Source organism: Gloeobacter kilaueensis JS1 (assembly GCF_000484535.1).
Classification (GTDB): domain Bacteria; phylum Cyanobacteriota; class Cyanobacteriia; order Gloeobacterales; family Gloeobacteraceae; genus Gloeobacter; species Gloeobacter kilaueensis.
Map to the genome: position 1 here is coordinate 795594 of NC_022600.1, position 54309 is coordinate 849902.

Sequence of the window (54309 nt, forward strand, 5' to 3'; positions counted from 1 at the left end):
CGGAGCCTACATCGACGGGGCCACCGACCTGCCAATTGCGATGGCTCTGGGCGCGGCGAACGACCCGCAACTCGCCTACCAGGCCGGGACGATTACTGCCTTGGAGGCGCGGGCTCTGGGTGTTCACGTCATCTTTGCCCCGGTGCTCGATATCAACAACAACCCCCATAACCCGATCATCAACGTCCGCTCCTTCGGCGAATCGCCCGATCTGGTGAGCCGCCTGGCAGCCGCCTACATTGCCGGCATCGAAGAACACGGAGCCCTCGCCACGATCAAACATTTTCCGGGCCACGGCAACGTCAGTATCGACACCCACCGCGAATTCGGCGCGGTGCGCGGCAGGCTGAGGGAACTGGAGCAGGTAGAGTTGAAGCCCTACCGCCAGGTGCTCGCCGCCCGAGCGCCCCACGGATTGATGGCCGCCCACCTCTGGGTCGAGGCGATCGACTCGAAGCCTGTACCGGCGTCGCTGTCGCGGCGGGTAATAGGAGAGCTTTTGCGCCGGGATCTGCGCTTCTCGGGCCTCGTCTACACCGATTCGCTTGGAATGCAGTCGGTGCTCGATTTTGCCGGCGATCCGGGCCGGGCACAACGGATGGCGATCGAGGCCGGGTGCGATGTGCTCGTTACGCCAACGGGCCGCGACGCCAAAGGCGACCCGTCGCCGCTCGCTGGGGTGGCGGCAGGGATGCAGGCTATCCTCCAGGCCGTGCGGCGCGGCCAGATCCGCGAGAGCCGCCTCGACGCGTCCGTGCGGCGCATCCTGGCTGCCAAAGCTTTGCTCGGGCTCGATCGCGGTGCCCAGGTCGATCCGGCGGCTCTCGCTTCGATCGTGGGCACCCCCGCGCACCAGCGCACCGCCCAGCAGATCGCCCGCCGGGCGCTCACTCTGGTGCAAAACCGGGGAGGACTGCTGCCCCTTGCTGCCGGCCAGCGCCTCGGGGTACTGACGCTCACCAACTTTCCAGGAACCGGTGCCTTCGGGCGCGACAGTGCCGAGTTCGCTCCTGCTCTGCAGCCTGCCCGCTCGCTTGCCTGGTCCGTGCAGCCAGAGGCGGCGGAACTGGAGGCCGCCCGTACCCTCGCCCGAGACTGTGAGGTGCTGGTGGTGGCTGCTTACTTAAAAGTTTTCGTAGGCGACAACAGCGCCGGTCTATTGGAGGCCCATCGTACCGCCCTCCAGCAACTGCTGCAGATCAATCCCCGCATCGTCTTTATTTCCTTTGGCAGCCCCTATGCCCTGGCAGCACTCCGCGAATTGCCGGTGCTCATCTGTGCCTACGACAATTCAAAGGCGAGCCAGACGGCAGCGGCGGCGGCCCTTTTTTCGAGCGCCGCCTGGACGGGCCACCTGCCGGTGGCGATTAGCTGAAGCCTCTGGCGCGAAAAGCGTCGAATTTGAGCGGTTCTCGAATTTTTTGGCTAAAAAAGACGCGAACGTTAAAAGGAACAGTGCGGCCATGGTCGAGATCCGGCAGGTTGCCGATGCGGCCTTCGCGGACGATCGTGCCCTCGGCGTCCTCGATCACGCCGTAGAGGTTGACCTTGCGCAGGTCGCGGCTGCTCGCGTTGTGGGCGGTGCCCTGAATTTCGTAGCAGATGGCCCGACGCTCGTCCGGCGGCAACCCGAGCAGGCTCTCAGGGCTGCAGGAGCGGGCGGTGAGGTTGGCAATCTCGACTTTGACCGGCTCGATGCGCAGGTTGTTGCAACTGCAAAGTGTGAGCGCACCGACGCTCAAGACTGCCCAGCCAGCCCGACCCATAGAACGCCCGCAAAAGAGTGATTCTCTCAAGCTACCAGGACTCTCGAAAACCGGTGAGGCCGGCCCGAGCGAGTTCACTTCAACTTGAACCGCTCCGGTAGAGCAACTTCGAGCCACGGATAAACCGAAGGAGCGCCCAGAAAATACCACAGCGCCAGGACCGCATCGCAGATCGCACAGCCGAAGGAGGACTCCGGCACAAAAGGCACGATCGGGTTGCCGTAAAGGTGGTGCATCACATCCCAGCCGGTATGTAAAAGCCAGCCCAGGCCGACGAAGCGATAATCACCGAGGCCCCGGTAGGCGACAAAGGTCATGAGGGTGCAGAAGACGAATTCCCAGACCCCCAGCCCACCGCTCAGGTAGGCAGCCCCCGCCCCGGCGATCAGGATTGCGCTGAAGTTGCGGCGGGCAGGTTCCTGCAGGAGCGAGCAAAGTGCGATGAAGATGCCTGCGACGAGCACAGGCGAGAGGAGTTGAACAGGTGTGAAGAGCATCGTGAATTTTCCTTCTTGAATGGATTTCAACTTTGGCGCGAGCGGTCCAGCAACGCCCCAAAGGCTATCTGCGCCCGCTCGTCGGCGCGGGGATCTTTTAGAAAGCGATAGGAGGCGTGGTGACTTAGATAAATACCGCACAGCTCCCAGACAAACTGATCGGCGTCGAGATCCGCCCGCAGATGGCCAAGTTCGACCGACCGACGGACCAGTTGCCCCAGAAGAGCGCGCCACCGCGCCTCCAGTTCGAGCACGCGCGATCGGACGTTGCCTGCGATGTCGTCCAGTTCAAAGAGGGCGGCTGAGATCGGACAGCCCCCCCGCAGCCCTGCCTTCGCGGGCCAGCCGAACCAGCGGGAGACAAGCGCTTCGAGCCGGGGCAATCCCTCGGCTGCCTGGAGGGCCGGCTGCAGGACGCAGGCATCGGCGATCACGCTCATGTGCTCCAACAGCGCCAGTTGCACCTCTTCTTTGGAGCGAAAGTGAGCGAACAGGCCGCTTTTGGACATGCCGACCTGCTGGGCCAGCACCCCAAGGGTGACGCCCGGCAGGCCCGCTTCACTGAGCAGATTAAGCCCGGTTTGCAAGATGCGCTCGCGGGTCTGGGCAGCAGCGGAGGTTGTCATGACCCTCAGAATAGCACGACCGGTCGTGCTATTGTCAGGCAACGCCCACCCCGCTCCGGCTCCCAGGAGGCACCCGCGCAGTCTTGCCTGAGCAATCGGCACCGGGAATATGTCAGATTGAAACCGCAGAGGCGAGGGGCGAGCAGATGGACTTTTCAGCAAGTAAGCGGATTGAAACCGACAGCATGGGTGCGATCGAGGTACCAGCGGACCGCTACTGGGGGGCCCAGACCCAGCGCTCACTGCAGTACTTTTCTATTGGCGACGATCTGATCCCTCGGGAGATGATCCGCGCCTTTGGCCTTCTCAAAAAGGCGGCTGCCCTCGTCAACCAGCAGCTGGGACAATTGAGCGAAAAAAAGGCGCAGCTTATCGTCCAGGCGGCGGACGAGGTGATCGCAGGCCGCCTCGACGACCACTTTCCGCTGCGGGTCTGGCAGACCGGCAGCGGCACCCAGACGAACATGAACGTCAACGAGGTGATCGCGAACCGGGCAATCGCGCTGGCCGGCGGCGTATTGGGAAGCAAAGATCCGATCCACCCGAACGACGATGTCAACTGCTCCCAGTCCTCCAACGACACGTTTCCGACGGCGATGCACATCGCGGCTGTCGAGCAGTTGCACTACCGGTTGCTGCCAGAAGTAGGCCGCCTGCGCGAGGCGCTCGCTCAAAAGGCCGACGCTTTCGAGGCGATCATCAAAGTAGGGCGAACCCACCTGATGGACGCAGTGCCCCTTACGCTGGGCCAGGAGTTCTCCGGCTACGTCGCCCAGATCGATCAGGCCCTCGAGCGCCTGCGCGCCTGCCTGCCTGCCCTGTTGGAGCTGGCTCTGGGCGGAACGGCGGTCGGTACTGGCCTTAACAGCCACCCGCGCTTCGCCGTCGCGGTGGCCCAACAGATCGCCGATTTAACTGGTCTGTCCTTTATCAGCGCTCCTAACAAGTTTGCCGCCCTCGCGGCCCACGAGCCGATCGTGGCCACGAGCGGAATGCTGCGGACTCTGGCTGTTGCTCTCATCAAGATCGCCAACGACCTGCGCTGGCTCGGTTCCGGTCCCCGCTGCGGACTGGCGGAGCTGATCTTGCCGGCAAATGAGCCGGGCTCCTCGATCATGCCGGGCAAGGTCAATCCGACCCAGTGCGAGGCGATGACGATGGCCTGCGTGCAGGTGCTGGGCAACGACGCTGCGATCGCCATCGCCGGCTCCCAGGGCAACTTCGAGTTGAACGTCTTCAAGCCCCTGCTCATCCACAATCTGCTCCACTCGATCCGGCTTATCGCCTCGGCCAGCGCGAGCTTTACCGACTATCTGGTGGTGGGGCTGGAGCCGAACCACGCCCAGATCCAGCACTACCTCGACAACGCCTTGATGCTGGTCACCGCCCTCAACCCCCACATCGGCTACGACCGGGCGGCAGCGGTGGCCAAAAAAGCCTACAGCGAGCGCAAGACCCTGCGCGAAGCCTGTCTGGAACTGGGGTTTTTAACGGCAGAAGAATTTGATCGCTGGGTGCGCCCCGAACGGATGCTTGGGCCAGCGGCAGAGCCTTAAAAAATATCTTGTGACTACTGGGCGGCCTGGGGCTGGAGAGCGACTTCGGCGACCGGGTAGACGCTCACTTTTTTGCGGTCGCGCCCGTAGCGCTCGAAGGTGACGACCCCTTCGATGAGGGCAAAGAGGGTGTCGTCGGAGCCGCGTCCGACGTTTTTGCCGGGGTGAATCTTGGTGCCGCGCTGGCGAATCAGGATGTTGCCCGCTTTGACCAGCTCCCCGCCGTAGCGCTTGACGCCCAGCCGTTGGGCGGTGGAGTCGCGACCGTTGCGGGTGCTGCCTGTGCCTTTTTTGTGTGCCATGGTGGGTTACTTCCTTAGGTGCTGGTGGCCGGTTGGGCGCTAAAGCTCTGGCCGTCAAAGTCGATGGCCTCGATCATCAGCCGGGTGAAGGGCTGGCGGTGGCCCTTTTTGCGGCGGTAATGCTTTTTGGGGCGCATCTTGTAGACGATCACTTTGGGAGCCTTGCCGTGCTGGAGAACGCGGGCCTGGACGCTCGCACCGGCGACGAGGGGCTGACCGACGCTCACGCCGCCGTCGTGGCGCACCAGCAGTACGCGATCGAGGGCAACGGTGCTTTCGACTTCGAGAGCCAGTAGCTCGACATCGTAGAAGCGGCCCGGCTCGACGCGCACCTGCTTGCCGCCTGTTTCAACAATTGCGTAAACCATCGAGACTCCTGCCGCCTTACAGGTGTGCCCGGAAGCACTTACCAACCTGTTTCGAGCGGATGACAACAGCCATCTATTCTGCCAAATCAGATCGAGCTTTGTCAAAGCCCTGCTCAGCGGCGCGGGCGAAACAGGCCAAATGCGGAGGTGTAGCCGTGCAAAAACGTCGTCGCTCCGACCGGGCCGATTTCGCCGCTGCAAAAAAAACCAGCGAGGGGCACCTGCGGGCCAAAGATTCCGGCAAAAAGGCGGCTATCGACGCTCGGCTCGCCGTAAAGATATTCTCCCCGGCCCAGGCACGAAAAAAGCAGCGCCCCTGCGGGGGGATTGCCGGTGTGTTCGAGCCGGTAGCGCTGCAGGACGAGCTTGAGATCTTCGCGGGAGGTGAGGGCGTCGCGCAGGTGAAAGCGGATCGTCTGGCCGGAGCGCAGCCACTCGCCTACAGCGAGTCCGCCGTTGCGCGGTTCGATGCCCATCAAGTTGCGCACCAAAAAGTCGCCCTGGCCGTTGCCCATCTGAAACTCGCTCATCCGGATGCCGACGAAGAGCGAATGGCTCGCCAGTTGCCGATCGTGCTCGTCCAGGGCACTGATTACTTCCTGGAGAACCTGCAGCGCCGGTTTTCCGCCCAGTTCCCAGATCATGTTGCCCTCGACGTGGGTGATCTGGAAGGTGTCGCCGATGGGCCGGCACCCCTGGGCCACCGCCGCTGTCACAGCGATATTGCCGGTGAGCGCAACGCCCACCAGGCCCCGACTGGCCGAACGCTCGCCCAGAAAAAGCCGATTGCCGCCGGGCCGGTTGCCGCCGCTGGCGAGGCCGCCGACTTTAACGGCATCGGCAAAAGCAAAATCGAGGCCGCCCAGCAGGCTCTCGACCGGAAAGCTGGCACCGTCGGCCAGCAGTACAAAATGGGGGCCGGCGGTCGCTGGAACTTTGACCAGGGCTTCCCAGGCTTTCGGTGGACTGTCGAGGTCGGGTAGACCTTCGGCTTCCAGCCAGAAAGGCACCAGCTCGACTTCGGGCAGGTGGGCCGCAAGGAGGGCGAGGGCCGGTGGCTGCTCGACTTCGCTGCCCGCACCGATAATCCCGCCGCCGGAGCAGCCAAGCTGCACCCGGCTTGGCAACTGCAGCTGTAACTGGGCAAGCCAATCGCCGGCCATGCGGGCCAGATCCGCCGAAGCAAAGACAAACAACAAATCGACCGGCAATCCTTCTAGCTGATCCAGGATGCGCTCGACACACTCGCCAATCGCCGCCTCCGGCTGGCTCTGACGGGAAAGGGCGCTTGCCCAGCGCATCGTGCTATCACAGGCAGTCATAGAGATCGCGAGATTTGTTCGTGGGCAGCACCCATATAATATGTCGCCATGACCCGTGAACCTGTCGAAATTCTTTCTGCCATCGAGTTGCGCCGCACACTGCAGCGGCTCGCAACCCAGATCGTCGAGCACAACCGGGGCACCGACGATCTGGTGCTCTTAGGGATCTATACCCGTGGCGTGCCCCTGGCCAGACGCCTGGGGCAGCTCATCGCCGGCTTAGAAGAAACGGCGGTGCCAGTTGGTGCCCTCGACATCACCCTCTACCGCGACGATCTGCGCGACATCGGCGTGCGGCCCCTCACCCCGAGCGAGATTCCCGTCGATATCACCGCCCGCAACGTCTATCTCATCGACGATGTGATCTATCGGGGCCGCACCGTGCGCGCCGCCCTCGACGCCCTCAACGACTATGGCCGTCCAGCTGCCATCCGGCTGGTCAGCCTGATCGACCGTGGCTGGCGGGATCTGCCCATCCATCCGGATCTAGTAGGCCGCAAACTGCCCACCGCCCGCCACGAGCAGGTGAAGGTTCTGCTGGAGGAGACCGATGGCCGCGATGGGGTGCTGCTGTACTGAGCTTGCTGCCTGGTGTTCAAAGTGATAGGCTGGGACACTGTTGAGCAATTGCAAAGATTACTGATATGAATGCCCAGGAGATCATCCGCTCGATCGAGGCGGAGCAGCTGAAGGCAAAATTACCCGATCTGCACATCGGCGATACCGTCAAGGTCAACGTCCGGATCCGCGAGGGCGGCAAGGAGCGCATCCAGGCTTTCGAGGGCACGATCATCTCGATGGCCCACGGCGGGATCAACCGGACGATCACCGTGCGCCGCATCTTTCAGGGCATCGGCGTCGAGCGCGTCTTTCTGGTGCATTCGCCGCGCGTCGAGAGTCTGACGGTGACGCGCCTGGGCAGCGTCCGCCGCGCCAAGCTCTACTACCTGCGTCAGCGCGTCGGCAAGGCAACCCGCGTCAAGCAAAAAGTGACGCGCAAGAGCAGCTAGGTGCTTCTCCGGTTTTGCCTTGACGCAAGGATCGGCACTCTTTATGATCAGTAGTTGCACATCCGCTGTCTGGGCGGGTGCGGCGATGCGTGGTTAGTTCAGTTGGTAGAACGCAGGTCTCCAAAACCTGATGTCGAGGGTTCGAGTCCTTCACCACGCGCCACTTTTATGTCGGAGTACCCGTCAGTGACTACCGAGCCGAGATCTACTCCCGCCGCGAAATTTAATCCCCGGCAATTTCTCGCCGAGGTGCGGGGCGAACTCGACAAGGTGGTCTGGCCGGATCGCAAACAGGTGATCGCCCAGTCGGCCTCCGTTCTGCTCATCGTCGTGGCGATGGCGAGCTTTATTTACCTGCTGGACGAATTGTTGAGATGGTTATCGGGGCTGATCTTCTGATGGAAACCGCCAAAAAGCCTGAGCAGATTGAACCGCACTGGTACTTTGTCCAGGTTGCCTCCGGCTGCGAAAAAAAAGTAAAAGCAAATCTTGAGCAGCGCATTCAGACCCTCGAGATGAACGACCGCATCCTCAAAGTCGAGATTCCCGAGCGCCAGGCGATCCGCATCCGGCAGGAAGGCTCCCGCGCCTCCAGCGCTGAGAAGATTTTTCCGGGCTACGTGCTCATCCAGATGGTGATGGACGACGAATCGTGGCAGGTGGTCAAAAACACCCCCAACGTGATCAACTTCGTCGGCACCGAGGAGCGCCGCCGCTACGGTCGGGGCCGTGGTCACGTCACCCCGCGTCCGCTGGGTTCAGCCGAGGTCAACCGCATCTTCCGGGCTGCCGAGCAGGAGGAGCCGGTGATCAAGGTCGATCTCGAACCGGGCCACAAGATCGAAGTCACCGCCGGTCCTTTTCAGGACTTCAACGGCGAGGTGGTCGAGGTCAACCCCGAGCGCGGCACCCTCAAGGCACTCATCTCGATCTTTGGCCGCGACACGCCGGTCGAACTGGGCTTCAGCCAGGTCCGCAGACTCGACGAATAGGAGAATTTTTCGATGACGGTCCTGGTGATCATTTTGCGGATAGTCTGGTCGCTGCTGGCGGTGGGGATCATCGTCACCGTGCTGCTGCACGCTGCCAAGGGCGACGGCATCGCAGCCATCGGCGGCAGTGCCCAGATGTTTGCCAGTCAAAAGACCGCCGAGAGCAACCTCGATCGGGTGACCTGGGCAATCACCGCCGGGTTTGTTGCCCTGACAGTCGTGCTCAGCGCCGGCTGGCTCGATCGATCGACAGCCACCCGCGTTCCTGCCGGAGGGCCGACTCAGAGTGCTCCCCTCGCGCCCACAGTGCCAGGAGCGCCACCCCCTCAGCCTCCAAAAAAGTAGGGATGCGCACAGGACGCACCCCCCTTCTCAAAAACAAAAATTTCTACTTGTTGTTGCTTAATACGGCTTCTTTGAAGGTCTTGCCCGCACTGAAGGCCGGGGCCACCGTCGCCGGAATGATCATCTTTTCGTTGGTCTTGGGATTGCGCCCTTCCCGTTCGGCCCGCTTGCGCGCTTCGAAGGTGCCAAAGCCTACCAGCGTCACTTTTTCGCCGCTTGCGACAGTTTCTTGAATCTCGTCGAAGACGGCACTGATCACAGCGTCCGCCTCCTTGAGGGTGATTTTGGTCTTTTCGGCCACGGCCTTCACCAGTTCGCCTTTGTTCATGTAGTCGACTTCTCCTCAGATCGCTCTTGGACCATTAAAGCACGAAAGCCTTGAGTAGAGCCGATTTGAGCGCTTCCTCCCTCAATATTTAGCAACAACAGGCCCATTTTCCCTGTTAGTGTAAGCCTGGGAAGTTCACCATCGGGTCTGCTGGGATGCCAATTACATTGCTCGTTCTCGACCTCGACGGCACGATTATCGGCAACCGGCCAGAGGTGCGCCAGGCGGTGCTCACAGCGATCCAGGCGGCCCGCCGCCAGGGGGTGAAGGTGGCGATTGCTACCGGCAGGATGTATCGCGCTGCGCTGCCCTTCTACCGGATGGTCGGCTCGGAGCTGCCGCTCATCTGCTATCAGGGCGCACTGATTAAAGATCCAGCAGATGGGCGAGTATTGCTCCACAGACCGGTTCCGATCGAGCGGACCTTTGAGGTGCTCGATTTTTTGGAGGGCGAGGGGCTGGCGGTCCATCTTTACCTCAACGACACCCTCTACGTAAACGAGATCACGCCTGCAATTCGCCGCTACGGCGAGCGCACCGGGGTCGAACCGGTGCCGGTAGGCGACCTGCGCCGGGTGCTCACCGCTGAGCCGACGAAGATCTTGGGCCACACCGACAGCGAACAGACGACCGACGCGCTGCTCAAAAGGCTCGGCGAACGCTACAGTCGAGATGTCCTCTATCTCACCAAGTCCGATCCAACCTTCGTCGAGGTGACCCATCCCGAGGCCGATAAGGGGCTGGCAGTGCGTTTTCTGGCCGAGCAGCACCTGCAGATTTCCCCAGAGCAGGTGATGACAGTAGGTGACCAGCTCAACGATCTTGAGATGATTCGCTACGCCGCCGTGGGGGTGGCTATGGGCAGGGCTCCCGCCGCTGTTCAGGCCGAGGCGGTCTGGGTTGCTCCCGACGTCGAAGCGGACGGTGTGGCCCAGGCGATCGAAAAGTTTATACTCCTGCCCGACCCTCTCCCATGCACGCCCACTTCCGCCATTACCCCTGCCTGCTGATTGCCCTGCTTGCCCTTGCTGCCCCCGGCCCCTGCCAGACCACCCTCAATATCAGCGACGTCACCAGCGATTACAGCGGTCCAGCGCCCATCAATCTCTCTGCCCTGCGCACCCTACCCGGCGACGCGCGCGCCCTGCCGCTCCGGTTGCCCTTTCGCTACGGAAGCTGCTATCGCGTGAGCCAGGGCAACAACGGCGGCTACAGCCACCACGAGCGCTCCAACCGCTACGCCTGGGATTTTGCGATGCCCGTAGACACCCCCGTCACCGCCGCCGCCGCCGGTCGGGTGGTGCCGGTACCAAAAGTCGAGGAGGGCATCGGCAAAAGCGTCGTTCTCGATCACGGCCACGGCTACTACACGCTCTACGCCCACCTCAGCCGGCTCCAGGTGTCTCCCGGCCAGCGGGTACAGGCCGGTCAGCTCATCGCCTTGAGCGGGCGGGATGTGGGTGTCGCCCCCCACCTGCACTTTATGGCCGCGACGCTGTTGCCGGTGCTGACTGCCCTGCCGGCCCGGCTGACGGACAGCGGCAGCCCCGACGGTGTTCCAAAGGAGAACCAGCAGGTCTGCGCCCGGACCGCCAGAAGCAACGGTGCCTTCTTCGACACGCCCATCAGCGCCGATGCCTTCGCTGCCCAGGGTATTCTGCTCACCAAGGCTCCGCCGGCCCACGCCCTGGTGATGAATCGGGCCTACGTCGTCGAAGGGGTGACAGCCAAACCCTTCGGTGCCGTCTTCTACCAGGTGCGCTCCCAAAAAGGTTTGATCTACACCAACAACTCGATCTTCAGCGACGAGCGGGGCCACTTTCGGCTGGTGGTCGAATCGCCCCTGGGCCGCCCCGGTGAGCAGGTGCAGCAGCTCATCTTCAGCCACCTGAGCGAGCAGGGAACAGCGGTCTCGACGGTGGTGCTGGTCAACCGCTAATCGGCGCTGCCCGATTGGATGAGCCGGCCAATCAGGGTGCGCAACTGGGTGCGGGGCAGGTGGGGCCAGTTGCCCTGCTGCTCCATCTGCATCAGCAGATCGAACAGTTCCTGGCGGTTGGTGGGCAGCGCCTCCATGTAGTAGTTGTCCCGCAGCCACAGGTGCAGATTTTCAAGAAAGCGCAGCATCTTTAACAGTTCGATGGCATCGCCGGTCCGTTTGTCGGCGGCATCGACCAGGGCGTCCAGGATCGGTTGGAGGTCGTTTGGGATGGGATCAGCAAAAGCCGGGCGTGCGCTGGACATGGTGGCCAACAATTGGATATCCGCCGTTATTATGGCCTGGGAAGGCTATTTCTTTGCATCCCGTCCGGACTGCACCTGTGGAACCAACACCTGAGTACCTGCTTGAGATAGCCCGTCAGACTGCCTGGGGAGCGGCGGATATCGTTCTTGATTATTACAAGCAGCCCATCGCCATCGAAGAAAAGCTCGATGGCCCGGTCACGACCGCCGATATTGCCGCCGATCGCTTTATTCTCGAACAGTTGCGCTCGGAGTTCGGCACCCGACAGTTTGCTTATCTGAGCGAAGAGACGATAGGTGGCGGCGAGCGCTTCGACCGGCCTCTTGTCTGGGTCATCGATCCGATCGACGGCACGCGGGACTTTATCGACGGCACGGGCGAATTTGCCGTTCACATCGCCCTGGTGGAGGAGGGCCGCCCGATTCTGGGGGCGGTGGCCTGGCCGGTGCGCGAGTGCGTTTACTTTGCCCGCAAAGGGGGCGGAGCCTTCGTCGAGGACCGGGCGGGCAGGCGCGAACGCATCCGGGTCAGTGAAGTGACTGTGCCCAAAGAGTGCCGGATTATCGTGAGCCGCGCCCACCGCGACTGGCGGCTGGACGCACTCTTAGCCAGGCTTCCTAAAAAAGAACAGATTATCCACGGCGGGCTGGGCTGTAAGCTCTGCTCGATCGCCGCCGGAGAAGCAGAAGTCTACATTGGTCTATCGGGCAAGACCGCTCCGCGCGACTGGGATCTGGCCGCTCCGCAGCTGGTGCTCGAAGAGGCGGGCGGCACCGTCAGCCGCTTCGACAGCGAGCCGCTTATTTATAATCGGGCCGACATGCGCCTGTGGGGAGGGCTCATCGCCTCCAACGGCCTCACCCACGCCCGCTGGTGCGCCCAATTGCCGGGGCTGCTCGAACAGGTTGAACAGGCCGGACCGAATCTATAGCTTTTGAATGCGCGCCAGCAGGGCACTGGTAGACGTTTGCCAGCGAAAGGGAATCAACACGATCTTGCCGCCGCCCGCCGCCACCGCCTGGGCCTCGGGCAGATCTCTAGTCGCGTAGTCTCCCCCTTTGACGTAGATATCCGGTTGCAGCGCCTCTACCAAAGCGGTTGCCGTCGCTTCAGCGAAGACGACGACAGCATCGACGGCGCGCAGGGCAGCGAGGACCGTGGCCCGCTCGCCCTCGGGTACGACTGGCCGGGTGGGTCCTTTGAGCTGCCGCACCGACTGGTCGCTGTTGAGGCCCACCACCAGGGTGCGGCCCAGTGCCCGCGCCTGCTCCAGGTAGTGGACGTGCCCGGCGTGCAGAATGTCGAAGCAGCCGTTGGTGAGCACCAGGGGCCGCCAGCGCTCCGGGGCAGCGGCGACTTGCTGCTGGAGGACCTGGACGCTTACGACTCGTTCAGCCACTCTATATCCTCAAGGAAGGCGTGCAGTTCGGCGGGACTGGTCGTGTCGGTGCCAAAGCGCCGCACGACAATGCTCGCCGCCAGATTGCCCAGGATGGCTGCCTGGTAGGCGCTGCCGCCGCTGATCAAAGCGAGGGTAAAGGCGGCCACCACCGTGTCCCCCGCTCCGGTGACATCGAAGACCTGGGTGCGGTTGAAGGCGGGAATGTGCTGCACAGCTTCTCCCGCACTAAAAAGCGACATGCCATCCTCGCCTCGGGTGATCAAAATGTGGCGGGCGGCAGTGCGCTCCAGCAGGTCGCGACCGGCGCGCTCAAGGGAGGCGGCATCGCGGATCGCATAGCCCACTGCCGTCTCCGCCTCCGGAATGTTGGGGGTAAACACAGTCGCTCCCCGGTAGCGCTCCAGCCACAGGTGCGTATCGACGACGACGCAGGGATGGGCCAGTGCAGCGGCGATCGTCTCCTCGCCGAACACCCCTTCCGAGTAGTCCGAGCAGACCAGGGCGTCGCAGTAAGCGGCGTGCCTGGCAATCGCTGTCGCCAGCTGCTGAGTGAGTGGCGGCGGCAGGGGCTGGTCAGACTTGCGGTCGATGCGCACCACCTGCTGGGTGACCGACTGGCGGCTGTGGGCGGCGATGCGGGTCTTGGTCACAGTTGGCCGCTCCAGATCGACGATCAATCCCGACAGGTCGATCCCACCCGCCCGCAGCAAATCCCGCAGCACGTCCGCCTGGCTGTCGCTGCCCACTACCCCGGCCACGGTTACCTTTGCACCGAGGCGGGCCAGGTTGAAGGCGGCGTTGGCGGCACCGCCCGGCACCTGGCGGGTCCGCTCGTGGCGCAAGATCAAGACCGGTCCCTCCCGAGAGATGCGCTCTGCCAGGCCGCTCATAAATTCGTCAAGGGTCAGATCGCCCACGACCAGCACCGAGCGGTCCACAAAGCGATCGATAAGCTGATGCAAACTGGCCTTCGTGCTCAATCTCCTGGTTCCAATGGCCCTCAAAAATCTATCACGGCAGGTGTCCTGTGCCCATAGACCGGCACGGAGAGCCTATGCTTTTACTAACAAACTGACGGTCGGAGCGACCGACCGCCGTGAGAAAACAAGTGCCAGATTGGCAGGCAAAATGCCAGCCCTTGCGCCCGTGCAGAACAGCACAGGGGCACCGGAACTGGCATTTTTAAATGCGTTGCAATTCGTGGTGGCCGACGGCCCCGTTGCCGTCTTTGAAGGTGATGCGCTTTTGACCTGTCCGGTTCCTCAGACAGCGCTGCGTCCGGTAACGAAACCGACGACGGCCAGAATCACAGCACCGACGATCAAGAACCAGGCAACGCTCTTCAAGGCCGCCACAACGCCGCCAAAGCCAAGAAGCGCCGCGATGATCATCAAGACGACCACAGTCCAAAGCAAATTCAACATTTGTTTGCTCTCCAAATCCAACTGCTACATCAAACATAGAGAAGGATAAAAAAGGATTCATCCATCCCTTGATGTAAGCCGAACGGATAGTTTGGTATGGATGGGTACAGCTGAAAATGTGCTTTCTTTGTCAGGCCAGGGGCTTGCTGCTCGGTTTTTTTTCGTGCGATACTGGCAATCCATGCTGCAGATGATATGTTCGACGCGCTCAGCGAAAAACTAGAGGAAGCCTGGCGCAAGTTGCGGGGCCAGGACCGGATCACCGAGGGCAACATCGACGAGGCGTTGCGCGACGTGCGCCGCGCCCTGCTTGAGGCCGACGTCAACTTTCAGGTGGTCAAAGAGTTTATCGCCGATGTGCGCGACGACGCCCTCGGAGCTGAGGTCATCAAGGGCGTTACGCCGGACCAGCAGTTTATCAAGATTGTCTACGACCAGCTCCTCAAGACGATGGGCGAGGAAAATGTTCCCCTCGCCGAATCTCAGGTCAAAGGCCGCCCGGCGGTGATCTTGATGGCGGGTCTGCAGGGCACAGGTAAGACAACCGCCACAGCCAAGCTGGCCCTCTATCTTCATAAAAACAACAAAAAGGCGTTGCTCGCAGCAGCGGATGTCTATCGCCCGGCGGCGATCGACCAGTTGCAGACCCTGGGCGCTCAAATTCAGGTGCCGGTCTTCTCCGAAGGGGCCGCCGCCGATCCGGTCGATATCGCCCGCCACGCCCTCGATCAGGCGATTGCGGGCCGCTACGACGTTCTCATCGTCGATACAGCCGGTCGGCTGTCGATCGACGAGGCGATGATGGCCGAACTGGAGCGGATCAAGGCGGCGATCGCACCCGATGAGATTTTGTTGGTCGTCGATGCGATGACCGGCCAGGAGGCAGCCAACCTCACCCGCGCCTTCCACGAGCGCTTAGGGATCACCGGTGCGATTCTCACCAAACTCGACGGCGACACGCGCGGCGGTGCCGCCCTCTCAGTGCGCAAGATCTCCGGTCAACCGATTAAATTTGTCGGTGTCGGCGAAAAAGTCGAAGCCCTCCAGCCCTTCTACCCGGACCGGATGGCCTCGCGCATCCTCGGCATGGGCGACGTGCTCACCCTGGTCGAAAAGGCGCAAGAAGAAATCGATTTTGCCGATGCGGCCAAGATGGAGCAGCAGTTGCTCTCGGGCCAGTTCGACTTTGAAGATTTCATCAAGCAGATGCGGATGGTCAAGAGCATGGGCTCCCTCGGCGGCCTGCTCAAGCTGATGCCCGGCATGGGAAAAATCAGCGACGACCAGATTCGCCAGGGCGAGGTGCAGCTTAAAAAAGCCGAGGCGATGATTGGCTCGATGACCAAGCAAGAGCGCCGCAGCCCCGATTTGATTAATGTTTCGCGCAAGCGCCGCATCGCCAGAGGCTCCGGTGTCTCCCTCGAAGACGTGGGCAAGTTGCTCAACGACTTTAATCGGATGCGCCAGATGATGAAGATGATGGGCGGCGGTGGCCCCTTCGGCGGCGGCATGGGCGGCATGGGCAACATGTTCGGCGGCGGCAACAATCGCCGTGGACCCGCTCCCGGTCCCAACCCGGCCCTCGGCCCCGGCTGGCGCGGCCAATCTTCTTCCAAAAAGTCCAATCCCAACAAGAGCAAAGGCAAAAAGAAGGGCAAGGGTTTTGGGGGATAGTACACTCTTGATGATCAACCAAGGAGGTGAACAGCGATCGCTGTTGCAATTCGCTTGAAACGTATTGGTGCTAAAAAAAAGCCCGTCTACCGGATTGTCGTCGCCGACTCGCGCTCCCGGCGCGACGGTGCTGTGATCGAGGAGATCGGTTTTTATGACCCGCGCGCGAACGTCGATCGGGGCCAGACCGACCTCACCGTCGATGTCGAGGCGGCCCGCAAGTGGCTCGCCACCGGTGCCCGGCCCTCCGAGACCGTTGCGGGTCTACTTAAACGCGCCCAGGTCTATCCGCTCACTTCTGCATCCGCCGGTGATTAGTCCTCAAACCGTTGCCACGCCCAACTATCGGGAACTGGCCGTCTTTTTGATTCAGCCGTTGCTCGATACGCCAGAAAAACTCGTCATCAGTTCTGAGACCACGCTTGGGGGCCGCAAGGTCCGCCTGCGGGTCGCCTTTGCTCCTACGGACAAGGGCCGGGTCTTTGGCCGGGGCGGTCGGACGATCAACGCGATTCGGACAGTGCTCGAATGTGCGGCCCGCGCCGCCAACCAGGATGTCAACCTGGAAGTTTACGAGTAAGCGCAAGCCATCGGATGCTGCCCATTACCCCGGCAAGGAGGTGACAAGAAGATGACCGAGGTGCGCCTGGGAGAAAACGAATCGATTGAATCTGCCCTCAAGCGCTTCAAAAAGAAGATCCAGAAAGCCGGTATTCTCTCTGAGATCAAGCGCCGCGAGCGTTACGAAAAGCCCAGTGCCCGCCGCAAGCGCAAGGCCGAGGCGGCCCGCAAGCGCCGGCGCTAAATTTTTACTTTCGCTTGCCCCCGGCTGCCGCTGGGGGATTTTTTTGCCCGCTTCGGCCTGTGGGAGCGGTGTGATAGCATCTTAAGACGGCTGACCTGGAGAGGTGGCTGAGTGGTCGAAAGCGACGGATTGCTAATCCGTTATAGGGCAGGTAACTCCCTATCGAGGGTTCGAATCCCTCCCTCTCCGCTACATAAGGATCCTGGCCCCCGAAGTGCCTCCTGCAAGGCTTTTGGGGGCTTCTGCTATGTCCGTGCCCATCATCTCAAGTCGTCTTTAGTCTTGCAAAGACGACTAAAGAGCACCAGTTTTCTAGTAAAACTGTTAGTAAAACCGCTTTCAGGCGAAAAGTTTTACTACCGACGCCTGAGAACCGCTCTATGAGTCCATTTCAGCGCACATGTCACACCGGCGATCATGAGCAAGCCTTTCGAGGTTTTACTAAAACAGGCGAACGAACGGCTCAAAGCTGCTGCCTGCGGACTTTCGATCGTTCAGCTACCCGGCACGCGCAAGCTTTACCTGCGGGGTATTCTGCCTCCAAAGCCCAATAGTACGCGCTCAGCCAGCCATCAGCAGACACTGGCTACTGGGCTACCCGCCTCCGCAGACGGGCTGAAAGTCGCCGAAGCTTCGGCAAGAAAAATTGCCTCGCAGATCGTGCTCAAGGAATTTCGATGGTCCGACTGGCTGAAAACTTCCGGTGAGCCGAGCGAGCAACTGACTGTCCACGTGTGGAGCTGTCGCTTCGAGACTGACTACTTCGAGCGGCGCTCTCGGACGCCAAAGACTGAGACGACCTGGCGGGGCGACTATGCCGAAGTATTCGACCGGCTCGATCAGGATGCGCCGCTCACGACCTTTCTGTTGCGCGAGGCGATCGTGAGCACAGCGCCCGACACTCGCAGCCGGGTGCGGTATTACCTGGCCTGCAGCGCCCTTGCCCGCTTCGCCGGTCTGGACACAGCACCCCTCGCCGGGCTCAAGGGCAGCTACGGAGTCAACCGGACTACTGAGCGCGAACTACCGACCGACGCGGAGATCCTGCAAGCCTGGGAGATGTTGAGCCATGCGCCTGCCTGGGTGCGCTGGAGCTTTGCGATGCTCGCCTGCTATGGCCTCCGCCCCCACGAGCTTTATCACCTGGACCTCTCCGAGTTGGAGGCTGGCGGTCAAAAGATCCGCGTCCTGGGCGACACCAAAACCGGCACCCGGTTGGCCTGGCCGCTGGTGCCGGATGGTTTTGACCCGGCAGTACTGAGGCCCGCCAGTCCACCTCAGACAACGGGGGTGGGCAGGATCGCCAATCAAGTGTTGGGCGGGCGCGTCTCGACGGCGTTGAATGCTTGGGGCTGCCGGACGATCAGTGCCTATAGCTTGCGTCACGCCTGGGCAGTGCGGGCCATCCGCCGGGGACTCGACGTGTCTGCCGCCAGCCGGATGATGGGTCACTCGCTGGGCGTCCACAACCGCACTTATCAACGGTGGCTTTCTGCTGAAGACCTCGAAGCCGCCTGGAATGCACGCCTGGGGCGTTAAGACTGGAGCGTTAAAATTTGTTAACTTTTTCGATTGACTGGCCCGACGAACACGGATGGGCTCAAATCGGCTTTGTGACGGGAATGCGTCTCCTTTGACCTGTCGCTTGCCCGACAGGATAATACACCACGAGTATTATACGAGTATTAGACATACGTGCTTCACGCCGCCAATAATTCGCCAGGCGTATGATGCTTAAGTTTTAGCCACTGTGTGGCTTAAAAAAAGCGCGTTAAAGTACATTTAAGTCTATTTTGAGGCTCCTGATGGTTCCCAGCAGTGTCAATTATACCGAGACAGAGTATATACACGAACATGCTGTAACAGCAGCACGCTTCGGGCTTGCCCCGTCCACGCTTCAGCAGCGCCGCCGGGCGCTCGAAAAAGCCCGTGCCGCCGGACAAGCCCAGCCGGGCGACCCGCTGCCCGGCCTGCATTTTTGGAGGTCGTCGCCGGGGCGTTGTGGTCGAACTTTCTGGAGCATTTTTTGGCTTCGGGCCTGGCTGTCGGAGCCGCCTGAAACGCACGCCCGGCGGATCGCGCTGGCTCTTGCGGAGCGTGAAAAAAGCCTCGCGGCTCGCGGCCCCGGTCGCCCCGCGAAGCAAGCACAACCCTAAACAAGGAGAAAAGTATGACAATAAAAAAGGGGCCGTGCCGGACCCCTCGCAATCCAAAAATCGCCCCCAACTTAGCACAACAACTGGCTTTTGTCGAGTGCTTGCTTGATCGGCCCTGGTCGATCGCCGCCAGCCTGACACTCGATGAATATATTTATTTGGGTGACAAAAAACGACAAAAAAGGCCGCGCCTGGCGGCCTTGCGAGTCGTTAGAACTACGAGGACACTTTAGCATATGCAATCGCAAGACTCAAGTTCAAAATCTCGCCGTTCCGGCCCCAGTGCCCCGTGCCCGATTTGCGGCGATGTCGAGCCTCGTGGGCGTTGTTTATTCTCTGACTCAGGCTCTGTTACTTGCATACACGGCGAGCAGTATCGGACCTCGCCGCCCTCCGGCTGGCGCTACGTGAAGCCTGCTCGGAGGTCGATGGGAAGCGTCTTCACACTCACAGCGACAAAGCCCCAACCTGTGGTGATCAGACCAAAAATCACGGGCGGAGAACATGTAACTACACGCATCATCCCAAAAATCATGGGCGGAGAGCATGTAGTTACACCCATCGGCCCGATCACACATGGTTCAGAACCTGCCGATGCCCAGGTTCGTGTCATCGAGAGCTACGTCTACTGCGACGCAGACGGGGCACCGTTGTACCGCATCCAGCGGACACAGCCGAAAGGTTTTTATCAGGACAAGTATGACAATATTTTGTCCTCCTGGGTCAGCGGAGCCGGTGTGATGCGTGGCGTCCGACGAGTGCCTTACCGGTTGCCGGAGCTGATCGCCGCCGATCTGATCGTCGTGGTCGAGGGCGAGCGAGACGCTGAGCGCGCTTTCTCGTCCAGCTTGACCGAGCTACTGGCGGAGCAGACTGGTCTGAAAGTCGCTGCTACCACCAACGCCCAGGGGGCCGAGAAGTGGGAAGTTGGCTGGGGCAAACAGTACTTCGGCGGCAAAAAGATCGTCGTCCTGCCAGATAACGACGAGCCGGGCCAGCAACACGCCCGCCAGGTCGCCGCCGATCTCACCGGTCACGCTCAGGTGGTCGTCGTGCTCAACCTGCCTGGCCTGCCGCCGAAGGGCGACCTATCCGACTGGCTCGATTCTGGCCGGACGGTCGAGCAGGCTGCTCGACTGATTATCGAGGCGCTTGAACAGCCCGAGCAGTGTGCCCTCCAGCCGATCGCTCCGCCTGCTCCAGCAGCCAGCCAGCCGAGAGACGACCAGCCCCGGCGTACTCAATCGCAGGCTTTGGTCGAGCTGGCGATCGAAGGTGCCGAGTTTTTCCACGACGATGTGGGCAGCGCCTGGGCAGACGTTCAAAACGACGGGCACCGGGAAACCTGGCCGCTTCGCTCCGGCGGCTTCCGCGACTGGCTTGCCCGCGCCTTCTATCAGATCGAGGGCAAATCGCCCGGCGGTCAAGCCCAGGCCGACGCGCTAGCCGTGCTTCAAGGTCTTGCCCGCTTCGACGGCCCCGAGCGCTCGGTCTTCGTCCGGATCGCTCATTTCGGTGGCAAAATCTACCTCGACCTGGCCGATCAGCAGTGGCGCGCTGTCGAAATCGACGCCACCGGCTGGCGTGTCGTCGCTGAGCCGCCTGTACGCTTCCGCCGCTCGCGGGCCGCTCTTCCCCTGCCAGAGCCTGTGACCGGCGGCAATCTGAGCGAGCTGCGCCGGTTTTTGAACGTCGGTGACAGCGACTGGCCGAAGTTGGTCGCATGGCTCGTTGGGGCCTTCGGCGATTTTCCGTATCCGATCCTGACTTTGACCGGCGAACAGGGCACGGGCAAGACAACCACTGCCCGGTTGATTCGTTCCCTCACGGACCCGGCCCGCGCCAGCGCCAGATCAGCCCCACGAGACGAGCGCGACCTCGCCGTTTGTGCGACAAACGCCTGGATCGCCAGCTTCGATAACCTTTCATCCATCCCGGATTGGCTGAGCGATGCGCTCTGTCGTCTGTCAACCGGTGGCGGCTTTTCGACCCGGCAGCTTTTCACCGATGCCGAAGAACAAATTTTTGATTTCAGGCGGCCAGCGATTCTCACTGCGATAGGCGATCTGGCTAGCAGGGGCGACTTGCTCGATCGGACCTTGACCGTCCGCTTGCAGTCGGTCTCCGATGAAAAGCGGCGCGAGGAAACGACCCTCTGGAGCGACTTCGAGGCTGCCCGTCCGAAGCTGCTCGGGGCGCTACTCGACGCCGTGAGTACCGCTCTACGGAACCGGAACAGCGTTCACCTACTCAAGAAGCCCCGGATGGCCGATTTTGCGGTCTGGGCGGTTGCCGCTGAATTGGCCCTGGGCGTACCCTCCGGCTCGGTAATCGCTGCACTCTTCGAGGCCCGCGACGAAGCGACCGCTCAAGCCCTCGAAGCCAGTCCGATCGCCGCCGCCGTTCAGCGTCTGATGGCGGAGCACACTAGCTGGAGCGGAACCGCCTCCGAACTGATGACAGCGCTGTTGACGGCCAGTGGCCTCGAAGGTAACAAGCCGCCCCGGTCGTGGCCACAAAATCCGAGCTACTTAGGTCGCGAACTGCGCCGGGCTGCCCCGGCACTCAGAAGCGCAGCAGGGATTGAAGTCGAAGAGCGGCGGATCGGAAAAAAAGGAGCGCGGCAAATCTTCTTAGATAGAAAAGGAAATCTGCCGTCAGTGCCGTCAGTGCTGTCAGCCGAAAAACCAGAACCCTCACCACAGGAGGACTCTGACGATTCTGGCCGGCTGACAGCAAGTGCCCAGGCTGACAGCAAAACGCGCTTGGCTGACAGCAAAACGTCTCAGGCTGACAGTAGCCCTCAAAGTGCTGTCAGCCGTCCTGGGAGCCCAGAAAGCTTGCCACGGAAGGATTTTAGTGTCCCGGCTGACAGCACTGACAGCACTGACGGCAAAATTTCTCCTTTTTCTGAGGGCGACGACGAAGACGACGAATTCTCAGAACTCTTCAGGGGGGTGCTCTGATGAAGCGCGCCGACATTGTTGCTCTATGTCGAGAGCATGGCTGGTCGCCTGCAGACGTAGGCAAAATGGCCGACCTACTCGAACTGCCGCCGCCGGAAGAACGCACCCCAGAACATCGAGCGCTCCTTGCCCGTCGAATTTGCGAAGATCCGCACATTGCCCGCGTGCGCTTGCACTGGGAGCGCCTTTATCGAGAGCGCACGGGTTGCGACTGGCCTGGTACCCACCAGCAGGAGACGGCGACGTGACGACGTGCAACCATCTCGAAGCCGCAACCGGCGGGGCGAGCACAAGCCATGAACCCAACTCCCAACTATTTCCCACAAAAAAGAGTCTCATATTTTTCGAGCGCGCCGCCCTTCACCCACGAAGCCAACGAGGGGGGGGCCGTTCTGTGGCCCTCGATCGCGTGGAGTCAAAAATTTTTGCGAGGTCGGTTTTTTCGTTTCTGGGCCAAAAAGGCCAGCGCACCGGCGGGGCCGGACTGCCCGCGATGATCAACACATGCAGGAGGTAACGATGACCTTGAGCACCGACGATCGCCGATGGCTTGCAGAACGCCTGCAGCGTCAGGCGCGATCAGCGGGCACCCTCTCCAAACGCCTTGCTCGATCTGGCCAGCCCGACGCCGCCCGCGAGAGCCGCGAGCTGTCCGTCCGGTTGCTGCGTTGTGCAACTGCTCTGGTGAGTGAGGCGGAGGCAAAAATCTGTGGGATTTGAGACTGGTTTCTCGGTTAAGCCAAGGACACAACCGCCCGCGCCCACCCCGGCTACTGCTCTGCGCGAGTACGTCCCACCGCCACCGCCACCGCCACCCCCGTTGCAGCCCTCCGACTACCATCGGACACGCCTGCTGTTGCTGCCCGCTGACGAGCGCTTGGACGCGATGCCGCCCGATCAGCTTGAGCAGGTCTGGCTCAAGTTTTGTCGTGATCCGCGTTATGCGACAGCCGAGTACCCCGGTCCTGCCGCCTTCGAGCAGGCCATGCGTAGATTGCTTGAGGACGCGATTTCAGACGAAACATCAATTGCGGAGGACGATTAGCAATGGCTCTACCCTACGATACTTATACGTACAAATTTATATGGAACGGAGACCGTCCGACCGCGCTGCCCGGTGGACTCGGCGCTCGCGGAGACGCTGTTTTGAAACCGGGCTCGAACAGCTTTTCAGGAGCCGACTGGGGTATCCTCCGCAGACACGCCGCTGTGTTGACTTTTCTCTTCAATGGTTCGCTGGTGCCCGACCCTGCCAATCAGCCGGACGATCCGAGCTGGTGGCCAGCCACGGCAACAAGTCCGGTCTATTTTGTCACCTTCAATGGCAAAAATTCACACACGTTTCCAATTGATTTCTTCCCGATTTTCAAGAATTTCACAACGCGGCAGCGGCTTACCTTTGCGCCGGGCGAAACAAAGCAGTTGCTTTTTGACACCCTCTTCGCTCTCAAAAACGATCCGACCGCAGTCGGCATGTTTACCTCTGGAAGCCTTGTCCTCGCCCCGTCTCCGGCCTATCCTCCCCCAGGACAGACAACCCCGACCGGGCCATTTTACGTGCCCTCAAACTAACTGCAAGGAGCTAAAAAGTGAGCAATCAACTAACTTCAGCCGAAGTCGAACGTCTGAGGCTCCTCCTGAAAATCTTCGAGACTCGCATCGATGAGCGCATCGTCATCGAGGAGAACCGGCAATCTACGCTCAGCTTCAAAGCGAGCAAACCGGCACCAGTAGAAGGCCCGGTGGGCGTTCCAGCCCACTTGATCGGTGCCGGTTGCAAACTGCGGCTCAGCGCAGAGGCCATAGAGCAACTTGGCCAAGGACCGTGGTACGCCGCCACTGTCGTCGATACAAGTTCTGGACGCCTTCAAGTCTGCAGAAGTGCAGCGTCGGAGGTGGTGGACATCCCCGCGAGCTGGGTTCTCGCCGCCTACGAGTTCGATCCGGAAGGCAGTTTTGTGCCGAAAGTTTAAGCCTTATCACTGGAGATCATATTGACATGTCAAACGAATATCGCGAAGACGCCGCCACTACCCGCCACCGGGCCGAAATCGAACGCATCAAAGAAGAAAACCGCTTGAGAATAGTCAATGCTTGGCACGAACCCTTTTTTAATCGGGCGCAGCCGCCTCAGCCGGTCAAAACCGACCCTCCGCCGAAAGTGCAGCGTCATGACAGCGAAGATGCTGACTACTACACCGACGAAGACGAATACCGCGAGGACGAGGATTCGCACCGCCGCCAGGCAGAAATCGAAGAACTCAGAGAAGCCAACCGCCAGCGGATGTGCAACGCCTGGCGGCAACCTCTTTCGAGCAGGCAGCCACCTACGGTCACTCGGATGGACAGCCGAGACGCCGACTGCCCCCCGGCTCTCCGACACTTGCTCAACGTGCCCGGCCATCGTTGGGACGTTGCTACCGGTCGCCTCGTCTTCGACGGCTGACAACCCAAAAAGCCTGCGATCGGCCAGATCGGGGGGAACCCTCCCAGAACTTTACAGAAAAAACTTTGGAGCACACCCCTCATGAACAGCGAGACACCTCAAGACCCGCGCCGGTGCGGGGCAAAGAACGGCCAGGGCCAGCCGTGCCGGAACTATCCGGTCCCCGGAGCGCGCCGGTGCAAATTTCACGGCGGGGCCAGCCTGGCAGGGCCGTCGCACCCCTCCTTCAAACACGGGCGGTACTCCAAGTTTTTGCCGGAGCGGCTGCGGGACCGCATGGCCGCCGCAATGGCAGATCCGGATCTGCTCAACTTGAGCGCCGAGGTCGCCCTCATCGACGTGAGGGTACAGGAGTTGCTGGAAAAGCTCGACACCGGTGAAGCCCCCCGGCTCTGGTCGGAGCTGGGGACCATCACCGATCGGCTAGAGCGGGCGGAGCGGGCGCGGGATGCGCAAGCCTTCGCAAAGCTGCTCGATGAGCTGGTCGAGACGATCCGCCGGGGCAGCGCTGCTGCTGCCGCCTGGTCGGAAGTGGCCAACTTGCTCGATCGCCGCCGGAAGATCGTGGATGCGGAAGGCAAGCGCCAGGCGCGCATGAAAGCGTTCGTCAAAGTTGATGAAGCGATGGCGGTGATCGCGGTGGTCGCCGATTCAGTCAACCGCCACGTCATAGACCCGGTCGCCCGCCGGGCAATCTCAGAAGATCTGGCTGCCGTCGTCAACCGGCCTGCCGCTGCTGAAAGCGATGATGAAGGTTGATAAAGGGTGACACCTGCGCCTGTTCAATGTTGCTTCGAGCAGGCGCTTTTTCTAATCAGTGAAACTACAGTTTGTGAAAATAAAACTATATCTTTGAAAAGCTAAAGTGCAATTGTGGTAGGCTTTTTAGCTCATCATGTCGTGTTTTCGAGTATTCTAGAGGTGTCTTTGAAAGTGAGTATAATTCATGGAACCTACAGCAGTTGTTCTTGAAGCTTTGCCGTCTGCTATCGAGCTTTTGACTCTAGCGAATATGGGTGATGCTCGCAAGCTTTTGAGCAGTTTGCCTGGCCCCGGCACCGCCACTATTGTGTCAGAGCGAACCTCTGAGGACGGCATCGGGCTGCGCCTGACCGAAAACGTGTGGTCTCTCGACTATGGCAACCGGTTACCGGTCGAATCTGTCGCGGCTGCATTGCTCGTCTTGATCGGCAAAGGAGCGCGCCTGCTGTGGTATCCAAGCCTCGGCACTCTCGAAGAAGGCTGCCTTGGTTACGAGCTGGGCTTTGACTCTGCGGGGCGCTTTAGTTGGGCGTGCGTCGAGCCCGACGTGGCGGCACGGTGGAACGCGGAGTGGAACGGGCTCTAGCCCTCTGCCAGTTTCGGCGGACTGGACCGGCAGGCTTTGCCTTTAGGATCAGACCGTGATGCCGCAGGAGCCTTTGAGTTGAGTACGGTTTACCGAGTCGATCAGGTCCACCTTGCTCCGGAGAAAGGCTACAGCGAGTCGAATAGCGGCTTTATCAATGTGGCCGCGATCCTGACGCGCACGGGTGTTTTTGAGTACGTCGATCCGCGCACGGGGGAGATCTGCCGGTTACAGCACCGTCTCGATACTGGAGCGGGGCGTCTACCGGGGCCAGCCGTACACCCACCGCCAGAAGAACATCCGCTACAACCATGTCTGCCTCACCGATAGCGGCAGGGGCGGGACACAGGTGAGCGTTCTAATGGACTCGTCAGACTTCGATCGGCGTGCAGCAATTGAGCGCCTGCGCGAGCAAAACCGCCAGCGGATGTGCGACGCCTGGCGGTGGCCTTGGTCCTGCTCTGGGCCTACTATCCTGCTCCCCGAGCAGATCGCCGACCTACTCGCCCTGCAGGCGCTGCAGAACATCGAGTATCCGCTGATTCTCTGTCTGTAGTCCCCGGATCTCCGACTGCATTGCATCCATGCGCTGGAAAGTGGCGAGGGCAATCCGGCTTACCTGCTCGACCATTCGGGTCAGGTCGCTCACCCGCTCAGAGAGGATACCCACCCGTTCTGTGAGGTCGGTCATCCGCTCAGAAAGAACGTTCACTCGCTCGGTGAGGTCGTCCATCCGCTGATTCGAGGTGGCCTGGGCTGTTTCAAGACGGGCGATGGCGGCGCTGTTGGCGGCAATCTGCTCGCTGTTGGCTGCCGTGAGGGCTTCGACGCGCTCCAGCCGCTCTCTCCAATTCTCAGGCTGGCCGTTGCTACTGGTCATCGTTATCCTCCCTGGCCCGCATCGTCGGGGATGTATTCGAGCAGATCGCCGGGCGTGCAATCAAGAGCCTGGCAAAGCGCATTCAATTGCTCACCATCAAGGCGCGGCATCGTATCCGAGGCCCGCAGACGAGATATGGATGTCTCGTGTAAATCTAGCGCAGAGGCCAGGTCACGGCCCGTAATGCGCTTGCGTGCCATCACTTCGCGGAGTCTCCAGCGGATCACTTTCGGGGCGTCGGTAAGCATGGCCATGTTCCCATAGACTCCCTTTATTGTAAAACTTTTGGCGCTACGTAGTAAACACTTAGCGCTTAGAGTTGACTTATTTGGCGTCACGCGCTAAAGTAATAGATAGTTAAAGAGAGCGGCTTTGAGTTTGGCGACCGGGCCGCTCTCCAACCCCAGAAAGGAGTTCACACCATGATCGCACAGTCCAACAGTCCGTACACCATCGCCGCTGCAGCCCGCATCCTGGGCGTGGCAGCCAGCGCTATCCGCGAAGTGCGCGGAGCCTTTAACTGCATCTTGGTCGTCTTCCGCCATGCCCGTGCTCGGTTCGTCTCGGCTGCCGCTTTCCTGGCCGACTTCGAGACGCAGCCGGTGGTGAACGCTGCCAAGTTGCCCGGCGAGGTCCATCCCCAGGGCGGCAGTCAGTACCTCGTCCGGGGCAGCAAGGGCGATCTCTACGCGGTCGATCTGCGCGCCGGTTCCTGCGACTGCGCGGACCACATCTTCCGGGGCCGCCGGTGCAAGCATCTGGTCTTGGCTGCAGCCTACCAGGCCGTCGAAGCGGTCGGGGTGGGCGAGGAGCTGGCCACCGCTACCGCCATCGGCCAGTAGGGGAGGGACGACATGCAACCGCAATTCATCAAGCTGGGCGATCGCATCCTCAATCTCGCCCACGTCGTCCAGATCGATTTCTACCCCAGTAAGGACAGCCTGGAGGCCCGCGTCATTACCACCGGCCAGTGGAGCTACGAGGGCGGCCAGGGAGAGCCAAACTACATGCTCTTCAAAGGACGGCTGGCGGAATCGCTCGCTAGCTACTTCGACACCGATGTAGCCCCTCCCAGCTTCCTGATCGATATCACCCACCTGGCCCCGCCCGCAGAGGAGCAACAGCCGTGATTCATCCCGAGCCGCTGGTGAGCCGCTATAGCCTCACCGTCACCTACGCAGATTGTCCCAGTGCTCCCATCGTCCAGATGCTCACAGGCCACGCTCTGGCCCGGCAACTGCCCTGGCTTGCGACGTTCGTCGGTCAGCCCTTCTACCTGGACTTCACCCACGATCTCACCCGCTATCAGATCGAGCCGGTCCTCGACGATGCACCACCGGCCCGCAGACTGGCCCGATTCCCTGCGCCGGTCCTAGCAAACGTCCGCTAAGTCAGCATCTGCCCTCAGCCCTCTGGGGGCTTTTTCTGCGGTCGAGAGCGGCGTCTACCGCCTCCCGCACTCCCTAGCCCCGCCGTCCGTCGTGGCCGGGAAATACCGAATTTTGTCGATTTTTAGTAAAAACACAAGTAAAACGATTCTGTAAAATGCTCCCAGAGCGGATCTTTTGCGGATTGCTAATCCGTTATAGGGCAGGTAACTCCCTATCGAGGGTTCGAATCCCTCCCTCTCCGCTCTATAACTTGGTTTCAGGCTCTCAGCCCGTCTGGTGTGCGTACTCTGCGCGCCCGGCACTGGCTTTTTTTTGCTCGATCGAACCCGCCGGAAGCGGCATGGCCAGCGTGAAGGCTAAAAATGTGTCGCGCGTGGCACGAATATCTATAAACCACCTGCAGCAAGCTGTTGCGGGGCAGGTAACTCTCTAGCCCACCCGTCGCCATCTGAGCCGACGGGCCAGCAGACTTTCTTCCCTTGCGGGTCCAACTCTGCGTTGCTATGATCATTTCAAATCACTAAATGTGACATGAAATGTCCAACGCACAACGCCCTTATCGTCAGGTCGCCCGCGCCGCTGCTGCCCAAAACCTCAGACAGCGGATCGTCATGGCTTTTCACGACCAGATGCTGACGCGCTGGATCGACGAGATCACCCTTGATGAGGTCGCTGCTGCCGCCGGAACAACACGGCGGACCGTCATTCGGCTGTTTGGGGGCAAAGAAGGGCTGCTGGACTCCGTCATCACGCTCGTCTGGGACAAGGCGACACCCCGCTTAGCCCTACCGAGCGATGCCACACTCGAGACGGCACTGGGCGCTCTGCTCGCCCAGTATGAGTCCGGCGGCGACATGACTATTCGCTTTATTGCTCAAGAAGGCCGTCACCCCTTATTGCGCGAGCCGCTCAACCAGGGCAGGCGCAATCATCGCGCCTGGGTTGCCGCGCACTTCGGCAATGCCGTCGGCAGTTTGGAGGAGCTGGAGCGAGAGCGGCAGATCGCCCGCCTCGTCGTTGCGACCGATGTCTACACGTGGAAATTGCTGCGGCGAGATCTTGGATACGCGCCGGAAGATGTGTCGGTCCTCATCGCCGGCATGATTACGCGAATAGTTGGAGCGTCGCTCCTCATCGTCGGCATGATTACGCGAATCATTGGAGGCATAACACAATGCAGGACAATCGGGTAACGACGCGCCCGCTCGTGGGCAAAGGACCGCTGCGGGTGCTGATGGTCCATTGGGACGGGGCGGGCAATCTCCCGCCCCAACGGGCACTGGCGCGCGAGTTGGCGCGCCGTGGGCACGCTGTTCACGTGCTGACCCACGACACCCAGGCAAGCGCCGTAATATCGGATGGCGGCACGTTCCATCGCCTGACGCTTGCGCCGCAATGGGACTTTGCCCAACCGCACATGGTCGAGGAGGAGATCACTGCGATCGTCCGGGATATCAGCGGCTCGCCCGCATTCGCGCAGGACTTTCTGGCTGCGGTCGATGCGCTGCATCCGGATGTTTGCCTGATCGACGCGATGCTGCTCACCACCATTCAGGCCGCAATCGAGAAACGGCTTTGCTTTGCCGCAGTGAACCACCTAGCCTGGAACCTCGATGGGGTATGCGCGGCGTTTCTTGGCTCGATTGCGGCGACTTTGCCTGGAGCGGCTGCGGGGAGTACGTTTTGGGATGTGCTTGACGACGTGCCCCTGGTGCTTGCCACCAGTTACCTGGACCTGGGCACGACCGCGTTCGTCGCCCCCCACGTTCACTTTGTCGGCCCGATCCGCGAACCTGTCACCTTGTCCTCCTGGCCCCGCAGATGGCCCGACCGGAAGCTGGTGCTGGTCAGCCTCAGCAGCGGGTTCCAGGGGCAGGAGGCGACGCTGAGGGCTATCTGCGAAGCCCTCGCGCCCTTGCCGCTCGAAGTTGTGGTGACAACCGGGCGCGGCATCGCACCGGATTCTTTACAGGCGTCCGGTGGACTGGAGGTGCGCTCGTTCGTTCCCCACGACGCGGTGCTGCCGTCGGCGGATCTGGTGATCACCCACGCGGGGCTTGGCACGTTGATGTATGCCCTTGGTGCCGGGGTTCCCTGCCTGTGCCTGCCAAATGGGCGCGATCAAGACGACAACGCGGCCCGCGTGGCGGCCCTTGGCCTGGGTCGCAAGCTCCCGCCCTCTGCGACGCCAAACCAGATCCGTAGCGCGGTCGCAGCGGCGCTGGAGGACAACCTGATGCGGGAAGCGACTCGGTCTTTCGCCGGTCGAGTGGCGCGCTTTGGCGATCTGACGCGCGCGGCCAACCTGGTGACGGCGCTACCATCGTCTACCTGCGTGGCGCGCAATCTCCCGCGCACTCGGATGAGCGCACGCAGAGCCTGCTGAGCATTCTCGCTGGTTCTCACCTTTAGACACCCTCTAAGGGGCCGCTGAGGAGAAATCTGCTCGCCAGAGGTGCAGAGCGCGGATTGCAAACTGCCGCTGGCGTCTATCGAGCAAATCGATAGTCCACTGTTCAGGGGCAATCTCTGGGAGCTGTTTTGTGAGGATATAACCGCTATCACCGTAGACAACAACCTTCTCACCGTAGGGAGCGTTTCCAAGTTGACGGTTAAGCGAGGTCTCCAGCAAGGTGAGATTGCCCAGCCGCTCGACTACGCGCTCCCATAAGTCGGGTGGAAAGGTTTCTTCCCACTCTGAAGTTGGATTTTCAGGCAGGATATGCTCCACCGAAGCCGGGTCTGTATCCGGGTCACAAGATCGTCCTGAAGCGTCGGATTCCAGGCGGGCGAGGATGTACTTTGCCAGTTTGCGGCCCCGGCTATTGGACTTGAAGGCGAGCTGGGAGAAATCCTGCTCGAACTTTTCATCCGGCACGTAGATGGGCTCTAAAATCTGAAAAATTGCCGCCAGCGGGGTGGCAGCACCAGCGAGCACAGCTTTAGCGGCGCGATAGTAGTATTCTTCTAATGCATTGGGATTGAGGCGACTGACGACCGAATAACGAAAGGAGATAATGCTCACTAACTTGAGAACACGAGCAAAATCGTGAAGCTCGAAGCGTTCCCAGGCAGCGAAGAGCAGAGGCATCATCTGCCGAGCCTGAAAGAGATCAAGTTCGCGAACAAACGGCTTGCACGCCGGGTATTCAATCCAGTACTCGTGCTGAACATCCAAAATGGCTGAGAAAAGTTCAGCGCGCGGCTCCAAATGATCCATCAGGCTGAATGCATCTTGAGCAGTTTTCACTTTGTTGCGCACCAGCTTGAAGAGGCGTTGCTTGCGAACGTTTTTCTCTTCGCATTGCAAGTGATAGCGCAGGAAATCTGGAAAACGCTCCTGCTGGACAGTGGCAATCAGACCGCGCCATCGCCGTTGCAACGCCTCCAGATCCGCTGATACCTTGACACAGGAGAAGAGGTAGTTTTTGAGCAGATCGGTCGAAGACAGTTCAAGTCCACATGCGTTGAGTGTCTCGAAGACGGTATAGGCGTTCAGTTCGTTATCAACGGTGATCAAGATAAATAGGAGCTGGCGCGCTATTGTCTCAGACAAAAGTTCTGCAAGAAGGTTGCCTTTGCTTTCAAACTCGGGCACCTTACTTACTTGCTTGCCAAAATATAGAAAGCAATCCCAGAGCAACTTGTTCGAGTTGCATAATCCTCTCGGATTAAGAGGTTTTCTAAGTTGAACCAGATAATCCTGGTAAAATGCGTTGTCGGTCTCATTTAGAAAAAGTTTGCTGCTCTCGATAAGAGAAGCGGGATCTTTTTCACCGATAAATCGACTGCGCAATCCTGATGCGCGCTCACGATTTTGCTCAGGCTCGATATCCCGATCGGCCATTTCTCGTAGCTTAGCAATCACAACGAGAGCCAGAATACTCAATGTAGCCAGTCTCTGCTGACCATCGATGATCAAGAACTCGCGATCACTTTTAGCCTCGACGACCAGTGCCCCCATATAGTGACTGTCGTCGCGTCTCCCGCGCAGTTCCCAGATATCGTTCCACAGATCTTCCCACTGCTCTTCTAACCAGGAATAGTCTCGCTGATAGGGCGGCACTCGATACAACCTGCCATTACCCAACAATTCAAGAAAATTGATAGTACGAGTGTTCAGTAAATTGGCCTGCGCCATGGCTCGATCCGGCGATTTATCTGATTGCTTCTTACCTTAACTGTAATCTCAGGCAGGATAAAGCTGCGAGACTCAAAGCCTGACGGCATCGATTTGTCTGGGTGTCAGAACTGCCTGTCCAGGGCGATAGATCACAATTGAAGCGCTTAGCGGTGGGTGCGGCGGCGGTCGGCCTCAGCGAGCAGCGCCGAGGCAAATTCAAGGGCTTCGGCAGCAGCCTGACCGCTCACCAGTTGGGCCAGCTCATCGCGGCGGGCCTCGGTGCGGCTCAAGACTTCGACCCGGACCACCGTGCGCTCCTCGCCGTCTTCGGACTGGACCAGCTTGCGCACCCGGTAATGGTTGTCGGCCATTGCCGCCACCAGCGGCTGGTGGGTGACGCAGAGCACCTGGTGGGAGCTGCCCAACTGGAGCAGTTTTTCGGCGACGGCCTGGGCCACCCGCCCGGATACACCGATGTCTATCTCATCGAAGACGAGGGTACCGATATGATCTGCTGCTCCCAGGCAGGCTTTGAGGGCGAGTAAGAAGCGGGCCATCTCGCCGCCGGAGGCAGTTTCGGTAAGGGCAGCGAGCGGTTCGCCCGGATTCGGGCTCCACAAAAAGATCACCCGGTCCGCGCCGCTGGCGGTGAGCCGAGCCGCTTCGACCTCGACGGCGAAGCGCACCTTCTGCATCCCGAGTGGGGCCAGTTCGCGCACCAGATCGCTTTGCAGCCGTTTGGCCGCTCTGGTGCGGGCGCGGGTCAACTCGGTGGCCAGTTCAGTCGCCCGCGCCAGCTCCCCCTCCAGAAGCTGCTGCTCGGCCTCCAGGCTTTCTTCACCTCCCTCGATCAGGGCCAGATCCCGCTCCAGTTGCTGGTAGCGGGCAATCACATTGGCGAGGGTCGGCCCGTACTTCTGGCGGAGGTTCTTGAGGAGCCGCAGGCGCTTTTCGACGGACTGGAGCGCTTCGGGGTCCGATTCGACCTGCTCGCCGTAGCGGTTGATCGCCCTGGCACACTCCTGCACCTGCACCAGGGCGCTATCGATCATCTCGCTGAAGGACGTCAGGCTGGCATCGAACTCGCACATCTGGACCAGCAGATCCGACGCCTGCCCGAGCAGGTCGGTGACGGCAGATTCACCGCCACCTGCCCCTTCGTAAAGTAGTTCGTAGAGCTTCTGGCTATTTTGCTGCAGCTCGACAGCGTGGGCGAGGCGGGAGCGCTCGGCCAGCAATTGCTCCTCTTCGAGCGGATCGTCGAGATCCGCCTTCGATAGTTCTTCGTACTGAAAGCGAAACAAATCGAGCTGGCGACTTTGTTCTTCGCGCAGGGCTTTTTTGCGGGCCAGATCGGCGCGGCGCTTCTGCAGCGACTCGTATGCCTGGCGGACCTGTTCGCGCTGGGGGGTGGCCCCGGCGTAGTTGTCCAATAATTCCAGCTGCACTTCTGGCTTTTCGAGCTGCAGCGATTGGCCCTGGGCGGTGATTTCGAGCAGTCCCTCGCGCAACTCCCTCAGCACCGCCTGGTTGACGAGCACGCCGTTGATCCGTGCCCGGCTGGTCTTACCGCTGATCTCGCGCACGACCACCAGTTCGTCCCCCAGCGGATCGATCTGCTGCCCGGCGAGCCACTCAGCCAGTGCCCCACTCATCACAAAGGTGGCCTCGATCACGGCGCGCTGGGCACCGGAGCGCACCTGGCCAGCACTCACCTTGCCACCGAGTACGGCATCGAGGGCATCGAGGATGATCGACTTGCCCGCCCCGGTCTCGCCGGTGAGCACGTTCAGGCCACCCGCAAAATCGAGGGCAAGGCTATCGATCAGGGCGAAGTTTTCGATTCGCAGGTGCGTCAGCATGAATATCGGAGGCAGTCCTCTTCTATATTCATGCACCGCCGGCCAGTACGTGGTGTTTTTGGCGATGGAGCTACTGCTCCGGGGGCAATACCCCTTCAGGGGGCAGGACTGGTAGCTTTCAGGCCGGACAATTCGACTGGTTTGCTGTTGCGCTTGCCAAAGACCACGTAGCTGCGGCCCGCCGAGGACTGGCCTGCCGGGTCGGCACCGGGAGCCCCAACGATGACATCGGCCAGTCCGTCGCCGTTGACATCCCCTGCCCCACTCACAGAAGTGCCGGAATTATCGTTTGCCTGGCTGCCGTCGATGACGAAGCCGGCCCGATTGCTGCCGGTGTCGATGCCGCTCAGTTGCACTGGTTGGCTGTTGGTCTTGCCAAAGACCACGTAGCTGCGGCCCGCCGAGGACTGGCTTGCCGGGTCGGCACCGGGAGCCCCAACGATGACATCGGCCAGTCCGTCGCCGTTGACGTCCCCTGCCCCACCGACGGCACTACCGGCGCGATCAAATGGCTGGCTGCCGTCGATGACGAAGCCTGCCTGGCTGGTACCGTTGTCGATGTCTGCCAGCTCCACTGGCTGGAGAGCGGACTTGCCAAAGATCACATAGCTGCGACCGGCCCCCTGTTCGGGGTTGGTTCCAACGACGAGATCCGCCAGTCCATCTCCATTGACATCCCCTGCCCCACCGACGGAGATGCCAGAATGATCCTCCACCTGGCTGCCGTCGATGACGAAGCCCGCCTGACCGGTGCCATCTTCGAGGCTGCTCAGTTCGACAGATTGGCTATCGTGCTTGCCAAAGACCACGTAGCTGCGACCGGCAGTGGCATGTCCACCTGGATCGGCCAGGAACGCTCCGACAATCAGGTCCGGAATGCCATCGCCGTTGACATCCCCGGCCCCATCGACAGCAACACCGGACGCGTCGGAGGGCTGGCTGCCGTCGATGACAAAGCCCGCCTGGCTGGTGCCATCTTCGAGGCTGCTCAGTTCGACAGATTGGCTGTCGTGCTTGCCAAAGACCACGTAACTGCGACCGGCACCCGCACGCCCATCCGGGGAGGCACCGAGAGCCCCGACAATCAGGTCCGGAATGCCATCGCCGTTGATATCCCCTGCGCTGCTGACAGAAACGCCGGAGTAATCGTTCGCCTGACTACCGTCGATGACGAAGCCCGCCTGGCTGGTACCGTTATCGAGGGCCGCCAATTCCACCGGTTGATTGTTGCGCTTGCCGAAGACAACATAGCTGCGACCAGCCCGATTGTGGCCATTCGGGGAGGCATCGGGAGCCCCAACGATCAGATCGGCGAGTCCATCGCCATTGATATCTCCTGCACCGCTGACCGAATCGCCGGACTGGTCGCCCGGCTGGCTGCCGTTGATTGCGAAGCCTGCTTTGCTGCTGCCGCTTTCGAGGCCGCTCAGTTCGATCGGTTGGCCATTGCGCTTGCCGAAGACCACGTAGCTGCGACCCGCAAAGCTGCGACCATTCGGCGAAGCAAAGATAGCGCCAACAATCAGATCCGGTATGCCGTCACCGTTGACATCTCCCGCTTGCCTGACAGACTCCCCCGAGTTATCACCTGGCTGACTGCCGTCGATGACAAAGCCTGCACTTCTGGTTGCCGCAGCACTCTGGGCAGCAGCAGAGGCAGCCTGGACAACCGGCAATGCAGCGCACCCGCAGAGGCCCAACGAGATACTCAACCAGCTCGACCATCCGCGTGTCAGGTAGGGACGAACCAGGCGGCTGCAGGTCAATAGTCCAAGCGATACTCGATCAGCAAGTCTCATTTTGCTTTCTCCTAGGAGGGTTTAGTTGGCTGTGGCTGCAAAGGAAGCTAAATCGCCGTACTGGAGGCGGCCCTGCTTAGCGCAAAAGTCGCCGGTCCTTATCTGGCAATTCAAAGAGCGATGCAACCAGCGTACCCAGCAGCTTTCAAGCTGTAAGTACAGAAAAGTCAGCTATCGCGGTGACGAAAGTCAGGCGCTGGTCCGAAGTTTCACCAGGTTTCCAGCGTTCTGCAGGACCCGTCCTCCGAATTCCGGCGCAATCGGATTGGCAAGCAAAGGCTGAACCTTACCTTCACCCGATCAATCTTTTGGCAATGGACGGTGGTAGATCCGTCAGAGCGATTGCGGCCCATCCACCGAGAGCATCCGCCGCACCTCGTCGCTGACAAAGCCGATCGCCATTGGCCGCCTCACTCCGGGCAGCACCGATACGTCGTACAACTCTTCGATCACTTCTCCCTCGATGCGCAGCCAATGCACCACGTCTCCCCGCTTGAGGTCGATCACCACCAGCCCGCAGCGTGCGCCTACGCCTTCGCGCTCCAACCGTTCCTGCAGTGCAAGCCCTGCAAAAGCCCGGTCCCGCCGTGGCTTCGAGAGCCCCGCCACCGCAAAATCTCCCCAAAAAGCAAGTCCCCGCAGGTAGCCCGGACAAAACGCCACCGGCACAAACCGGCCTGCCTCGATATCTGCGTAGCCAAATTCACCGCTGCCCGAATTGTGCAACCACAGCCGTTCCCGGTACCAGCGCGGCGAGTGGGGCATCGACAGACCGCCCAGCACGACTTCACCGCTTGCGACTTCTACCACGCACCCGCCGCTTCTTCTTTGTTCACGCCAGCCGTCGGCAATGTTGGTCTGGGAAATCGCCGTTACCCAGGCAGGCCGACCGTCCTGCATCGCCAGGCCGTTGAGGTGGCAGCGGTCCTCAGCGGCCAGGCGGCTGATAAACGGCGGCTGCCAGAGGGGAGCGAAGCTGTGGGTCTCGCTGACAGTAGCCAGACAGGAGAAGAGGGTGTTGACAAAGACAGGGCGGCCCGTGGCATCGAGGGCCAGATCGTGAGCGTCGAGGTCGCCAGTCACCCAGCCGACGCGGGGGACAAAGCAGCGATCGTAGCCGTCGTGGGTCTGAGCAGATTCGAGGAGATTCTCAAATTTCCAGAGCTGGTAGAGGGTGCTCAAGTACAGGCTCTGGGCATCGCTCCACAGTCCCAGACAGCGGTTGAGGGTGCGCTCGAACAGCGAGAGCCGACCGTCCGGCTGGAGTCCGACGAGGAAGAGTTTGCCCGCCTGATAGGTGGTAAAGGCAAGGGAGAGGCAATGTTCGGCCAGCCAGTTGGGGAACTGGCGGGAGGGAGAAAACTCCAGGCGGGCGGAGGTATCGGATTGGTTCATAGAGAGGAGCAAAGCAGATATTTGGGGGCGGGACATTGCAAGTTTCAGGCTACCAACTCCATCCATCAAGGAGGGCAAACAGGCTATTTTTTTAGAGTGAAAATCCCCCATTACAGACTTGAGTGTTCATTCATTCCCTGCTAATTTATCAACATGCATGTATTCATGCACATATAATCCTTTCCGCAGCTACCTTCGAGAGTCTCATGGACGAAGAGCAAGAATTTGCCGGCTCTGGCGACGACCAGTATCCTGACGCGCCGGGTGAAGAAAACAATCTACTTGAACAGAACCCAGAGCTTGATCAAGAAAATCAGGAGTACGTCGCAGGCATCGATCCAGGAGACGAGGCATACGTCACAGACGCTGACCAGGAAAATCAGGGATACACTACAGACTTCGATCCAGAAGGCCAGTTCTACCCGGACGAGACCGACACCAGTAACGCTGAACTGTACGGGTCAGAGTACGAAGCGGACTTCACCAGTACTGACACTGGTCAGGACGAAGGGCCGGAGAGTAGCGCCTATCAGGGAGATTATTCGCCCAACTTAGTAGGCGATGACTACGACTACGAGAACTTTTCGGGCAACTTCGACAATCAAGATGTATATGACAGCTACAACTCGCTATACGCTGGGCAGAATGAGCACTTCGCCAGTAACCAGGCAGACGAGCAAGAAGACGATCCAAATGTGGCAGGCTTTGTGCGCAACTGGGGAGCTACCAGTGACACAGTCGGATTCCGGGATGTCAACTATGCTGGCGAGATGTACAGCTCGAATGCGTATAGCGGAGGCGAAACGAGTAACTGGGAGCAGAGTCTGGGGCAGTACGAGCCGGGCACAGCCGCAGATGCCGATAGTTTTGCTGGCGATAATGACGAGAGCCAGCCGTCGCTGAATTTGGACAACAACTGGGATTGGGAGCAGACTGACCTGAGCGGCGAGCAGACGACGGCCTATAGTTTCGATAACAGTAGCGATGGAGATGAGAAGGACGCTCAACCAGACGCAGCGGAGACTTTTTCTCAAACGGATGGACCAGTCAATTTTGAGGATGATGCGCAAGTCTGGGAGCCCTCCCCACAGGAAGATGCTGATGAGAACAGCCCAGATGCAGTGAATCGCGTCGCCAACGGTGTTTTGCTCGGTGAGGGCACTCTTGATGACAGTAGCGATCAAGTTGCCGACAGCGACAGCCGCAGTTTTGCTGACCTAGCAGCTATGAGTTGGGGTGATGGGCCACCCTTGAACTTCGGTGCAGACAGCGATGTTTTCGGGTTGTCGTCTGGCTATAGCTTTCTAGAGTATCCAGAGCAGGCTCAGCCCCTGACCTTCTCTGCACTGACGGAGGCTGAGCTGTCAGCAGGTGGCGTCTTAGTAAGCGAGGGTGTGTTAGCAGGCAGCGCTGATGCCGACAACGGCGAGGACGACAAAGCAGGCGGCTTCCCATCTCTCACTTTGCAGAACGATGGTAGCGGAGCCCCGGTTGTCCTCCAGGCAAATGCAACGGTTGACATTGGAGCAGACACCAGCACGAACCCAGCAAGCGAAAAAGATGTCAACGCTGCGCAGGTGGACACCGAGGCAGCAGAAGCGGGTCTGGTCGGCCTGGGATTGTTCCAGGAACTGACCTATCCGATCTGGAAACAACTGCCAAATCCCCAGGGCAAGCTGACGGACTTTAACCTGTCGTTTCAGGACATCTCAGGTTTTTCTAAACCCACAGGTTACGCCTACATCAACCGGGTAAATTCGCTGACCGGCAATCCTACCAAGTGGAAAGGGCTGCGTCTGGATTACGGCCCGAATGTCAAAATACCAAAAGTAGATCCAGCAACGGGGGAACAAATTATTGACCCTGTAACAAACAAAGCGATTCCCGAGGTCAACTGGCACTGGAATCAAGATGGGGTGAATAAGGCCTTTGGCATCGAAAATCATACAAAGCTCGATTCAGGGACGTTTGGGGAGGCATTTGGCCAGTCACTCAAGATCACTAGACCTCTAGGAAAGGTAGCCCTGGTCGCTGGTGTTGCTGCCGATGCCTGGTCGCTTGGAAGCGAGGTTAATCAAAGCCTGCAAACTGGCCAATGGAACAATACTGTAGTCGAGTCGGCTCGCATTGCCGGAGGTTGGGGCGGCGGTTGGGCCGGAGCGGAGGCAGGGGGAGGCGTCGGTGCCACAATTGGTACTGTGCTGCTGCCTGGCTTGGGTACTGTCGTCGGTGGTGCCGTTGGTGGTCTAGTGGGCGGTGCTTTGGGCTATTTTGCCGGTTCAGAAGTAGCTGAGACGGCAGCAGAGCAGGCCACGGGTTATCAGCGCCCAAAGCAGTAGATATCCTTTCGTACTCATTCGTCCGTTGAAGACCAGGAGAAGACTATGTGTATCGACAAATTTATTAAGTGGCTGAACATTGATTTCCAAAATTACCAGAAGCAAGTGCCACAGACCCGCACAATTCTAAATGCACAAGAGCTGCTTGAACGTTATGCCAGCGGAGAACGTTTACTTCGTGTCTATTTGAAGCAAGTAGATCTAAGAGGCGTGAATCTTAGCGGAGCCGACCTAAGTAGCTCTAAGTTCGAGCAGGTCGATTTGCGCGGAGCCAATCTTGCGGGCACGTTATTTAGATATGCCAACTTGAAAACACTCTGTATAGACGAGACTACGCAGATAGATGCCAAGTGGAGAACAGTTTGGGAGATTGTCAATCATCCTCTTGTTGGGCGCGAACTAGCTGGAGCAGACCTTTCCTACAGTTCGATTAAAAAAGCTACTCTGACAAAAGCTAACTTAACTGGAGCAAATTTAAGTGATGCTTTTTTAGAGGAATCTGACTTACAGGAAGCGAATCTGGATTGCGCGAACCTGAGCGGAGCCTATTTGAACGGTAGCAACTTCCGTGGTGCTACTTTATGGGGTGCGAACTGTCGGGAGACAAAACTATTTGACGCTTGTCTCAAAGATGCAGACCTGCGTGACGTGGACTTTCGCGACAGCTACTTCTCAGGGGCAGACTTGCGAGGTGCTGATATGCGTGGTGCAAATATCGAAGGCGCGCATAATTTAGAAGATGAGACTCTGCTTTCAGGAGCGATTATGCCCGATGGCACGGTTTGTCCTTGAAAGATGAATACTGAAAAATACAAATGTTAGAAGCATGTTTGATTGCACAACGAGCAAGATCTGAAACAACAAAAATCCCTCCATACCGATTGATTATTAGTTGAACATCAGGAGAGGACTGTGTGCATAGACAAGCTACTTGAGTGGCTAAACATTGATTTCCAGCCGTCAGGGCCAAAGCTGCATACAGTGAGGAGTGCGAAGGAGCTGCTCGAGTGGTATGCCCGTGGAGAACGCTTCATACACGTTTATCTAAAGCGAGTAGACCTGAGAGGTGTGGATCTGCCTGGAATTGACCTGAGTGGCTCTACACTCCAGCATGTCGATTTGCGGGGAGCCAACCTCACGGGTGCGAAGTTCGACTATGTAGTCTTGAGCAGAATACAGATTGATGAGACCACACAATTAGACACTAAGTGGCGGACGATTTGGGAGATTGTCAATCACCCTCTTATTGGTCGGAATCTAGTTGAGGCTGACCTTTCCAACAGTGTATTTGCTGGGGCCACTTTGGCAAACGCTAATCTCGAAGGCGCGAGTCTACGCAATTCTTCTTTAGAGAGTACCAATTTACAAGAAGCGAATCTGCAGGATGCAGACCTTCGTGAGGCAAATGCGGACAGTGCTAACTTGTGTGGTGCCAACTTGAGAGGTGCGAATTGTCAGGAGACAAAATTTTTTGCTGCCTTTCTGAACAATGCGGATCTACGGGGGACAGACCTCCGCAACTGCAACCTCGTAGACGCGGATCTGCGAGGAGCCAATATGCAGGGAGCCAATATTGAGGGGGCAATCATGGATGATGCTTTGCTGTCGGGAGCAACCTTACCTGACGGAACAGTTTGTCCTTAAAAGGAGAACATAAAGATAGATGCATATCTATGTTCCCTTCAGGGCTAACTTCCACCTATGTTTATGCACTGCCAGGTGAGAAGAAGTATCTTTCGATGACTACCGAAAGTCAGGAACCGAGGGTACCGCGCGAGCGCTGTTCTTTTTCGATCGCCTCGAAGAGCGACTGAAAGTTGCCCTCGCCGAAGCCCAGGGCATCGTCCTGCCGCTCGATGTACTCAAAAAAGAGAGTCGGTTCAGCGAAGATGGGCCGGGTGAAGATCTGCAGGATGCTCGCGCCTTTTTCGTCGCGATCGACCAGGATGTGCAACTGCTGCAGGCGCTCAAGATCGAGTCCCCCCAGGTCCGGGCGCGGGGGGAGGTTGTCGTAGTAGACGGCGGGGGCGTCCAGAAAGCGCATCCCCCCGGCGCGGGCAGCGGCGACGGTCCTTGCGATATCCGGCGTGCGCAGGGCGACGTGCTGGACACCAGCGCCGCGATGGGCCACAAGAAACTCGCTCACCTGCGAGTTAGCCGTCAGCGGAGCATTGAGCGGCAGGCGGACGCGGTGGTTGGGGCTGGTGAGCACCCAGCTTTTGAGCGCCGAGCGGCGGGTGGCGATCTCGAAGTAGCGGTCTGGCTGAAGCTGGAGCACCCTCTGGTACCAGTCCAGAACACTCTCGAATTGGGCGACATCCAGGTTGAGTACGACGTGGTCGATGGCCGCTAGATCCGTTGCCCGCAGGCTTCCTTGCTGCGGTACAAAGCCCGGCGGCAGGGCGGAAAGATCGCTTAAAAAAGTGTGGGTGATCCCGGCAGGCGAAGTGATCTGCCAGGTACCGGGAAGGCGGCCCAGCAGAACGGGGGCGGCGGTGGGCAGCGCTTCAGACAAAAAGGCGACATCGCCCACGCCCTGGGGGTGCTGTTCGAGGTAGCGCCGGACGGGACTTGCCGCTGTGAGCGCTTCGCTGACGACGAGCAGGACGGCACCGTTGAGCAGGGCAAAGCTGCGGGTGCAGCCATCTTCGTAGAGGCCATTGACCTGAAACCCCATCTGCGACCAGAGTCGATCGCACAGGGGCCGGGCTTCGTCTACGAACAATTCGACCCAGGCAAATTCGAGGTTCATCGGCCCGTTCCTTTGTAGGCGGTGAACACCCCGAAGCGCAGCAGATTCTTTGCGTAGGCCCGCCGCATCAGCTGCATCGCGAGCGCCCCCTTGATCACTTCTGGTCCCTGGGCGATCACTTTTAAGAACACCGCCGGGTCGAGCGCTGAATCGATCACAAGCGACCAGAAGCGCGCTACCCGCTCGGACCAGTTCGCCTGCTGCACTCCTTGAAAGCCGCTCTTTACGAGCAGATCGGCGTAACTTTCGATCGAGAGGATGTAGGGCAGGTGGTAGATCCGGTAGATGGCGGCAAGCCAGCTCTGCTCGCGGGCCGTGAGTTCTCCGTGGCGGCAGCACCAGGTGACAAAGAGCAACTGACCACCGGGTTTGAGCACCCGGTAGCATTCGCCCAAAAACTGGGCCTTGTCAGCCATGTGCTCGCCACTTTCAAGCGACCAGACCAGATCGAAGGAGGCGTCGGCGAAGGGCAACTGGTGGGCGTCCGCGACGCTAAATTGCGCCTGCGCCTGCAGGCCGCGCTCGGCTGCGCGCACCTGTGCCCTGGCACACTGAACGGGACTGAGGGTGATCCCCCGGACCTGTGCTCCGAAGCGCTCGGCAAGGTACAGGCTGCTGCCACCGATGCCGCAGCCGACATCGAGGATCGAAGTGGGAGTGCCAATCGCCGCCCAGTCGATGAGGCGCACGATGAGATCCACCTGGGCCAACCGCCGGTCCTTGGTCTGCTCCCCTGCTTCCCAGTAACCGTGGTGCATGTGCTCGCCCCAGACCTCTTCCCAGAGGCCGGAGGAGGCGTCGTAGAACCGGCGGATGCCCTCGTTGAGTCCTTTGCGTTCGATCACGGCTATCTTCTCAACAACGAAACTGCCATTCGCCCTCCCAGGGGCCGCCGCCCGTCTCCAGACCCCCCAGCCGGGTGCTGCCCTCGAAGAGCACCGCCCGCGTTCCCCAGCGGCGGCTCAGTCGCACCTGCACGCTTCCTTTGAGGGTATCGCGGCAGACGAAATGTGCTCCCGTCGCCGTCGGTGCCAACAGTTCAATGCCATCGTCCCTCGCGGCGGTGCCGCTCACCTCGATGCGGTAGCGCTCTGAAACTGCCTCGATCTGCCACCGCCCCCAGGGGGTGACCGCACAGCGCAGGTGGCCGTCCTCCGGCAAAAACCGGTAGAAGCGCCCGCCGTGGTAGAGGCCGACCATCGCCACCGATTCCTCGCGCCACAGAAAGCCGCGCCTGCCCCCTCCAGCAATTAAAGCCGCCTCCGGATCCGCCTCAAAGGCGTTTGCCTGCACCCAGAACCATTTTTTAGGAAAGGCACCGCCCCAGTTCTTCTCGCCGTAGGCGGGGGCGTCCTCAAAGCTGTAGCGTGCTCCCCGCCACTCGATCCAGCCTGTGGCCCGCCCGTGGGCCATCAGAATCTGCCAGCCCGGTTCAAAGACCGGCAGGTACGAAAGCCAGCCCATCGTCGCCTCTGGCCGTCCGGGCCGCCCCCAGCCGGCTACAGGCTCGATCCGGTAGCACCAGGCGGCATCTTTGAGTACGCCCTGGTTGAGCGTCGCTGTCGCCTGGTAGCCCAGCTGCACCTCAGATGCGAAGCGGGCCGGATCGATCAGGCCCGGCTGCGGCAGAGCGGGTTCGCTGTGGCCGAGGGCGAGCCGGTCCGGCTCGGCCCAGAAGCCTCTTACCTCGTCAAAAAGATGATAGAGGCGCTCGTCGCCCGGAGCGAGGATCTGGGCAAAGCCGCCGCTGGTGGCCCCTCCACCCGCCGGTTCGGCGATCGCGTACATAAAAGCGAAGGACTCGCCCACCTCCGGCAGGCTCACCCGGTAGTACCAGCCCTCGAAGAAAGGCCGTGCCCTGGAAAGCAGCAGGCCGCCCGGCCAGTGATAACCGGCGTGGGGAGTGGTGAGCGCAGGAGGTGGTACCGGCATAGAGGCAGGCAAACTTGAACCCAACTTAACAATCTACGAACAGAGCGGGCAGTTCAGCCTCTGCCCGAAGAAGCGAAAAAGTGGCGGGGGCTACTGTACCGCTACCAGGGGGCGGTATCGTATGGGGGCGTCCTATGGAGTCTGTCTTGTGTCCAAGTATCGTGTCACACTCATTCGCGGCGACGGTATCGGCCCGGAGGTGGCGGAGGCTACCCGTCTGGTCCTCGACGCCACCGGCATCGACTTTGAGTGGATTGTGGTGGATGCCGGCGTCGATGTCATGGAGAAGTACGGCACGCCGCTGCCGGATGAAGTGCTGGAAGCGGTGCGCCATAGCGACGCCGCGATCAAGGGGCCCATCACCACGCCGGTCGGTACCGGCTTTCGCTCGGTCAACGTCGCCCTGCGCCTGGCGCTCGATCTTTACGCCAATCTCCGGCCCGCCCGCTCGCTGCCGGGGGTGCGCTCGCGCTACAGCGACGTGGATCTGATCGTCGTGCGCGAAAACACCGAAGACCTCTACAGCGGCATCGAATTCGAGCGGGGCAGCGCCGAGGCGCTGGAACTCATCGAAGTGCTCAGCCGCCTCAGTGGCCGCCGCATCCGCGAGAGCGCCGGCATTTCGATTAAACCGATTACCCCCGAGGCGAGTAGCCGCATCGTCCAGTTCGCCTTCGAGTACGCCCGCAAAAATGGGCGCAAGAAAGTAACCGCCGTCCACAAGGCCAACATCATGAAGCACACCGATGGGCTGTTTCTGGAGGTGGCGCGCCAGGTGGCAGGCGGCTACCCGGATATCGAATTTGAAGATCGCATCGTCGATAACATGTGCATGCAACTGGTCCAGAAACCGGAACTGTACGACGTGCTGGTGCTTCCAAATCTCTACGGCGACATCGTTTCGGATCTGACTGCCGGGCTGGTGGGCGGGCTCGGGGTCGCGCCGGGGGCAAATATCGGGGCAAACGGCGCGGTCTTCGAGGCGATTCACGGCTCTGCTCCCCGCTACGCCGGGCAAAACAAGGTCAACCCCTGCGCGCTCATCTTGAGCGGCGCGCTGCTGTTGCGCTATCTGGGCGAACTGGCGGCGGCGGTGCGCGTCGAAGAGGCGGTGGCGGCAGTGATCGCCGAAGGCCAGGCGGTCACCTACGACCTGGCCCCTGCCGGGGTCAAGCCCGTGGGAACCCGCCAGATGGCGGAGGCAATTGCCGCAAAGGTCTAATATCGTCGGGGCAGCCGGAAACCAAAAGCTCCGATCTCGTTGCAGCCTCAGCGGAGCTGGCCCTATACTGCCACTTGTGAAGATTTGTTTCCGGCCCTGGGTCCGGTCTGCTTCGCATTCGCTCTTATCTGCGCTGTTCTTCATGCGAGTTCTTCGATGAAATCATTGAACCTTGCCAGGAATATGCTGATCGCATCGCACATCGCTGCGATGGGTTTTGGTCTATATGGGCTTGTCATCCTGCCGCGTTCGCCAGAATTTCTTGCGACTATGCCCCCGCAGGGCGTAGCGATCATGACCTTCGGCATGGCCCACGGCGGTGCACTCTACATCGTGTTGGGGGCGCTGGCCGTGGCCATCTACGGCTGTCAACTGCTGGGATTACGCAAGTTACTGCTCTTTTTGGTACCGGCGTTTTGCCTGTCGCTCGCCAGCGAGCTTTTGGGTACGAGCACCGGTTTTCCTTTTGGTGCCTACGCCTACACCGAACTGTTGGGCCCAAAGGTGATGGGGCTGGTGCCTTTTGTCATTCCGCTGTCGTGGTTTTATATGGGTCTGGTCTGCTACCTGCTGGCGCGGGGCGTCTTCGGCGAGGCGCGGGGCGTGCTGGGCACAGTCGGGCCGCTGCTTCTGGGAGCCTGGTTTCTCACCGCCTGGGATCTGGTGCTCGATCCGGCGATGGCGGTGGCCGATCCCAAGTTCTGGATCTGGCAGCAGCAGGGGCCATTTTTTGGAATGCCGCTGCAGAACTTTGCCGGCTGGTTCGGCACGGGCCTCCTTTTTATGAGCGTGGCGCGCTGGGCCTGGCGGAGCAATCCCCCCGCCCCGGCAACGGGCAGGCTCACGGTACCGATGGTGATCTACGTCGCCAACATCACCTTCTCGTCGGTATTGAGCATCGGGGCCGGGCTTTTTATCCCCGTGCTCATCGGTCTGGTTCTGGGGCTGTTGCCGGTGCTCTGGGCCTGGTGGTGCAGCGCTGCTCAGACAACCGCACCGCGACTGAGCCAGGTGGCCGAGTGAGGTGAGCGGTCTTTTGCTCGTGCTCGCAGCCCTGCAGGGCGCTGCCCTGGCGGTGCTGCTGGCGCGGCTGGCCGGTGGTCGGACGCGCACGCCGCCGCTGGCACCGCTCAGTGCATTGCCGGAGCCGACGCGGGTAAGCGCAGTGGTGCCCACCCTCAACGAGGAGGCGCGCATCGGCCCCTGTCTGGAGGGGCTGCACGCCCAGGGACCGGAACTGGTCGAAGTGATCGTCGTCGATAGCCGCTCCACCGACGGCACCGTGGCGCAGGTAGAGGCGATGGCAAAGCGCGATCGCCGCTTTAAGGTCGTCTACGACGATCCGCTCCCCACCGGCTGGGTGGGACGGCCCTGGGCACTGCAATCTGGCTTTTTGCGGACAGACCCGGCAAGCGAGTGGGTGCTGGGCATCGACGCCGACACCCTGCCCTTGCCGGGGCTGGTAAACGCGATCGTGGCGGCGGCGCGGGCGGGAAACTACGACGCCCTCAGCCTCTCGCCCCGCTTTTTGCTCGTGGGGCTTGCTGAATTCTGGCTGCAACCGGCGCTACTTATCACCCTCGTCTACCGCTTCGGAGCGGCTGGAGGAGCAGGAAGCCCCCGGCCTGAGCGGGTGATGGCCAATGGCCAGTGCTCGTTACTGAGGCGGCAGATGCTGGTGGCGATGGACGGCTATACCGCTGCTCGCCGCTCCTTCTGCGACGATGTCACCCTGGCGCGCTCGCTGGCGGCGCGGGGGGTGCGGGTCGGATTTCTCGATGGGGCGCAGCTTATCAAAGTGCGCATGTACAGTTCGGCCCTCGAAACCTGGAACGAGTGGGGGCGCTCGCTCGATCTCAAAGACGCCTCCACCCCCGGCTGGCAGGTATTCGATTGTTTGTTTCTGGTGCTGGCGCTGGGGCTGCCGATTCCGGTACTGGCCCTCGCTACTGCCGGTTTGATCGAGTTTGCGCCCTTAATCTGGGTCAATGGTCTGCTGGTTGCCATCCGGCTTTTGCTGCTGTTTGCTATCGCCGGTTCCTACGAACGCCTGCGCTGGAGCTACTGGCTCTCGCCCCTGGCCGATCCGCTCGCTGCCCTGCGGATCGTCATCTCGTCTCTCACCGTTCCCCGGCGCTGGCGGGGGCGCAATTACGACAATCTCGACCGGCAGCCCGTTCAATAGAAGCGCGATCCCAGACGTACACTGGACCTATGATGCAGCCTGTGCAGATTATCGGCGGCGGTATCGCCGGAGCGGAGGCCGCCTGGCAGTGCGCCCAGGCCGGGGTGCCGGTGGTGCTCTTTGAGATGCGGCCTGGGCGCGTCAGTCCCGCCCACCACACCGCTTACTTAGGTGAGCTGGTCTGTAGCAATTCGTTTGGAGCACTCGCCACCGACCGGGCACCGGGTCTACTCAAAGAAGAACTGCGCCGCCTGGGATCCCTTGTGATCGCCGTTGCCGACGCCCACGCCGTTCCGGCAGGCGGTGCCCTCGCCGTCGATCGCGTCGTCTACAGCGAGCAGTTGACCCAGCGGGTGGCGAACCATCCGCTCATCACCTTGCGGCGCGAGGAAGTGCGCCAGATTCCCAAGACGGGTATCGTTGTCTTCGCCACCGGCCCCCTCACCTCCGAACCGCTCGCCCAGCACCTGCAGCAGCTCACTGGCCTCGATTATCTGAGCTTCTTCGATGCCGCAAGCCCGATCGTCGAGGGCGAATCCCTCGACCGCGACAAAGTCTTCCTGGCCTCCCGCTACGACCGGGGCGAGGCGGCCTACTACAACTGCCCGCTGAGCGAGGCGGAGTACCGCGCTTTTTGGGAGGCGCTCGTCAATGCCGAGCAGGCGGAGCTAAAAGCCTTCGAGCACGAGGAGCGCAGGTTCTTTGAAGCCTGCCTGCCGGTAGAAGAACTGGCCCGCCGAGGCTACCAGACGCTGCGCTATGGCCCCCTCAAGCCCGTCGGCCTCACCGACCCGCGCACGGGCCGCTGGCCCTACGCCTGCGTCCAACTGCGCCAGGAGGACAAAGCCGGTCGGCTCTGGAATCTGGTGGGCTTTCAGACCAATCTCAAGTGGAGCGAGCAGCGGCGCGTCTTTCAGCTCATCCCTGGCTTAGAAGAAGCCGAATTTGTCCGCTTTGGAGTGATGCACCGCAACACGTTCTTGTGCTCGCCCCACCTCATTGCTCCGACCCTGCAGTTTCGCTCCGCACCGCGATTGCTCGCCTGCGGCCAGCTCACCGGCACCGAAGGATACACGGCGGCGGTCGCAGGGGGGTGGCTTGCGGGCACCAACGCCGCCCGGCTCGCCCGCTCGCTCAATCCCCTCACCCTGCCCGTCGAGACGATGGCCGGGGCACTCATCGACTATGTGAGCACGGGCGATCCCAAAAATTTTCAGCCGATGCCGCCTAACTTTGCCCTGCTGCCCGAAGTCGTTCCTGCCATCCGCCAGAAGCAGCAGCGCTACTGGGCCTACCGCGACCGCGCCCTGGCTGCAATCGATCGCTTTGGGCGCGACGCCCTGGGTCGCGGCAGTGAGCGAGAACCAACGGCGGTGATCTGAAGATGTTTACGGGGATCATCGAGGAAGTCGGCATCATCGCCGCAGTGGGTGGCGACGGTCTGAGCGTCTACGCCGAAAAGATCCTGCAGGGTGTGGCGATTGGCGACAGCATCGCCGTCGATGGCATCTGCCTCACAGTTACGCACTACGAGCGCGACCGCTTCAGCGTCGGCCTCTCCCCCGAGACGATCGAGCGCACGACCTTGCTGCGGCGCTCGCCCGGCGACCCGGTCAACCTCGAAAGTGCCCTGCGGGCCGGGGGCAAGCTGGGGGGCCATTTCGTGAGCGGCCACATCGACGGCGTCGGAAGCTGCCTGGCCAGCTCCCAGAGCGGCACCGCCTGGGAGATTGACTTTGAAGCTCCTCCGGCGGTGAGCCGCTACATCGTCGAAAAAGGCAGCATCGCCATCAACGGCATCAGCCTCACCGTCGCCGCCTGCAACCCGGCAGGCGACTGGTTTCGGGTGGCGGTCATCCCCCACAGCTTTAGCGAGACCACCCTCGGATTTTTACAGCCCGGCGATCCGGTCAACCTCGAAGCCGACATCATCGGCAAGTACGTCGAGAAGCTCCTGGGCGGCCATAGCGGCCAGGACCACCGCCAGCCCGAGGTCTCCCTCGCGTTTTTGAGCGAGCACGGTTTTTTGTAGCGGTGGCCCCTAGCGACGGCTGTCCTTGAGATTTGTCCCGTCCAGCTTTGCTTTATCAAGAAAAGCGCCGCGCAGATCCGCGCCCCGCAAGTCGGCCTTGCCCAGGTCCGCGCCGCTCAGGTCCGCGCCCCTGAGATTGGCTCCACCCAGTGCGAGGCCGCCCAGGTCGAGTCCCTGGAGGTTGGTCCGCTTCAGATTGGCCTGCTTGAGGACTGCCCCGGTGAGGGTGGCACCGCTCAGGTCCGCTGCACTCAGATCCGCGCCCGTAAGATCGCTGTTGCTGAAGTTGGTGCCGTCCGCCGCCGCTGCGTGCAGGTCTGCCCCCTGCAACTTCGCACCCGTCAGATCCGCGCCGCTCAGCTCGGCGACCACCAGGACCGCCTTCTGCAGATTCGCGCCCTTCAAGTTGGCCGCAGCAAGTCTGGTCTCCAGCAAGAATGCGCCGCTCAGATTGGCAGCACTTAGATCCGCGCCGCTCAGGTCCACCGCCCGCAGCTTGGCAGCGCTCAAGTCCGCGCCCGCCAGCTTCGCCTCGTTCAAGACCGCCGATTCCAAGTTGGCACCTCCGAAGCGGGCACCCCCTGCCTCGGCCCGCCTGAGCTTGGTCCCAAAAAGATCTGCCTTTTCCAGTTGCGCCTGGTTCAATCTGGCCTCGCTCAGATCCGCTGCGTGCAGGTACGCCCCCGTCAGATCCGCCCTGTCCAGGTTCACCTGGCGGGCGTGGGCGGTGATCAAGCTCGCCCCCTGCAGCCGTGCGCCTTCGAGATTGGCCCCCGTCAGATTTGCCCCGCGCAGGTTAGCGTCGCGCAGGTCGGCTCCTTTTAGATCCGCCCCGGCCAGATCGGCATTCTGCAGGTCGCAGGAGCGGCAGCGCCTGGTCTTAAGTAACTGTTTAAGCTGGCCCTTGTTGGGCGAAAAGCTCTCCGGGCCGTGGTTGTGGGCAGCCGGATCGGCGATGTCAGCGGCCAGGGCAGGACAACCGATCAAGAGCAGGCCCGCCAAATAAAAGCGCGAAATCTGGGATACCATGCGCAGGAGTGAGAAATGCTACAGTCGTTATTCTAAAATTCCGATTGACCAACTCCCAGCTTCCGCCCCTTTTTTGGTTCGAAATTCCTAAGCCAGAAGAGGGTCAACAGCATTTGCCCCTGAAAAATACAATTCAGGCAGGCGAGTGGTAGACCGCTTCCAGGCGGTGGCCGTCCGGATCGAGGACGAAGGCGGCGTAGTAGTTGGGATGGTAGTGGCTGCGCAGGCCCGGCGGGCCGTTGTCCTTGCCGCCCTGGCCCAGGGCAGCTTGATAGAAGCTATCGACGGCGGTCCGGCTTGGAGCGGCAAAGGCGAAGTGACCGCCCCCAGCTGGCTGGCCCGTCGGCCTGTGATCGAGCCAGAAGAGCGGCCTGCCGTTAGGACCGTAGGCCGCTCCCCTCGGGTGACGAAAGGCAAACTGATAGCCGAGCGGTGCAAAGACCGCATCATAAAAGGCAATGCTCTTGTCGAGATCCTGGATGCTGATCGAAATGTGATCGAACATGCGGCACTCCCTGATACCTCACTGTTTGTAGCATCTGTTCTGGCCGCTCAGAAAACAGGAGCCCGGTACAAGGCCAGTACCCGGCTCCTGGGCAGGCACTACATCAGGGTTGTGTGATGCTGAGGGTATACGGTCCAGTGGCACCAAAGCTCAACGCTGTAGCCTCGATCGTGTAGGTGCCGCTCTCGGTGAGGGTGTAGACGATCCTTGAATTGAGATTGCCTCCACCATCGTCGTCCGTGACGATCAGGCTACCACTGGGGCTCAATAGGCCCAGATACGAGTCGAAAGCGGTACTGCTCAAATCGATCTCGATCTGTTGTCCGGCTGTACCTTCGAAGGTATAGCGATCCTCGTAGGAACCAGAGATCAGCGATGACTGGCAGTCAATGGTCGAGAGGCTGCCATTTACCGTCTGGGGAATTGTAAGTGGTGTCACGGTACAGCCTGCAGCGGTAGTAAGGGTGAGCAGGTAGCTGCCACGCACATTCGCCTGGCTCGTCGAGACCTCGAAGGTGTAAGTACCGGAGATGGGCAGCAGGAAGTAGCTGCCTCCAAAACTGGGAATCTGATTGGCTCCGCCCTGCACGATCTGGCCATTTGGATCGATGAGATATAGACGATCGATGTTTGATGAGGAGGAGAGAACGGCGTTCAGTTGCTGTCCAGCAGTTCCTGTGAACGTATAGCGATCCGCAAAATACTGTGGACCCTCAATTGGAGAACGGCAATCCGTTGGACGCAAATTGCCCTGGGTCTGCCCAACATTAAGTGCTCCAGGAGAGCAGGGGGACAATGTCGGTACATTGAAACGGAAAATCGTGCCACGGCTATAAGTCCCACCGGACTGCGTCGTACCCATTAACTGCTGAGCACTTCCAATCAAGCCTCCAGCTGGAGAAGAGCCGCTCTGGGGGTTGTTGAAATAATCGAAGGAGTTCAGTGTCGTCAGCTCCCCGGTCGGTTTTAGTTGAAAAATAGTTCCCCCGTTCAAGAGTCCGCCACCGGAAGTTGTGCCATAGAAATTGCCGTCATCAGCCTCGAACAGCTCCGCTTGAGGCGAGCTGCCCTCGAAGCCGCTAAAGCTATGTAGCATGGTCAGATTGCCGTCTGGGGTGATGCGGAAAGCAGTTCCAGTAAAACCTGCAACGCCCCCACTGAACGTTGTACCGTAAAGATTCCCGTCGCTACCTTCGATCAGCGCAGCCTGTGGACTGCTGCCACCACCAGATGAGAAAGAGTTGAAAAAATAAAGAGGCACCAGGCTGCCTGGACCATCGAGACGAAAAACACTTCCACCTCCCGATGGTCCACTAGAAGCGGTAGTACCGTAAAGCTTGCCATCGCGAGTTTCGGTCAGTCCAGAGGCTGGATTGGTGCCGTCGTTAAATCCAAAAGCGTAGATAGTTGTTAGACTTTCACCAGGCAGAAGCCGAAAAATAGTCCCACCAAAGTTCGCCCCCCCAAAAGAGGTCGTCCCGTAGATGTAACCATCACGAGCCTGGATGAGGCCACCGTTGGGCAGACCACCATCGGACTGACTTGTGAAGGTGTAGAGAATTTTGAGCTGTCCTTGAGGAGTGATGCGGAAGAGCGTTCCCTGGCCCGCAATCCCGCCGCTCATAGTTGTGCCATAAAAGTTGCCATCGGAAGCTTTGAGCAGGCGACCTTTAGGATTGAAACCGTCTTTGCTGCCCGAGAAAGAGTGCAGCGTGGTCAGTTTGCCCTCGGGGGTGAGCCGGTAGACCGTTCCCAGGTTGTAAGCGCCGCCGGAGGTGGTCGTTCCGTAATAGTTGCCGTCGTCGCCGACCACCAGGGTTCCGGTGGGATTGGCACCGTTGTAGTAATCGAGCGAGTAAGAGGTGATAAGGGAAGCAGGTTTGGCTAGAGCCGGAAGCGGGAGCGATGCACTCGCTACAAGGCCGCAGGCAAGAGCGACGGACTGAAATAACTGAGGTGGAATCCGCATCGTTGAGAAACCTCTGTAAGGCGAAATGGAGCTTTGAAGCCGCCACCGTTGTATTGGTGGATACTTTCCAGGCTGTGGACTCTCTCCAATACTGGTGACCAGCGCAATTTATGCAGCCTTGCAGGTAAACTCTGTTCGTTTGCGTTCCGACCGATAGCGCCTCTACGGGCAACCGTTGCTGTTTAGCGTACTGTTCGGCTTGAATCCGCTGAACAGCCTCGCTAACTGACCTCGCGGATCAGGCTTGTGCGCAGTTGGGTCTCAAGTTGCGCTTCAGTTTCGATCGGTTCAAGGCAGCGCAGACCTTCGCAGACGAGGGCGAGGGCGGGCGGCTGGACAGGGGCAGCCTTGAGGACAGCGGTGGGCCAGTAGCCGCACAGCAGTCTAGAAATTTGCTCTGATCCGCTCTGGACGAGTACGGGATGCTGGTACCAGTCGTAGCCGGCCAATAGCGACGGACAGGCGCGCGGTGACTGGGCAAGAATCTGGGCGAACTGGCGCAGAAGCCCACCGGCGCGATCGAAGTACGCAAGCTCGTCGGTCAGTAGAAACAAGCGCACCAGATTGACGGCAGCGACACCGTTGGCGGACGGGGTGGCGCTGTCCTGGTATTCTTTTTCGCGAATGAGCAGGTCTGGGCTCACCGGTGCGCTGAAGTAGCCTCCCAGTTCCAGATCCCAGAGCTTTTCGTCCATCTGCCGCTGGAGGTCAAGCGCCGCCTCCAGCCATTCGCCTGCCTGGGTGTGCTCGAACAGATCGAGGAGCGCCTTGATAAAAAAGGCGTAGTCTTCGGCTCTGGCAGGCACCGCTGGTTCACCGTCGTAGCCGATCCGGTAGAACTGGCCATCTACCCGCTGGCGATCGAGGATGAAGCGGGCGGCGCGGATGGCTGTCTCGCCAAATGCAGATTGCTGGAAAACGCTGGCAGCCCGGACGAGGCCCGAAATCATCAGGGCGTTCCAGGCGACGATGAGCTTGGTGTCGGTGGCGGGAGGAATGCGCTTTTGGCGCACGGCAAAAAGTTTGTCCAGAGCCTGCTCAGTATCCGGGTTCAGTTCACCCTCGTCGCGGCGCTGCAGGACGATCTGGCCTTCAAAGTTGCCCTCGCTCCGGATAAAAAAGGCGGCTTCAAGGGCAGCGAGTTGCTCAGTGTCGAGGATCTGCTCCAATTCGGCAAACCGCCAGATGTAGAACTTGCCCTCCTCCCCCTCGGAGTCGGCGTCCTGGGCCGCATAGAAATAACCCCGCTCGTCGGTCATCTCCCGCACCAGCCATGCGTAGCTCTTGAAAACGGCTCGCTTGAAGGCAGGCGTCTT

The 54309-nt window shown here is 60.4% G+C and carries 62 protein-coding genes and 2 tRNA genes (2 of these 64 running past the window's edge); 40 read left to right on the forward strand and 24 right to left on the reverse strand.

Annotation, left to right across the window (positions count from 1 at the left end; all coding sequences use genetic code 11):
* Nucleotides 1-1375, forward strand: partial view of a glycoside hydrolase family 3 protein gene (locus tag GKIL_RS03630; protein ID WP_187293877.1) — the 3' portion only. 278 nt of this gene lie to the left of the window's left edge; 1375 of the gene's 1653 nt are visible here — the last part of the coding sequence; the start codon falls outside the window, past its left edge; it ends in the stop codon at nt 1373-1375.
* On the opposite strand, the gene GKIL_RS22255 is transcribed toward GKIL_RS03630, so the two are convergent.
* The 3 genes from GKIL_RS22255 to GKIL_RS03645 form a co-directional block, all read right to left on the reverse strand.
* A complete protein-coding gene (locus GKIL_RS22255) occupies nt 1368-1766 on the reverse strand; it encodes an FxLYD domain-containing protein (protein ID WP_023172049.1) in 399 nt (132 codons plus the stop codon). The genes GKIL_RS03630 and GKIL_RS22255 overlap by 8 nt on opposite strands.
* 74 nt (nt 1767-1840) lie before the next feature.
* Entirely contained in the window at nt 1841-2263 is a 423-nt protein-coding gene (locus tag GKIL_RS03640) for a DUF6010 family protein (RefSeq protein WP_023172050.1), read from the reverse strand.
* Nucleotides 2264-2289: 26 nt separating this feature from the next.
* A complete protein-coding gene (locus GKIL_RS03645; RefSeq protein ID WP_023172051.1) occupies nt 2290-2889 on the reverse strand; it encodes a TetR/AcrR family transcriptional regulator in 600 nt (199 codons plus the stop codon).
* Nucleotides 2890-3035: 146 nt separating this feature from the next.
* Here GKIL_RS03645 and fumC point away from each other — a divergent pair, with 146 nt between their 5' ends.
* The gene (fumC, locus tag GKIL_RS03650; RefSeq protein ID WP_023172052.1) at nt 3036-4445 is read left to right on the forward strand and encodes a class II fumarate hydratase; all 1410 of its coding nucleotides are present in this window, start codon (nt 3036-3038) and stop codon (nt 4443-4445) included.
* Between the two features lie 14 nt (nt 4446-4459).
* Here the strand turns inward: fumC and rpmA are convergent, their stop codons facing one another.
* The 3 genes from rpmA to GKIL_RS03665 form a co-directional block, all read right to left on the reverse strand.
* Nucleotides 4460-4747: a 50S ribosomal protein L27 gene (gene rpmA / locus GKIL_RS03655; RefSeq protein WP_023172053.1), complete on the reverse strand. Its 288-nt coding sequence runs from the start codon at nt 4745-4747 to the stop codon at nt 4460-4462.
* A gap of 14 nt (nt 4748-4761) precedes the next feature.
* Nucleotides 4762-5115: a 50S ribosomal protein L21 gene (rplU, locus tag GKIL_RS03660; RefSeq protein WP_023172054.1), complete on the reverse strand. Its 354-nt coding sequence runs from the start codon at nt 5113-5115 to the stop codon at nt 4762-4764.
* 113 nt (nt 5116-5228) lie between these two features.
* Nucleotides 5229-6437: an FIST signal transduction protein gene (locus GKIL_RS03665; protein WP_023172055.1), complete on the reverse strand. Its 1209-nt coding sequence runs from the start codon at nt 6435-6437 to the stop codon at nt 5229-5231.
* Between the two features lie 48 nt (nt 6438-6485).
* Here GKIL_RS03665 and pyrR point away from each other — a divergent pair, with 48 nt between their 5' ends.
* The 6 genes from pyrR to secG all read left to right on the forward strand — a co-directional run bounded on the left by pyrR (nt 6486) and on the right by secG (nt 8784).
* On the forward strand, nt 6486-7016 hold the full coding sequence (gene pyrR, locus GKIL_RS03670; RefSeq protein ID WP_023172056.1) for a bifunctional pyr operon transcriptional regulator/uracil phosphoribosyltransferase PyrR: 531 nt from the start codon (nt 6486-6488) through the stop codon (nt 7014-7016).
* Between the two features lie 65 nt (nt 7017-7081).
* Nucleotides 7082-7447 (forward strand): 50S ribosomal protein L19, encoded by a 366-nt coding sequence (gene rplS / locus GKIL_RS03675; protein ID WP_023172057.1) that lies wholly within the window; start codon nt 7082-7084, stop codon nt 7445-7447.
* An 87-nt stretch (nt 7448-7534) separates the two neighbouring features.
* Nucleotides 7535-7610: transfer RNA gene (locus GKIL_RS03680), tRNA-Trp, on the forward strand.
* A gap of 23 nt (nt 7611-7633) precedes the next feature.
* Nucleotides 7634-7846, forward strand: a complete 213-nt coding sequence (gene secE / locus GKIL_RS03685; protein ID WP_187293878.1) for a preprotein translocase subunit SecE — start codon at nt 7634-7636, stop codon at nt 7844-7846.
* Nucleotides 7822-8439 (forward strand): transcription termination/antitermination protein NusG, encoded by a 618-nt coding sequence (gene nusG, locus GKIL_RS03690; protein WP_051382646.1) that lies wholly within the window; start codon nt 7822-7824, stop codon nt 8437-8439. The genes secE and nusG overlap by 25 nt, the downstream gene beginning before the upstream one ends.
* 12 nt (nt 8440-8451) lie before the next feature.
* Nucleotides 8452-8784 (forward strand): preprotein translocase subunit SecG, encoded by a 333-nt coding sequence (secG, locus tag GKIL_RS03695; protein WP_023172060.1) that lies wholly within the window; start codon nt 8452-8454, stop codon nt 8782-8784.
* A 43-nt stretch (nt 8785-8827) separates the two neighbouring features.
* Here secG and GKIL_RS03700 read toward each other — a convergent pair whose 3' ends face one another.
* Nucleotides 8828-9112, reverse strand: a complete 285-nt coding sequence (locus GKIL_RS03700; protein WP_023172061.1) for an HU family DNA-binding protein — start codon at nt 9110-9112, stop codon at nt 8828-8830.
* Between the two features lie 155 nt (nt 9113-9267).
* Here GKIL_RS03700 and GKIL_RS03705 point away from each other — a divergent pair, with 155 nt between their 5' ends.
* Both GKIL_RS03705 and GKIL_RS22260 read left to right on the forward strand, forming a co-directional pair.
* Complete coding sequence (locus tag GKIL_RS03705; protein ID WP_023172062.1) at nt 9268-10122, forward strand: Cof-type HAD-IIB family hydrolase; 855 nt, start codon at nt 9268-9270, stop codon at nt 10120-10122.
* The gene (locus GKIL_RS22260) at nt 10086-11051 is read left to right on the forward strand and encodes a M23 family metallopeptidase (RefSeq protein WP_023172063.1); all 966 of its coding nucleotides are present in this window, start codon (nt 10086-10088) and stop codon (nt 11049-11051) included. The genes GKIL_RS03705 and GKIL_RS22260 overlap by 37 nt, the downstream gene beginning before the upstream one ends.
* Here the strand turns inward: GKIL_RS22260 and GKIL_RS03715 are convergent.
* Nucleotides 11048-11356, reverse strand: coding sequence for a hypothetical protein (locus GKIL_RS03715; protein WP_023172064.1), 309 nt, complete (start codon nt 11354-11356; stop codon nt 11048-11050). The genes GKIL_RS22260 and GKIL_RS03715 overlap by 4 nt on opposite strands.
* 77 nt (nt 11357-11433) lie before the next feature.
* Here GKIL_RS03715 and GKIL_RS03720 point away from each other — a divergent pair, with 77 nt between their 5' ends.
* Nucleotides 11434-12288, forward strand: coding sequence for a 3'(2'),5'-bisphosphate nucleotidase CysQ family protein (locus GKIL_RS03720; RefSeq protein ID WP_023172066.1), 855 nt, complete (start codon nt 11434-11436; stop codon nt 12286-12288).
* Here GKIL_RS03720 and rfaE2 read toward each other — a convergent pair.
* From rfaE2 to GKIL_RS24500, 3 genes are all read right to left on the reverse strand, one after another.
* On the reverse strand, nt 12283-12756 hold the full coding sequence (gene rfaE2 / locus GKIL_RS03725; protein WP_023172067.1) for a D-glycero-beta-D-manno-heptose 1-phosphate adenylyltransferase: 474 nt from the start codon (nt 12754-12756) through the stop codon (nt 12283-12285). The two genes, GKIL_RS03720 and rfaE2, sit on opposite strands and share 6 nt — an antisense overlap.
* Nucleotides 12738-13739, reverse strand: coding sequence for a bifunctional heptose 7-phosphate kinase/heptose 1-phosphate adenyltransferase (locus GKIL_RS03730; RefSeq protein ID WP_023172068.1), 1002 nt, complete (start codon nt 13737-13739; stop codon nt 12738-12740). The genes rfaE2 and GKIL_RS03730 overlap by 19 nt, the downstream gene beginning before the upstream one ends.
* 282 nt (nt 13740-14021) lie before the next feature.
* The gene (locus GKIL_RS24500; protein WP_023172069.1) at nt 14022-14183 is read right to left on the reverse strand and encodes a DUF1328 family protein; all 162 of its coding nucleotides are present in this window, start codon (nt 14181-14183) and stop codon (nt 14022-14024) included.
* 195 nt (nt 14184-14378) lie between these two features.
* Here GKIL_RS24500 and ffh point away from each other — a divergent pair, with 195 nt between their 5' ends.
* From ffh to GKIL_RS23280, 16 genes are all read left to right on the forward strand, one after another.
* Nucleotides 14379-15857 (forward strand): signal recognition particle protein, encoded by a 1479-nt coding sequence (ffh, locus tag GKIL_RS03735; RefSeq protein ID WP_023172070.1) that lies wholly within the window; start codon nt 14379-14381, stop codon nt 15855-15857.
* Nucleotides 15858-15893: 36 nt separating this feature from the next.
* Nucleotides 15894-16175 carry a 30S ribosomal protein S16 gene (gene rpsP / locus GKIL_RS03740; protein ID WP_041243701.1) on the forward strand — a complete coding sequence of 94 codons (282 nt, stop codon included), beginning with the start codon at nt 15894-15896 and terminating at the stop codon, nt 16173-16175.
* Nucleotides 16168-16437 carry a KH domain-containing protein gene (locus GKIL_RS03745; protein ID WP_023172072.1) on the forward strand — a complete coding sequence of 90 codons (270 nt, stop codon included), beginning with the start codon at nt 16168-16170 and terminating at the stop codon, nt 16435-16437. Before rpsP ends, GKIL_RS03745 begins: the two co-directional genes overlap by 8 nt.
* Nucleotides 16438-16488: 51 nt before the next feature.
* Nucleotides 16489-16662, forward strand: coding sequence for a 30S ribosomal protein S21 (gene rpsU, locus GKIL_RS03750; RefSeq protein ID WP_011142630.1), 174 nt, complete (start codon nt 16489-16491; stop codon nt 16660-16662).
* Between the two features lie 97 nt (nt 16663-16759).
* A tRNA-Ser gene (locus GKIL_RS03755) sits at nt 16760-16851 on the forward strand.
* A gap of 228 nt (nt 16852-17079) precedes the next feature.
* Nucleotides 17080-18201, forward strand: coding sequence for a site-specific integrase (locus GKIL_RS03760; protein WP_023172073.1), 1122 nt, complete (start codon nt 17080-17082; stop codon nt 18199-18201).
* Nucleotides 18202-19351: 1150 nt separating this feature from the next.
* Nucleotides 19352-21784: a hypothetical protein gene (locus GKIL_RS22265; RefSeq protein WP_051382648.1), complete on the forward strand. Its 2433-nt coding sequence runs from the start codon at nt 19352-19354 to the stop codon at nt 21782-21784.
* A 65-nt stretch (nt 21785-21849) separates the two neighbouring features.
* The gene (locus tag GKIL_RS03770) at nt 21850-22032 is read left to right on the forward strand and encodes a hypothetical protein (RefSeq protein ID WP_041243702.1); all 183 of its coding nucleotides are present in this window, start codon (nt 21850-21852) and stop codon (nt 22030-22032) included.
* Nucleotides 22033-22303: 271 nt separating this feature from the next.
* The gene (locus tag GKIL_RS03780; protein WP_023172076.1) at nt 22304-22504 is read left to right on the forward strand and encodes a hypothetical protein; all 201 of its coding nucleotides are present in this window, start codon (nt 22304-22306) and stop codon (nt 22502-22504) included.
* A complete protein-coding gene (locus GKIL_RS24505; RefSeq protein WP_023172077.1) occupies nt 22494-22829 on the forward strand; it encodes a hypothetical protein in 336 nt (111 codons plus the stop codon). Before GKIL_RS03780 ends, GKIL_RS24505 begins: the two co-directional genes overlap by 11 nt.
* A gap of 2 nt (nt 22830-22831) precedes the next feature.
* Nucleotides 22832-23356: a hypothetical protein gene (locus GKIL_RS03790; RefSeq protein ID WP_023172078.1), complete on the forward strand. Its 525-nt coding sequence runs from the start codon at nt 22832-22834 to the stop codon at nt 23354-23356.
* 17 nt (nt 23357-23373) lie between these two features.
* Complete coding sequence (locus GKIL_RS03795; RefSeq protein ID WP_023172079.1) at nt 23374-23757, forward strand: hypothetical protein; 384 nt, start codon at nt 23374-23376, stop codon at nt 23755-23757.
* Between the two features lie 26 nt (nt 23758-23783).
* A complete protein-coding gene (locus GKIL_RS03800; protein WP_023172080.1) occupies nt 23784-24230 on the forward strand; it encodes a hypothetical protein in 447 nt (148 codons plus the stop codon).
* Between the two features lie 81 nt (nt 24231-24311).
* Nucleotides 24312-24989, forward strand: coding sequence for an HGGxSTG domain-containing protein (locus GKIL_RS03805; RefSeq protein WP_023172081.1), 678 nt, complete (start codon nt 24312-24314; stop codon nt 24987-24989).
* 187 nt (nt 24990-25176) lie between these two features.
* Nucleotides 25177-25578: a hypothetical protein gene (locus tag GKIL_RS03810; RefSeq protein WP_023172082.1), complete on the forward strand. Its 402-nt coding sequence runs from the start codon at nt 25177-25179 to the stop codon at nt 25576-25578.
* A gap of 190 nt (nt 25579-25768) precedes the next feature.
* Entirely contained in the window at nt 25769-26134 is a 366-nt protein-coding gene (locus GKIL_RS23280; RefSeq protein ID WP_187293879.1) for a DUF2213 domain-containing protein, read from the forward strand.
* Here the strand turns inward: GKIL_RS23280 and GKIL_RS03815 are convergent.
* Nucleotides 26078-26458: a hypothetical protein gene (locus GKIL_RS03815; RefSeq protein WP_023172084.1), complete on the reverse strand. Its 381-nt coding sequence runs from the start codon at nt 26456-26458 to the stop codon at nt 26078-26080. The two genes, GKIL_RS23280 and GKIL_RS03815, sit on opposite strands and share 57 nt — an antisense overlap.
* 2 nt (nt 26459-26460) lie before the next feature.
* Nucleotides 26461-26706, reverse strand: a complete 246-nt coding sequence (locus GKIL_RS03820) for a helix-turn-helix domain-containing protein (RefSeq protein ID WP_023172085.1) — start codon at nt 26704-26706, stop codon at nt 26461-26463.
* Nucleotides 26707-26880: 174 nt separating this feature from the next.
* Here GKIL_RS03820 and GKIL_RS03825 point away from each other — a divergent pair, with 174 nt between their 5' ends.
* From GKIL_RS03825 to GKIL_RS03845, 5 genes are all read left to right on the forward strand, one after another.
* Nucleotides 26881-27300, forward strand: coding sequence for a zinc finger SWIM domain protein (locus GKIL_RS03825; protein WP_023172086.1), 420 nt, complete (start codon nt 26881-26883; stop codon nt 27298-27300).
* A gap of 12 nt (nt 27301-27312) precedes the next feature.
* Complete coding sequence (locus tag GKIL_RS03830; protein WP_023172088.1) at nt 27313-27588, forward strand: hypothetical protein; 276 nt, start codon at nt 27313-27315, stop codon at nt 27586-27588.
* Entirely contained in the window at nt 27585-27848 is a 264-nt protein-coding gene (locus tag GKIL_RS03835; RefSeq protein WP_023172089.1) for a hypothetical protein, read from the forward strand. The genes GKIL_RS03830 and GKIL_RS03835 overlap by 4 nt, the downstream gene beginning before the upstream one ends.
* A 537-nt stretch (nt 27849-28385) precedes the next feature.
* Nucleotides 28386-29042: a TetR/AcrR family transcriptional regulator gene (locus GKIL_RS03840; protein ID WP_023172090.1), complete on the forward strand. Its 657-nt coding sequence runs from the start codon at nt 28386-28388 to the stop codon at nt 29040-29042.
* On the forward strand, nt 29024-30235 hold the full coding sequence (locus GKIL_RS03845) for a glycosyltransferase (RefSeq protein ID WP_023172091.1): 1212 nt from the start codon (nt 29024-29026) through the stop codon (nt 30233-30235). The genes GKIL_RS03840 and GKIL_RS03845 overlap by 19 nt, the downstream gene beginning before the upstream one ends.
* Before the next feature lie 33 nt (nt 30236-30268).
* On the opposite strand, the gene GKIL_RS03850 is transcribed toward GKIL_RS03845, so the two are convergent.
* The 4 genes from GKIL_RS03850 to GKIL_RS03865 form a co-directional block, all read right to left on the reverse strand.
* Nucleotides 30269-31990 carry a DUF262 domain-containing protein gene (locus tag GKIL_RS03850; RefSeq protein ID WP_023172092.1) on the reverse strand — a complete coding sequence of 574 codons (1722 nt, stop codon included), beginning with the start codon at nt 31988-31990 and terminating at the stop codon, nt 30269-30271.
* A 146-nt stretch (nt 31991-32136) separates the two neighbouring features.
* On the reverse strand, nt 32137-33834 hold the full coding sequence (gene recN / locus GKIL_RS03855; protein WP_023172093.1) for a DNA repair protein RecN: 1698 nt from the start codon (nt 33832-33834) through the stop codon (nt 32137-32139).
* Nucleotides 33835-33929: 95 nt separating this feature from the next.
* Entirely contained in the window at nt 33930-35633 is a 1704-nt protein-coding gene (locus tag GKIL_RS03860) for an integrin alpha (protein WP_023172094.1), read from the reverse strand.
* 333 nt (nt 35634-35966) lie between these two features.
* Entirely contained in the window at nt 35967-37028 is a 1062-nt protein-coding gene (locus GKIL_RS03865) for a TIGR03032 family protein (protein ID WP_041243706.1), read from the reverse strand.
* 206 nt (nt 37029-37234) lie between these two features.
* On the opposite strand from GKIL_RS03865, the gene GKIL_RS25180 reads away from it, so the two are divergent.
* From GKIL_RS25180 to GKIL_RS03880, 3 genes are all read left to right on the forward strand, one after another.
* A complete protein-coding gene (locus tag GKIL_RS25180) occupies nt 37235-39367 on the forward strand; it encodes a hypothetical protein (RefSeq protein ID WP_023172096.1) in 2133 nt (710 codons plus the stop codon).
* A 45-nt stretch (nt 39368-39412) separates the two neighbouring features.
* Nucleotides 39413-40159 (forward strand): pentapeptide repeat-containing protein, encoded by a 747-nt coding sequence (locus GKIL_RS03875; protein WP_023172097.1) that lies wholly within the window; start codon nt 39413-39415, stop codon nt 40157-40159.
* Between the two features lie 120 nt (nt 40160-40279).
* Nucleotides 40280-41011 carry a pentapeptide repeat-containing protein gene (locus GKIL_RS03880; RefSeq protein WP_023172098.1) on the forward strand — a complete coding sequence of 244 codons (732 nt, stop codon included), beginning with the start codon at nt 40280-40282 and terminating at the stop codon, nt 41009-41011.
* Nucleotides 41012-41120: 109 nt separating this feature from the next.
* On the opposite strand, the gene GKIL_RS03885 is transcribed toward GKIL_RS03880, so the two are convergent.
* The 3 genes from GKIL_RS03885 to GKIL_RS03895 are packed head-to-tail and all read right to left on the reverse strand — an operon-like array spanning nt 41121 to nt 44051.
* Nucleotides 41121-42119, reverse strand: a complete 999-nt coding sequence (locus GKIL_RS03885; RefSeq protein ID WP_023172099.1) for a VOC family protein — start codon at nt 42117-42119, stop codon at nt 41121-41123.
* The gene (locus tag GKIL_RS03890; RefSeq protein WP_023172100.1) at nt 42116-42964 is read right to left on the reverse strand and encodes a methyltransferase domain-containing protein; all 849 of its coding nucleotides are present in this window, start codon (nt 42962-42964) and stop codon (nt 42116-42118) included. Before GKIL_RS03890 ends, GKIL_RS03885 begins: the two co-directional genes overlap by 4 nt.
* A gap of 10 nt (nt 42965-42974) precedes the next feature.
* A complete protein-coding gene (locus GKIL_RS03895; protein ID WP_023172101.1) occupies nt 42975-44051 on the reverse strand; it encodes a tocopherol cyclase family protein in 1077 nt (358 codons plus the stop codon).
* A gap of 148 nt (nt 44052-44199) precedes the next feature.
* Between GKIL_RS03895 and GKIL_RS03900 the strand changes: the two genes are divergently transcribed.
* The 5 genes from GKIL_RS03900 (at nt 44200) to GKIL_RS03920 (ending at nt 49490) form a co-directional block, all read left to right on the forward strand.
* Nucleotides 44200-45273, forward strand: coding sequence for an isocitrate/isopropylmalate dehydrogenase family protein (locus tag GKIL_RS03900; RefSeq protein ID WP_041243707.1), 1074 nt, complete (start codon nt 44200-44202; stop codon nt 45271-45273).
* Between the two features lie 183 nt (nt 45274-45456).
* Nucleotides 45457-46296, forward strand: coding sequence for a carotenoid biosynthesis protein (locus GKIL_RS03905; protein WP_051382651.1), 840 nt, complete (start codon nt 45457-45459; stop codon nt 46294-46296).
* A gap of 1 nt (nt 46297) precedes the next feature.
* Nucleotides 46298-47458, forward strand: coding sequence for a glycosyltransferase family 2 protein (locus GKIL_RS03910; RefSeq protein WP_023172105.1), 1161 nt, complete (start codon nt 46298-46300; stop codon nt 47456-47458).
* A gap of 32 nt (nt 47459-47490) precedes the next feature.
* Nucleotides 47491-48840: an FADH(2)-oxidizing methylenetetrahydrofolate--tRNA-(uracil(54)-C(5))-methyltransferase TrmFO gene (gene trmFO, locus GKIL_RS03915; RefSeq protein WP_023172106.1), complete on the forward strand. Its 1350-nt coding sequence runs from the start codon at nt 47491-47493 to the stop codon at nt 48838-48840.
* A 2-nt stretch (nt 48841-48842) separates the two neighbouring features.
* Nucleotides 48843-49490, forward strand: a complete 648-nt coding sequence (locus GKIL_RS03920) for a riboflavin synthase (protein ID WP_023172107.1) — start codon at nt 48843-48845, stop codon at nt 49488-49490.
* Nucleotides 49491-49499: 9 nt separating this feature from the next.
* Here the strand turns inward: GKIL_RS03920 and GKIL_RS03925 are convergent, their stop codons facing one another.
* From GKIL_RS03925 to GKIL_RS03940, 4 genes are all read right to left on the reverse strand, one after another.
* Nucleotides 49500-50519, reverse strand: a complete 1020-nt coding sequence (locus GKIL_RS03925) for a pentapeptide repeat-containing protein (protein ID WP_023172108.1) — start codon at nt 50517-50519, stop codon at nt 49500-49502.
* 133 nt (nt 50520-50652) lie between these two features.
* The gene (locus GKIL_RS03930; RefSeq protein ID WP_023172109.1) at nt 50653-51024 is read right to left on the reverse strand and encodes a VOC family protein; all 372 of its coding nucleotides are present in this window, start codon (nt 51022-51024) and stop codon (nt 50653-50655) included.
* A 103-nt stretch (nt 51025-51127) separates the two neighbouring features.
* Complete coding sequence (locus tag GKIL_RS03935; RefSeq protein ID WP_187293880.1) at nt 51128-52837, reverse strand: choice-of-anchor tandem repeat GloVer-containing protein; 1710 nt, start codon at nt 52835-52837, stop codon at nt 51128-51130.
* A 377-nt stretch (nt 52838-53214) separates the two neighbouring features.
* Nucleotides 53215-54309 carry the 3' portion of a thioredoxin domain-containing protein gene (locus GKIL_RS03940; RefSeq protein WP_023172111.1) on the reverse strand. It continues 858 nt past the right edge of the window, so only the last 1095 of its 1953 coding nucleotides appear in the window; the start codon falls outside the window, past its right edge; it ends in the stop codon at nt 53215-53217.

Coding starts and splice junctions, on each gene's coding strand:
- GKIL_RS03640 (WP_023172050.1), bottom strand. CDS start 2,263: ATGCTCTTCACACCTGTTCAACTCCTCTCGCCTGTGCTCGTCGCAGGC.
- GKIL_RS03790 (WP_023172078.1), top strand. CDS start 22,832: ATGGCTCTACCCTACGATACTTATACGTACAAATTTATATGGAACGGA.
- GKIL_RS03850 (WP_023172092.1), bottom strand. CDS start 31,990: ATGGCGCAGGCCAATTTACTGAACACTCGTACTATCAATTTTCTTGAA.
- trmFO (WP_023172106.1), top strand. CDS start 47,491: ATGCAGCCTGTGCAGATTATCGGCGGCGGTATCGCCGGAGCGGAGGCC.
- secG (WP_023172060.1), top strand. CDS start 8,452: ATGACGGTCCTGGTGATCATTTTGCGGATAGTCTGGTCGCTGCTGGCG.
- GKIL_RS03825 (WP_023172086.1), top strand. CDS start 26,881: ATGATCGCACAGTCCAACAGTCCGTACACCATCGCCGCTGCAGCCCGC.
- GKIL_RS03810 (WP_023172082.1), top strand. CDS start 25,177: ATGGAACCTACAGCAGTTGTTCTTGAAGCTTTGCCGTCTGCTATCGAG.
- GKIL_RS22265 (WP_051382648.1), top strand. CDS start 19,352: ATGGGCGGAGAGCATGTAGTTACACCCATCGGCCCGATCACACATGGT.
- GKIL_RS22255 (WP_023172049.1), bottom strand. CDS start 1,766: ATGGGTCGGGCTGGCTGGGCAGTCTTGAGCGTCGGTGCGCTCACACTT.
- GKIL_RS03805 (WP_023172081.1), top strand. CDS start 24,312: ATGAACAGCGAGACACCTCAAGACCCGCGCCGGTGCGGGGCAAAGAAC.
- GKIL_RS03645 (WP_023172051.1), bottom strand. CDS start 2,889: ATGACAACCTCCGCTGCTGCCCAGACCCGCGAGCGCATCTTGCAAACC.
- rpsU (WP_011142630.1), top strand. CDS start 16,489: ATGACCGAGGTGCGCCTGGGAGAAAACGAATCGATTGAATCTGCCCTC.
- GKIL_RS24500 (WP_023172069.1), bottom strand. CDS start 14,183: ATGTTGAATTTGCTTTGGACTGTGGTCGTCTTGATGATCATCGCGGCG.
- GKIL_RS03780 (WP_023172076.1), top strand. CDS start 22,304: ATGACCTTGAGCACCGACGATCGCCGATGGCTTGCAGAACGCCTGCAG.
- GKIL_RS03930 (WP_023172109.1), bottom strand. CDS start 51,024: ATGTTCGATCACATTTCGATCAGCATCCAGGATCTCGACAAGAGCATT.
- GKIL_RS03875 (WP_023172097.1), top strand. CDS start 39,413: ATGTGTATCGACAAATTTATTAAGTGGCTGAACATTGATTTCCAAAAT.
- rplU (WP_023172054.1), bottom strand. CDS start 5,115: ATGGTTTACGCAATTGTTGAAACAGGCGGCAAGCAGGTGCGCGTCGAG.
- ffh (WP_023172070.1), top strand. CDS start 14,379: ATGTTCGACGCGCTCAGCGAAAAACTAGAGGAAGCCTGGCGCAAGTTG.
- GKIL_RS03865 (WP_041243706.1), bottom strand. CDS start 37,028: ATGAACCAATCCGATACCTCCGCCCGCCTGGAGTTTTCTCCCTCCCGC.
- nusG (WP_051382646.1), top strand. CDS start 7,822: ATGGTTATCGGGGCTGATCTTCTGATGGAAACCGCCAAAAAGCCTGAG.
- GKIL_RS03820 (WP_023172085.1), bottom strand. CDS start 26,706: ATGCTTACCGACGCCCCGAAAGTGATCCGCTGGAGACTCCGCGAAGTG.
- GKIL_RS03845 (WP_023172091.1), top strand. CDS start 29,024: ATGCAGGACAATCGGGTAACGACGCGCCCGCTCGTGGGCAAAGGACCG.
- recN (WP_023172093.1), bottom strand. CDS start 33,834: ATGCTGACGCACCTGCGAATCGAAAACTTCGCCCTGATCGATAGCCTT.
- GKIL_RS03830 (WP_023172088.1), top strand. CDS start 27,313: ATGCAACCGCAATTCATCAAGCTGGGCGATCGCATCCTCAATCTCGCC.
- GKIL_RS22260 (WP_023172063.1), top strand. CDS start 10,086: ATGCACGCCCACTTCCGCCATTACCCCTGCCTGCTGATTGCCCTGCTT.
- GKIL_RS03815 (WP_023172084.1), bottom strand. CDS start 26,458: ATGACCAGTAGCAACGGCCAGCCTGAGAATTGGAGAGAGCGGCTGGAG.
- rplS (WP_023172057.1), top strand. CDS start 7,082: ATGAATGCCCAGGAGATCATCCGCTCGATCGAGGCGGAGCAGCTGAAG.
- GKIL_RS03770 (WP_041243702.1), top strand. CDS start 21,850: ATGGCCGACCTACTCGAACTGCCGCCGCCGGAAGAACGCACCCCAGAA.
- GKIL_RS03715 (WP_023172064.1), bottom strand. CDS start 11,356: ATGTCCAGCGCACGCCCGGCTTTTGCTGATCCCATCCCAAACGACCTC.
- GKIL_RS03905 (WP_051382651.1), top strand. CDS start 45,457: ATGCTGATCGCATCGCACATCGCTGCGATGGGTTTTGGTCTATATGGG.
- GKIL_RS03760 (WP_023172073.1), top strand. CDS start 17,080: ATGAGCAAGCCTTTCGAGGTTTTACTAAAACAGGCGAACGAACGGCTC.
- pyrR (WP_023172056.1), top strand. CDS start 6,486: ATGACCCGTGAACCTGTCGAAATTCTTTCTGCCATCGAGTTGCGCCGC.
- GKIL_RS03860 (WP_023172094.1), bottom strand. CDS start 35,633: ATGAGACTTGCTGATCGAGTATCGCTTGGACTATTGACCTGCAGCCGC.
- GKIL_RS03895 (WP_023172101.1), bottom strand. CDS start 44,051: ATGCCGGTACCACCTCCTGCGCTCACCACTCCCCACGCCGGTTATCAC.
- GKIL_RS03920 (WP_023172107.1), top strand. CDS start 48,843: ATGTTTACGGGGATCATCGAGGAAGTCGGCATCATCGCCGCAGTGGGT.
- GKIL_RS03885 (WP_023172099.1), bottom strand. CDS start 42,119: ATGAACCTCGAATTTGCCTGGGTCGAATTGTTCGTAGACGAAGCCCGG.
- GKIL_RS03840 (WP_023172090.1), top strand. CDS start 28,386: ATGTCCAACGCACAACGCCCTTATCGTCAGGTCGCCCGCGCCGCTGCT.
- GKIL_RS03665 (WP_023172055.1), bottom strand. CDS start 6,437: ATGACTGCCTGTGATAGCACGATGCGCTGGGCAAGCGCCCTTTCCCGT.
- GKIL_RS03700 (WP_023172061.1), bottom strand. CDS start 9,112: ATGAACAAAGGCGAACTGGTGAAGGCCGTGGCCGAAAAGACCAAAATC.
- GKIL_RS03925 (WP_023172108.1), bottom strand. CDS start 50,519: ATGGTATCCCAGATTTCGCGCTTTTATTTGGCGGGCCTGCTCTTGATC.
- GKIL_RS03800 (WP_023172080.1), top strand. CDS start 23,784: ATGTCAAACGAATATCGCGAAGACGCCGCCACTACCCGCCACCGGGCC.
- rpmA (WP_023172053.1), bottom strand. CDS start 4,747: ATGGCACACAAAAAAGGCACAGGCAGCACCCGCAACGGTCGCGACTCC.
- fumC (WP_023172052.1), top strand. CDS start 3,036: ATGGACTTTTCAGCAAGTAAGCGGATTGAAACCGACAGCATGGGTGCG.
- GKIL_RS03705 (WP_023172062.1), top strand. CDS start 9,268: ATGCCAATTACATTGCTCGTTCTCGACCTCGACGGCACGATTATCGGC.
- GKIL_RS25180 (WP_023172096.1), top strand. CDS start 37,235: ATGGACGAAGAGCAAGAATTTGCCGGCTCTGGCGACGACCAGTATCCT.